At 67.5% G+C, this 57,413-nt stretch carries 56 protein-coding genes and 4 riboswitches (2 of these 60 cut by a window edge); of the genes, 9 read left to right on the forward strand and 47 right to left on the reverse strand.

Annotated features, from left to right (window positions below; translation table 11 throughout):
- From MFM001_RS18350 to MFM001_RS18370, 5 genes are all read left to right on the forward strand, one after another.
- Positions 1–112 carry the 3' portion of a hemolysin family protein gene (locus MFM001_RS18350; protein WP_116376706.1) on the forward strand. It extends 1,226 nt beyond the left edge of the window, so only the last 112 of its 1,338 coding nucleotides appear in the window; the start codon falls outside the window, past its left edge; it ends in the stop codon at positions 110–112.
- Positions 112–1,179 carry a hemolysin family protein gene (locus tag MFM001_RS18355; RefSeq protein WP_371685565.1) on the forward strand — a complete coding sequence of 356 codons (1,068 nt, stop codon included), beginning with the start codon at positions 112–114 and terminating at the stop codon, positions 1,177–1,179. Before MFM001_RS18350 ends, MFM001_RS18355 begins: the two co-directional genes overlap by 1 nt.
- Positions 1,172–2,035, forward strand: a complete 864-nt coding sequence (locus MFM001_RS18360) for a 3-methyladenine DNA glycosylase (RefSeq protein ID WP_238159279.1) — start codon at positions 1,172–1,174, stop codon at positions 2,033–2,035. Before MFM001_RS18355 ends, MFM001_RS18360 begins: the two co-directional genes overlap by 8 nt.
- 61 nt (positions 2,036–2,096) lie before the next feature.
- Positions 2,097–4,286, forward strand: coding sequence for a malate synthase G (locus MFM001_RS18365; protein WP_116376707.1), 2,190 nt, complete (start codon positions 2,097–2,099; stop codon positions 4,284–4,286).
- Positions 4,286–6,244, forward strand: a complete 1,959-nt coding sequence (locus tag MFM001_RS18370; RefSeq protein WP_116376708.1) for a substrate-binding domain-containing protein — start codon at positions 4,286–4,288, stop codon at positions 6,242–6,244. The genes MFM001_RS18365 and MFM001_RS18370 overlap by 1 nt, the downstream gene beginning before the upstream one ends.
- 3 nt (positions 6,245–6,247) lie before the next feature.
- Here MFM001_RS18370 and MFM001_RS18375 read toward each other — a convergent pair whose 3' ends face one another.
- The 14 genes from MFM001_RS18375 to MFM001_RS18440 form a co-directional block, all read right to left on the reverse strand.
- On the reverse strand, positions 6,248–6,622 hold the full coding sequence (locus tag MFM001_RS18375) for a VOC family protein (RefSeq protein WP_116376786.1): 375 nt from the start codon (positions 6,620–6,622) through the stop codon (positions 6,248–6,250).
- Positions 6,623–6,636: 14 nt separating this feature from the next.
- Positions 6,637–9,462 carry an aminomethyl-transferring glycine dehydrogenase gene (gcvP, locus tag MFM001_RS18380; protein ID WP_116376709.1) on the reverse strand — a complete coding sequence of 942 codons (2,826 nt, stop codon included), beginning with the start codon at positions 9,460–9,462 and terminating at the stop codon, positions 6,637–6,639.
- Positions 9,463–9,621: 159 nt separating this feature from the next.
- Positions 9,622–9,720, reverse strand: a riboswitch (glycine riboswitch).
- A 55-nt stretch (positions 9,721–9,775) separates the two neighbouring features.
- Positions 9,776–10,399: a MerR family transcriptional regulator gene (locus MFM001_RS18385; protein ID WP_116376710.1), complete on the reverse strand. Its 624-nt coding sequence runs from the start codon at positions 10,397–10,399 to the stop codon at positions 9,776–9,778.
- 213 nt (positions 10,400–10,612) lie between these two features.
- A complete protein-coding gene (locus tag MFM001_RS18390) occupies positions 10,613–11,107 on the reverse strand; it encodes a bifunctional nuclease family protein (protein ID WP_045383147.1) in 495 nt (164 codons plus the stop codon).
- A 118-nt stretch (positions 11,108–11,225) separates the two neighbouring features.
- Positions 11,226–11,966 (reverse strand): MerR family transcriptional regulator, encoded by a 741-nt coding sequence (locus MFM001_RS18395; protein ID WP_116376711.1) that lies wholly within the window; start codon positions 11,964–11,966, stop codon positions 11,226–11,228.
- Positions 11,966–12,436 carry a glycogen accumulation regulator GarA gene (garA, locus tag MFM001_RS18400; protein ID WP_116376712.1) on the reverse strand — a complete coding sequence of 157 codons (471 nt, stop codon included), beginning with the start codon at positions 12,434–12,436 and terminating at the stop codon, positions 11,966–11,968. The genes MFM001_RS18395 and garA overlap by 1 nt, the downstream gene beginning before the upstream one ends.
- Positions 12,437–12,649: 213 nt before the next feature.
- Entirely contained in the window at positions 12,650–13,045 is a 396-nt protein-coding gene (gcvH, locus tag MFM001_RS18405; protein WP_116376787.1) for a glycine cleavage system protein GcvH, read from the reverse strand.
- 26 nt (positions 13,046–13,071) lie between these two features.
- Entirely contained in the window at positions 13,072–13,863 is a 792-nt protein-coding gene (locus tag MFM001_RS18410; RefSeq protein WP_116376713.1) for a DUF881 domain-containing protein, read from the reverse strand.
- Positions 13,864–13,919: 56 nt separating this feature from the next.
- On the reverse strand, positions 13,920–14,252 hold the full coding sequence (locus MFM001_RS18415; RefSeq protein WP_116376714.1) for a small basic family protein: 333 nt from the start codon (positions 14,250–14,252) through the stop codon (positions 13,920–13,922).
- A 25-nt stretch (positions 14,253–14,277) separates the two neighbouring features.
- Complete coding sequence (locus MFM001_RS18420; protein WP_116376715.1) at positions 14,278–15,186, reverse strand: DUF881 domain-containing protein; 909 nt, start codon at positions 15,184–15,186, stop codon at positions 14,278–14,280.
- The gene (locus tag MFM001_RS18425) at positions 15,179–15,772 is read right to left on the reverse strand and encodes a CDP-alcohol phosphatidyltransferase family protein (RefSeq protein ID WP_116376716.1); all 594 of its coding nucleotides are present in this window, start codon (positions 15,770–15,772) and stop codon (positions 15,179–15,181) included. Before MFM001_RS18425 ends, MFM001_RS18420 begins: the two co-directional genes overlap by 8 nt.
- Before the next feature lie 69 nt (positions 15,773–15,841).
- On the reverse strand, positions 15,842–18,166 hold the full coding sequence (gene secA2 / locus MFM001_RS18430; protein ID WP_116376717.1) for an accessory Sec system translocase SecA2: 2,325 nt from the start codon (positions 18,164–18,166) through the stop codon (positions 15,842–15,844).
- Between the two features lie 33 nt (positions 18,167–18,199).
- Positions 18,200–19,009, reverse strand: coding sequence for a GNAT family N-acetyltransferase (locus tag MFM001_RS18435; RefSeq protein ID WP_116376718.1), 810 nt, complete (start codon positions 19,007–19,009; stop codon positions 18,200–18,202).
- Complete coding sequence (locus MFM001_RS18440) at positions 19,009–20,649, reverse strand: acetolactate synthase (RefSeq protein ID WP_116376719.1); 1,641 nt, start codon at positions 20,647–20,649, stop codon at positions 19,009–19,011. Before MFM001_RS18440 ends, MFM001_RS18435 begins: the two co-directional genes overlap by 1 nt.
- 64 nt (positions 20,650–20,713) lie before the next feature.
- Between MFM001_RS18440 and MFM001_RS18445 the strand changes: the two genes are divergently transcribed.
- Positions 20,714–22,627, forward strand: a complete 1,914-nt coding sequence (locus MFM001_RS18445; protein WP_116376720.1) for an ABC transporter ATP-binding protein/permease — start codon at positions 20,714–20,716, stop codon at positions 22,625–22,627.
- 54 nt (positions 22,628–22,681) lie between these two features.
- Here the strand turns inward: MFM001_RS18445 and MFM001_RS18450 are convergent, their stop codons facing one another.
- From MFM001_RS18450 to MFM001_RS18480, 7 genes are all read right to left on the reverse strand, one after another.
- Complete coding sequence (locus tag MFM001_RS18450) at positions 22,682–24,136, reverse strand: FAD-binding protein (RefSeq protein ID WP_116376721.1); 1,455 nt, start codon at positions 24,134–24,136, stop codon at positions 22,682–22,684.
- 5 nt (positions 24,137–24,141) lie between these two features.
- A complete protein-coding gene (locus tag MFM001_RS18455; protein ID WP_116376722.1) occupies positions 24,142–24,642 on the reverse strand; it encodes a VOC family protein in 501 nt (166 codons plus the stop codon).
- Positions 24,643–24,738: 96 nt separating this feature from the next.
- Positions 24,739–25,419, reverse strand: coding sequence for a TetR/AcrR family transcriptional regulator (locus MFM001_RS18460; protein WP_116376723.1), 681 nt, complete (start codon positions 25,417–25,419; stop codon positions 24,739–24,741).
- Between the two features lie 64 nt (positions 25,420–25,483).
- Positions 25,484–26,128, reverse strand: a complete 645-nt coding sequence (locus MFM001_RS18465) for a hypothetical protein (RefSeq protein ID WP_116376788.1) — start codon at positions 26,126–26,128, stop codon at positions 25,484–25,486.
- A gap of 165 nt (positions 26,129–26,293) precedes the next feature.
- A complete protein-coding gene (locus MFM001_RS18470; RefSeq protein WP_116376724.1) occupies positions 26,294–26,887 on the reverse strand; it encodes a LysM peptidoglycan-binding domain-containing protein in 594 nt (197 codons plus the stop codon).
- A 93-nt stretch (positions 26,888–26,980) separates the two neighbouring features.
- On the reverse strand, positions 26,981–27,922 hold the full coding sequence (locus MFM001_RS18475; RefSeq protein ID WP_192886985.1) for a sterol desaturase family protein: 942 nt from the start codon (positions 27,920–27,922) through the stop codon (positions 26,981–26,983).
- Between the two features lie 107 nt (positions 27,923–28,029).
- Positions 28,030–29,214, reverse strand: coding sequence for an RNA-guided endonuclease TnpB family protein (locus MFM001_RS18480; RefSeq protein WP_116376790.1), 1,185 nt, complete (start codon positions 29,212–29,214; stop codon positions 28,030–28,032).
- A gap of 108 nt (positions 29,215–29,322) precedes the next feature.
- On the opposite strand from MFM001_RS18480, the gene MFM001_RS18485 reads away from it, so the two are divergent.
- Positions 29,323–30,231, forward strand: a complete 909-nt coding sequence (locus MFM001_RS18485) for an alpha/beta hydrolase fold domain-containing protein (protein ID WP_160118026.1) — start codon at positions 29,323–29,325, stop codon at positions 30,229–30,231.
- Here MFM001_RS18485 and MFM001_RS18490 read toward each other — a convergent pair.
- From MFM001_RS18490 to MFM001_RS18615, 25 genes are all read right to left on the reverse strand, one after another.
- The gene (locus tag MFM001_RS18490; protein WP_116376726.1) at positions 30,228–30,956 is read right to left on the reverse strand and encodes an MgtC/SapB family protein; all 729 of its coding nucleotides are present in this window, start codon (positions 30,954–30,956) and stop codon (positions 30,228–30,230) included. The genes MFM001_RS18485 and MFM001_RS18490 overlap by 4 nt on opposite strands.
- Before the next feature lie 76 nt (positions 30,957–31,032).
- Entirely contained in the window at positions 31,033–32,400 is a 1,368-nt protein-coding gene (locus MFM001_RS18495) for a PPE family protein (RefSeq protein ID WP_116376727.1), read from the reverse strand.
- The gene (locus MFM001_RS18500; protein ID WP_116376728.1) at positions 32,397–33,632 is read right to left on the reverse strand and encodes a PPE family protein; all 1,236 of its coding nucleotides are present in this window, start codon (positions 33,630–33,632) and stop codon (positions 32,397–32,399) included. Before MFM001_RS18500 ends, MFM001_RS18495 begins: the two co-directional genes overlap by 4 nt.
- A 351-nt stretch (positions 33,633–33,983) precedes the next feature.
- Positions 33,984–34,304 (reverse strand): DUF732 domain-containing protein, encoded by a 321-nt coding sequence (locus MFM001_RS18505; RefSeq protein ID WP_116376729.1) that lies wholly within the window; start codon positions 34,302–34,304, stop codon positions 33,984–33,986.
- Positions 34,305–34,343: 39 nt separating this feature from the next.
- Positions 34,344–35,750: a PPE family protein gene (locus MFM001_RS18510; RefSeq protein ID WP_116376730.1), complete on the reverse strand. Its 1,407-nt coding sequence runs from the start codon at positions 35,748–35,750 to the stop codon at positions 34,344–34,346.
- A 52-nt stretch (positions 35,751–35,802) separates the two neighbouring features.
- A complete protein-coding gene (locus MFM001_RS18515; RefSeq protein WP_116376731.1) occupies positions 35,803–37,107 on the reverse strand; it encodes a PPE family protein in 1,305 nt (434 codons plus the stop codon).
- Positions 37,108–37,366: 259 nt separating this feature from the next.
- On the reverse strand, positions 37,367–37,567 hold the full coding sequence (locus MFM001_RS24375) for a hypothetical protein (protein ID WP_142760709.1): 201 nt from the start codon (positions 37,565–37,567) through the stop codon (positions 37,367–37,369).
- A 250-nt stretch (positions 37,568–37,817) separates the two neighbouring features.
- Positions 37,818–38,111 (reverse strand): DUF732 domain-containing protein, encoded by a 294-nt coding sequence (locus MFM001_RS18520; RefSeq protein WP_116376732.1) that lies wholly within the window; start codon positions 38,109–38,111, stop codon positions 37,818–37,820.
- Positions 38,112–38,219: 108 nt separating this feature from the next.
- Entirely contained in the window at positions 38,220–39,434 is a 1,215-nt protein-coding gene (locus MFM001_RS18525) for a PPE family protein (protein ID WP_116376733.1), read from the reverse strand.
- Between the two features lie 14 nt (positions 39,435–39,448).
- Entirely contained in the window at positions 39,449–39,748 is a 300-nt protein-coding gene (locus MFM001_RS18530; protein ID WP_116376734.1) for a PE family protein, read from the reverse strand.
- 288 nt (positions 39,749–40,036) lie between these two features.
- A riboswitch (M-box (ykoK) riboswitch) is annotated at positions 40,037–40,207 on the reverse strand.
- Positions 40,208–40,451: 244 nt separating this feature from the next.
- On the reverse strand, positions 40,452–42,104 hold the full coding sequence (locus MFM001_RS18540; protein ID WP_116376735.1) for an NRAMP family divalent metal transporter: 1,653 nt from the start codon (positions 42,102–42,104) through the stop codon (positions 40,452–40,454).
- A gap of 19 nt (positions 42,105–42,123) precedes the next feature.
- Positions 42,124–42,408 (reverse strand): WXG100 family type VII secretion target, encoded by a 285-nt coding sequence (locus MFM001_RS18545; RefSeq protein ID WP_045384667.1) that lies wholly within the window; start codon positions 42,406–42,408, stop codon positions 42,124–42,126.
- Positions 42,409–42,440: 32 nt separating this feature from the next.
- Positions 42,441–42,737, reverse strand: a complete 297-nt coding sequence (locus MFM001_RS18550) for a WXG100 family type VII secretion target (RefSeq protein ID WP_116376736.1) — start codon at positions 42,735–42,737, stop codon at positions 42,441–42,443.
- Between the two features lie 40 nt (positions 42,738–42,777).
- Positions 42,778–44,022 carry a PPE family protein gene (locus tag MFM001_RS18555; RefSeq protein WP_116376737.1) on the reverse strand — a complete coding sequence of 415 codons (1,245 nt, stop codon included), beginning with the start codon at positions 44,020–44,022 and terminating at the stop codon, positions 42,778–42,780.
- A gap of 11 nt (positions 44,023–44,033) precedes the next feature.
- A complete protein-coding gene (locus MFM001_RS18560; protein ID WP_116376738.1) occupies positions 44,034–44,333 on the reverse strand; it encodes a PE family protein in 300 nt (99 codons plus the stop codon).
- Positions 44,334–44,622: 289 nt separating this feature from the next.
- A riboswitch (M-box (ykoK) riboswitch) is annotated at positions 44,623–44,793 on the reverse strand.
- A gap of 335 nt (positions 44,794–45,128) precedes the next feature.
- Positions 45,129–46,316: a PPE family protein gene (locus MFM001_RS18570; protein WP_116376739.1), complete on the reverse strand. Its 1,188-nt coding sequence runs from the start codon at positions 46,314–46,316 to the stop codon at positions 45,129–45,131.
- A 16-nt stretch (positions 46,317–46,332) separates the two neighbouring features.
- A complete protein-coding gene (locus tag MFM001_RS18575; RefSeq protein WP_116376740.1) occupies positions 46,333–46,632 on the reverse strand; it encodes a PE family protein in 300 nt (99 codons plus the stop codon).
- 282 nt (positions 46,633–46,914) lie between these two features.
- Positions 46,915–47,085, reverse strand: a riboswitch (M-box (ykoK) riboswitch).
- A gap of 321 nt (positions 47,086–47,406) precedes the next feature.
- Positions 47,407–49,239, reverse strand: coding sequence for a type VII secretion AAA-ATPase EccA (gene eccA / locus MFM001_RS18580; RefSeq protein ID WP_116376741.1), 1,833 nt, complete (start codon positions 49,237–49,239; stop codon positions 47,407–47,409).
- Complete coding sequence (gene eccE, locus MFM001_RS18585) at positions 49,236–50,432, reverse strand: type VII secretion protein EccE (protein ID WP_116376742.1); 1,197 nt, start codon at positions 50,430–50,432, stop codon at positions 49,236–49,238. Before eccE ends, eccA begins: the two co-directional genes overlap by 4 nt.
- Positions 50,429–52,159, reverse strand: a complete 1,731-nt coding sequence (locus MFM001_RS18590; protein ID WP_116376743.1) for a type VII secretion-associated serine protease mycosin — start codon at positions 52,157–52,159, stop codon at positions 50,429–50,431. Before MFM001_RS18590 ends, eccE begins: the two co-directional genes overlap by 4 nt.
- Positions 52,137–53,648, reverse strand: a complete 1,512-nt coding sequence (gene eccD, locus MFM001_RS18595; protein ID WP_116376744.1) for a type VII secretion integral membrane protein EccD — start codon at positions 53,646–53,648, stop codon at positions 52,137–52,139. The genes MFM001_RS18590 and eccD overlap by 23 nt, the downstream gene beginning before the upstream one ends.
- Before the next feature lie 172 nt (positions 53,649–53,820).
- Positions 53,821–54,735 carry an ESX secretion-associated protein EspG gene (locus MFM001_RS18600; protein ID WP_116376745.1) on the reverse strand — a complete coding sequence of 305 codons (915 nt, stop codon included), beginning with the start codon at positions 54,733–54,735 and terminating at the stop codon, positions 53,821–53,823.
- An 87-nt stretch (positions 54,736–54,822) separates the two neighbouring features.
- Positions 54,823–55,107, reverse strand: coding sequence for a WXG100 family type VII secretion target (locus tag MFM001_RS18605; RefSeq protein ID WP_045384667.1), 285 nt, complete (start codon positions 55,105–55,107; stop codon positions 54,823–54,825).
- A 59-nt stretch (positions 55,108–55,166) separates the two neighbouring features.
- Positions 55,167–55,463, reverse strand: a complete 297-nt coding sequence (locus MFM001_RS18610; RefSeq protein ID WP_062538366.1) for a WXG100 family type VII secretion target — start codon at positions 55,461–55,463, stop codon at positions 55,167–55,169.
- Between the two features lie 252 nt (positions 55,464–55,715).
- Positions 55,716–56,015 (reverse strand): PE family protein, encoded by a 300-nt coding sequence (locus MFM001_RS18615; protein WP_062538365.1) that lies wholly within the window; start codon positions 56,013–56,015, stop codon positions 55,716–55,718.
- A gap of 52 nt (positions 56,016–56,067) precedes the next feature.
- Here MFM001_RS18615 and MFM001_RS18620 point away from each other — a divergent pair, with 52 nt between their 5' ends.
- Complete coding sequence (locus tag MFM001_RS18620) at positions 56,068–56,259, forward strand: hypothetical protein (RefSeq protein WP_116376746.1); 192 nt, start codon at positions 56,068–56,070, stop codon at positions 56,257–56,259.
- A 240-nt stretch (positions 56,260–56,499) separates the two neighbouring features.
- Positions 56,500–57,051, forward strand: coding sequence for a nuclear transport factor 2 family protein (locus MFM001_RS18625; protein WP_116376791.1), 552 nt, complete (start codon positions 56,500–56,502; stop codon positions 57,049–57,051).
- A 1-nt stretch (position 57,052) separates the two neighbouring features.
- On the opposite strand, the gene MFM001_RS18630 is transcribed toward MFM001_RS18625, so the two are convergent.
- Positions 57,053–57,413, reverse strand: partial view of a cytochrome P450 gene (locus MFM001_RS18630; protein ID WP_116376792.1) — the 3' portion only. 815 nt of this gene lie beyond the right edge of the window; the window shows 361 of its 1,176 coding nt (coding positions 816–1,176); its start codon lies off the right edge, out of view; the stop codon is at positions 57,053–57,055.

Genomic DNA, 57,413 nt, shown 5'->3' on the forward strand with positions numbered 1-57,413 from the left:
GGCGTTCGACCCCGAAGGGCGTTCGGACAGCTCGGCCCGCTGGCGGGCCAGGGTGGTGCGGATGGACGGCCGTCGCATCGACCTGCTGGAACTGACCGAGGTGGGCCGTTGATGGCGGGCGATCTGGGCGACGTGCTCGCCATCCTGGCGACCATCCTGCTGGTCGCCGCCAACGCGTTTTTCGTCGGCGCCGAGTTCTCGTTGATCTCGGTGCGCCGCGACCGGCTCGAAGCCCTGGCCGAGCAGGGCAGGTCCAGTGCGGTCACCGTGATCCGGGCCGGCGAGCAGCTGCCGCTGATGTTCGCCGGCGCCCAGCTGGGCATCACGGTGGCCTCGATCCTGCTCGGCCGGATCGGCGAGCCGGCGGTCGCCGACCTGCTGCACGATTCGGTCGGCCTGCTCGGCCTTTCCGACGCCCTTCTGCACACGGTGTCGTTCGTGATCGCGCTCGCGATCGTGGTGACGCTGCATGTGCTGCTCGGCGAGATGGTGCCGAAGAACATCGCGATCGCCGGCCCGGAGAAGGCGGCGATGCTGTTGATCCCGGCCTACCTGGTCTATGTGCGGGCCGCCCGCCCGTTCATTGCGTTCTACAACTGGTGCGCCAACGCCATACTGCGGGCGCTCGGGATCCCGCTGCGCGACGAGCTCGACGTCACGGTGTCCACGGTCGAGCTGTCCGAGATGATCGCCGAATCGGTGTCCGAGGGCCTGCTGGACCCCGAGGAGCACACCCGGCTCACCCGCGCGCTGCAGATCCGCAACCGGGTGGTCGCCGACGTCGCGGTGCCGGTCGCCGAGATCCGCGCGGTGCCGGTGGCGGCCACCGGCCGCGGGCCGACGGTCGAGGCGGTCGAGCAGGCGTTGACCGACACCGGGTACTCCCGGTTTCCGGTCACCGACGTCGACGGGACGTTCATCGGCTACCTGCACATCAAAGACCTGCTGTCGCTGGATTTCGCCGACTCGCGTGCTGCGATCGACCCCGCGATCGTGCGACCGCTGCCCGAGGTTCCCCAGTCGATGCCGCTGCCCGAAGCGCTGTCGCGGATGCGCCGCAGCAAAAGTCACCTGGCGCTGGTCACCGGCGACGACGGCGCCGTGGTCGCGATGGTGGCGCTGGAGGACCTGGTCGAGGATCTCGTGGGCACCGTGCGCGACGGGACGCATCGTGTCTGAGGTGCTCGAACCCGCCCAGTGGATGCCCCGGGCGCAGGCCTATCGCGAGCGTGTCGAGGCGTTCCTGAGTTCGCATCGCCCCGGCGAGCCGCATCCGGTGTGGGACTTCCTGTTCAGCTACTACAGCCTGCGGCCGCGGCAGCTGCGGTGCTGGCATCCCGGGTACGGCGTGGTGCTGGCCGGCGAGCAGGCGGTCCGCCGCTACCGGGGCCGTCGCGGCTACACCCTCTGCACAGGCGGGGTGACGGTCGGCGACGCCTTCCTGCGCAGCCGCCTGGACACGCTGCGGTTCGTAGCACGGCTGCAGCGCGCGACCGCGCAGCGGCAGCCGCGGCTGAACTGCTTCGGGCTGCACGAGTGGGCGATGGTGTACCGCTCCGGCGCCGTGCGTCACGACCGGGTGCCGCTGCGGCTGGGCGCCGCGGGCACCGACGCCGTCGTCGACGCCGAGACCTTGCGCTGCAGCCACTTCGACGCGTTCCGGTTCTTCACCGCCGAGGCCGCGTCGCGCAACGCCGGCGCACCCAGCCGCGCCACCCAGCCGGACTGGGAGCAGCCCGGTTGCCTGCACTCCAACATGGATTTGTATAAATGGAGTTACAAGCTGAGCCCACTGGTCGACTCTGAGCTGCTGCTGGACTGCCTGGAACTGGCTGCGGCGGCGCGCGAAGTCGACATGCGGGCCAGCCCGTATGACCTTCGCAGCTACGGGTACACACCGATCGCCGTCGAGCACAGCGCCGGCCGCGCCGAGTATGTGCGTTGCCAGCGCGCCATCATGCTGCGCGCCGCTCCCCTGCGGGCGGCGCTGTCGGCGCGGTGTGACCTGCTGCTGCGGGCCGCCGGGTGCGGGTAATCAGGCTACTGGCCGGTAGGCTGAGTTAATTGCCGAGTGCAGAGGAACCGAGGAGAAAAAGATGACAGATCGCGTGCCGGTGGGGAACCTGCGCGTTGCCAAGGTGCTCTACGACTTCATCAACACCGAAGCTCTGCCCGGCACCGACATCGACCCCGACAGCTTCTGGGCCGGTGTCGACAAGGTGGTCACCGACCTGACCCCGCAGAACCGCGACCTGCTCGCCCGTCGCGACGAGCTGCAGGCCCAGATCGACAAGTGGCACCGCCACCGCGTCATCGAACCGCACGACCCGGAGGCCTACCGCCAGTTCCTCACCGAAATCGGTTACCTGCAACCCGAACCCGACGACTTCACGATCACCACCGCCGACGTCGACCCCGAGATCACCACGACGGCCGGTCCACAGCTGGTGGTGCCGGTGACCAACGCCCGGTTCGCGCTGAACGCCGCCAACGCCCGCTGGGGCTCGCTGTACGACGCGCTGTACGGCACCGACGTCATCCCGGAAACCGACGGCGCCGAGCAAACCAGCGGCTACAACAAGGTGCGCGGCGACAAGGTGATCGCCTACGCCCGCAAGTTCCTCGATGAGTCGGTGCCGCTGGAGTCCGGTTCGTGGGCCGACGCGACGGGCGTGTCCGTCGACGACGGCGAGCTGAAGATCGAAACCGCCGACGGATCCGTCGGGCTGGCCAGCCCGGAGAAGTTCGCCGGCTACACCGGGCAACTCGGTGACCCCGACTGGTCGGTGCTGCTGGTCAACAACGGCCTGCACATCGAGATCTTGATCGACCCGGAGTCGCCGATCGGCAAGACCGACCGCGCCGGGATCAAGGACGTCGTGCTGGAGTCGGCCGTCACCACGATCATCGACTTCGAGGACGCGGTGGCCGCAGTCGACGCCGACGACAAGACCCGCGCCTACCGCAACTGGCTGGGCCTGAACAAGGGCGACCTGTCCGCCGAGGTGGACAAGGACGGCAAGACGTTCACCCGGGTGCTGAACCAGGACCGCACCTACACCGCGCCCGACGGCAGCGAGTTCACCCTGCCCGGCCGGGCGCTGCTGTTCGTGCGCAACGTCGGTCACCTGATGACCAACGACGCGATCGTCGACGCTGACGGCAACGAGGTTTTCGAGGGCATCCAGGATGCGCTGTTCACCGGGCTGTGCGCGATCCACGGGCTGAAGGAGTCCGACGGCAACGGGCCGCTGATGAACAGCCGCACCGGATCGATCTACATCGTCAAGCCCAAGATGCACGGGCCCGACGAGGTGGCGTTCACCACCGAGCTGTTCAGCCGGGTGGAAGACGTGCTCGGGCTGCCGCAGAAGACGCTCAAGGTCGGCGTCATGGACGAGGAGCGGCGCACCACCGTCAACCTCAAGGCGTGCATCAAGGCCGCCGCCGACCGAATCGTGTTCATCAACACCGGTTTTCTGGACCGCACCGGCGACGAGATCCACACCTCGATGGAGGCCGGGCCGATGGTGCGCAAGGGCACCATGAAGAGCCAGCCGTGGATCCTGGCCTACGAGGACAACAACGTCGACACCGGTCTGGCAACGGGATTCGCCGCGCACGCCCAGATCGGCAAGGGCATGTGGACCATGACGGAGCTGATGGCCGACATGGTCGAGCAGAAGATCGCTCAGCCCAAGGCGGGTGCCAGCACGGCGTGGGTGCCCTCGCCGACCGCGGCCACGCTGCACGCCATGCACTACCACTACGTGGATGTGGTTGCGGTGCAAAAAGAACTGGCCGGCAAGAAGCGCGCCACAATCGACCAGCTGCTGACCATCCCCCTCGCCACCAAGGAACTGGCCTGGGAACCGGATGAGATCCGCGAGGAGATCGACAACAACTGCCAGTCGATCCTGGGCTATGTGGTGCGCTGGATCGACCAGGGCGTCGGTTCGTCTAAGGTGCCCGACATCCACAACGTCGCGTTGATGGAAGACCGTGCGACGCTTCGGATTTCGAGCCAGCTGCTGGCCAACTGGTTAAAGCACGGCGTGATCGCCGCCGAGGATGTGCGCGCCGGCCTGGAGCGGATGGCCCCGATGGTGGATCAGCAGAACGCCGGCGACCCGGCCTATCTGCCGATGGCGCCCAACTTCGACGAGTCCATCGCCTTCCTCGCCGCCGAGGAGCTGATCCTGTCCGGCGCGCAGCAGCCCAACGGCTATACCGAGCCGATTCTGCACCGGCGCCGTCGCGAGTTTAAGGCCCGCTCGAGTGCCTGATGGGTAGGCACAGCATTCCGGACCCCGACGAGTCCGAGGAACCGGCAGACGACTACGAGTATCCGGACGAGCTTCCCGACGACCCCGGCTACGCCGACTATCGCGATTACTCCGATGAGTACGCCGACGAGCACGACGAACCCGACGACTACCCGAGCTTCGCGCGTCTGAGCCAGCAGCCGCCGACCCCGCCGCCGAGTCGTGGCGGTCATCGCGGCGCCGCCGACTGGGTGCGTCGCCACCGCAGCGACGGCGGGCGACGCGGCGTGAGCATCGGGGTGATCGCCGCCCTGGTGACGGTTGTCGTGGTGGTTGCCGCGGTCATTCTGTGGCGGTTTTTCGGCGACGCGTTGTCGCATCGCTCCCACACCGCCGCCGGTCGGTGCGTCGGCGGCAAGGACACGGTCGCCGTCATCGCCGATCCGTCCATCGCCGACCCAGTGGCCAAGCTCGCCGAGCGTTACAACGCCTCGGCGACGCCGGTGGGTGATCGCTGCGTGGCGGTCAGCGTCAAATCCGCGGGTTCCGACGCCGTCATCAACGGGTTCGTCGGAAACTGGCCCGACGAACTCGGAGCGCGACCCGGGCTGTGGATCCCGGGAAGCTCGGTGTCGGCGGCCCGGCTGTCAGCCGCCGCCGGGCAGAAGACCATCAGCGACAGCCGCTCGCTGGTCACGTCGCCGGTGCTGCTGGCGGTGCGCCCCGAACTACAGCGCGCGCTCGGCGGCCAGAGCTGGTCGACGCTGCCCGGGCTGCAGAGCAAACCCGACGGGTTGGCCGCACTGAAGTTGCCGGCCTGGGGATCGTTGCGGCTGGCGCTGCCGACCAGCGGCAACGGCGACGCGGCCTACCTGGCCGCCGAGGCGGTGGCCGCGGCGTCGGCGCCGCAGGGCGCGCCGCCCACCGCGGGCACCGGCGCCGTGCGCACGCTGCTCGACGCCCAGCCGAAGCTGCCCGACGACTCGCTGGACCAGGCGATGAACGCGCTGCTGAAATCCGGCGATCCGGCCGGCGCGCCGGTGCACGCCGTCGTCACCACCGAACAGCAGCTCTTCGCGCGTGGCGAGTCGGTTCCCGATGCCGCCAAGTCGCTGACCTCGTGGCTGCCGCCCGGCCCGGCTGCGGTCGCCGACTATCCGACGGTGCTGCTCAGCGGCTCGTGGCTGTCGGAGGAGCAGGTGACGGCGGCCAGCGCGTTCGCCCGGTTCATGCACAAGTCCGACCAGCTCGCCGAACTGGCCAAGGCCGGCTTCCGCGCCGAGGGGGTCAAGCCGCCGAGCAGCGACGTCGCCAGTTTCGCGGCGCTGCCGTCGACGCTGTCGGTCGGCGACGACGCGATGCGAGCCACCCTGGCCGGCACGCTGAGCGCGCCGTCGAACGGGCCAGCCGCCACGATCATGCTCGACCAGTCGATGACCACCGACGAGGGCGGCAAGTCGCGGCTGGCCAATGTTGTTGCCGCACTTGACAACCGGATCCGAGCGCTGCCGCCCAACTCGGTCATCGGGCTGTGGACGTTCGACGGCAAGGAAGGCCGCGCCGAGGTGTCGGCCGGCCCGCTGGGCGATCAGGTCGACGGCCAGCCCCGCACGGCCGCGCTCACCGCGGCGCTGGACAAGCAGTACTCGTCGGCCGGCGGGGCGGTGTCGTTCACCACGCTGCGGATGGTCTATCAGGCAGCGCAGGCCAATTTCCGTGAAGGACAAACGAATTCGGTGCTGGTGATCACGGCCGGCCCGCACACCGACCAGACTCTCGACGGCCCGGGTCTGCAGGACTTCATCCGGCGTAGCGCCGACCCGGCCAAGCCGGTGGCGGTCAACGTCATCGACTTCGGCGGCGACCCGGATCGGTCGACCTGGGAGGCCGTCGCGCAGCTGTCCGGCGGGACCTACCAGAACCTGGCGACCTCGGCCTCCCCCGACCTGACGACCGCGGTGACCACCTTCCTGGGTTGAGCCTCAACCGGTCGGCAGCTTCTGCGCGAACTCGACGACGTTGCCGTCCGGGTCGGCGATGTGCAGGGTCCGTTCGCGCCACGGGCGGTCGACCGGTCCGGTGAGGATCTCGGCACCGAGTGCGCGCAGCCGGTCCGCTTCGCTGTCGACGTCCTCGACCAGGAACCCGATTTCGCCGCACGGCGCGCTGCCCCCGTCGCGCCCGATCAGCATCGGCAGCTTCGACCGCTCGAACAGCGCGAACTTGGTGTTGTCCATGGCGAATTCGACGTAGCCGTCGCCCTCGATGCGCACCTGCAGACCGATCACGTCGCGGTAGAACGCCACCGAGCGCTGCAGCGACGCGACGTAGTTGATGACGTAGTCGACGCGGGTCATGCGCTCCACGGTAGCTAGGCGTAGGCCTCCACAGGCGGGCAGGAGCAGACCAGGTTGCGGTCGCCGTAGGCGCCGTCGATGCGGCGCACCGGCGGCCACACCTTGGGCCGGAAGCTCTTGCCGAGCGGATAGGCGGCCCGCTCCCGGGTGTAGGAGTGCTCCCATTTGTCGACAAGCAGGCACTCGGCGGTGTGCGGCGCGCCGCGCAGCGGGTTGTCGTCGACCGACCAGTCGCCGGCGCCCACCTTGTCGATCTCGGCGCGAATCGCGATCATCGCCTCGCAGAAGGCGTCCACCTCGGCCAGGCTCTCGCTCTCGGTGGGCTCCACCATCAGCGTGCCGGCTACCGGGAAGCTCATCGTCGGGGCGTGGAAACCGTAGTCCGCCAAGCGTTTTGCGACGTCGTCGATGGTCACGCCGGTCGCTTTGGTGATCGGTCGCAGATCCAGGATGCACTCGTGGGCCACCATGCCGTTCTCGCCGGTGTAGAGCACCGGGAAGTACTCGTCGAGCCGGCGGGCGATGTAGTTGGCCGAGGCGATCGCGGTCAGCGACGCTTTGCGCAGGCCGTCGGCGCCCATCATCCGCAGGTAGGCCCAGGTGATCGGCAGGATCGACGCGGACCCGTACGGCGCCGACGACACCGGCCCCCCGCCCGGCAACTCCGGCGCGAAGGGATGCCCCGGCAGGAACGGCGCCAGATGCTCACGCGCGACCACCGGCCCGACCCCGGGCCCGCCGCCACCGTGCGGGATGCAGAACGTCTTGTGCAGGTTCAGGTGGCTGACGTCGCCGCCGAACTTCCCCGGCCGCGCCAACCCGACCAGCGCGTTGAGGTTGGCGCCGTCGACGTACACCTGCCCGCCGGCGTCGTGCACCGCCGCGCAGATCTCGGCGATGTCGTGCTCGTACACCCCGTGCGTGGACGGGTAGGTGATCATCAGCGTCGAGAGCGACTCGGCGTGCTCGGCGACCTTGGCACGCAGGTCGTCGAGGTCGACGTCACCGTTCTCGCGGCACGCCACCACCGCCACCCGCAGGCCGGCCAGCGCGGCCGACGCCGCGTTGGTGCCGTGCGCGCTGGACGGGATCAGGCAGATGTCGCGGTGCGGTTCGCCGCGGCTCGCGTGGTAGGCGTGGATCGCCAGCAGGCCCGCGTACTCGCCCTGCGAACCGGCGTTGGGTTGCAGCGAGACCGCGTCGTAGCCGGTCAGCTGCACCAGCCAGGTCTCCAGCTGCGCGATCAGCCGGCGCAGCCCCGCGGTGTCGGAAGGCGGGGCGAACGGATGCAGCCGGGCGAACTCTGGCCAGGTGATCGGCTCCATCTCGGCGGCGGCGTTGAGCTTCATCGTGCACGAGCCGAGCGGAATCATGCTGCGGTCCAACGCCAGATCCTTGTCGGCCAGCGTGCGCAGGTACCGCATCATCGACGTCTCGGTGCGATATTTGGTGAACGCCGGATGCGTGAGGAACTCCGACGTGCGGGTCTCGATGCCGGCGAACGACGGCTCGGCCGGCTGCCCCCCGAAGGCCGCCAGCACCGCGGCGACGTGCTCGTCGGTGGTGGCCTCGTCGCAGGACACCGAGACGTGGTCGTCGTCGACCCGCCACAGGTTGATGCCGTCGGCCTTGGCGGCAGCGATCACCTCGTCGACGCGGCCCGGCACCCGCGCCAGCACGGTGTCGAAGAACGTGTCGTGCACCAGCGCCTCGCCCAGCGCGGCGGCGATCCGCTCGGCATGCCGGTGCACCCGGCGCGCGATCCCGGTCAGCCCGCCGGCGCCGTGGTAGCTGGCGTACATCGCCGCCATCACCGCCAGCAGCACCTGGGCGGTGCAGATGTTGGACGTCGCCTTGTCGCGGCGGATGTGCTGCTCGCGGGTCTGCAACGCCAGCCGGTAGGCCGGCGCCCCGTCCGCGTCGAGCGACACCCCGACCAGCCGGCCGGGCAGCTGGCGGGCATGCTTGGCGTGCACTGCCAGGTATCCCGCGTGCGGGCCGCCGAAACCCATTGGCACACCGAATCTTTGGCTGCTGCCGAATCCGACGTCGGCGCCGATCTCACCGGGCGGGGTGATCAACGTCAGCGCCAGCAGGTCGGCGCCGACCGCCACCAGCGCGCCGCGCTCGTGCGCCTGCGCGATCAGCGCGCTCCAGTCGGTGATCCGGCCGCTGGCCCCCGGCAGTTGGGTGATCACACCGAAGAACTCGCCGTCGGGCAGCCCGTCGCGCAGGTCGGCGGTGACGATCTCGATGCCCAGCGGCTCGGCGCGGGTCGCCAGCACGGCGGCGGTCTGGGCGAACAGGTCGACGTCCACGGCCAGCCGGTTCGAGGTGCCTTTGACCGCGCGGTGCATCAGGGTCATCGCCTCGGCGGCGGCGGTGCCCTCGTCGAGCATCGACGCGTTGGCGACCTCCAGGCCGGTCAAGTCGGCCACCATGGTCTGGAAGTTCAGCAGCGCCTCCAGCCGGCCCTGGCTGATCTCCGGCTGGTACGGCGTGTAGGCCGTGTACCAGGCCGGGTTCTCCATGATGTTGCGCAGCAGCACCGGCGGCGTGAGCGTGTCGTAGTAGCCTTGGCCGATCATCGACACCGCGACGGTGTTGGCGTCGGCCAACTCGCGCAACTCGGCCACCGCCTCGGTCTCGGTGGCGGGCGGCGGCAGCCGATCCAGGCCGGGCGCGGCGCCGGAGTCGGTCAGCGCGTCGAGGATGCCGGTGGGCACCGCCTTTTCGGCCAGGTGGTCCAGCGAGTCGACGCCGACGACCTCGAGCATGGTCGCGATGGCCTGGTCGTCGGGGCCGATATGCCGGTCGGCGAAAGCGAAGTGGTCGGACACTGGGGGCTCCTGACATGGGTAGAGGCCTGCGTGCCCTCTCCCTCTGTCGCTACCCGCACCGGGCGCCTGAGAGATTCGGCGCCGCCGTGTCGGTGGGCGCCTTTCCCCATCGGCGGGTGGCGGTCCCTCGGGGGCCGACACCGCTTTCCAGAGGCATCGTTATCTCGCGCGGTCCTGGGTGCCTGAGAGGTTGACGGAGAGGTGTTGCTCCTTCGGCGTCCGTGGCTGGCAACCACGGCTCTCTCCCGCTCGAGTGCGATGCGGGGATCAGTGTACTCGTGTGCAAAAGCGCTGACGAGGGAGCGCTCAGACGCTAGCCGATTTTGCGGTCGCGGTGCTTGCGGCGGGAGGCCAGCTCGTCCTCCGGGGCCGCGATCGACTCGCCACCGTCGGCGCGCTCGCCGGGGAAGTCCGCGATGGCTCCGGTCAGCTCGCGCATGGCCCCGGAGACGGCGATGCCGAACACGCCCTGCCCGCCCTGGAGCAGGTCGACGACCTCCTCGGCCGAGGTGCACTCGTACACCGTGGTGCCGTCGGAGAACAGCGTGATGTTCGCCAGGTCCTGCACGCCGCGCTGGCGCAGGTGGTCGACGGCGACGCGGATGTTGTGCAGCGAGATGCCGGTGTCCAGCAGCCGCTTGACGATTTTGAGGACCAGGATGTCTTTGAATGAGTACAGCCGCTGGCTGCCGGAGCCGGCGGCGCTGCGGATCGACGGAACCACCAGCGACGTGCGCGCCCAGTAGTCCAGCTGGCGGTAGGTGATTCCGGCGATCTGACACGCGCTGGGTCCGCGGTAGCCGACCAGCTCGTCGGGCACCGAGTCGTCGGGGAACAGTCCGGCCTGAACGGGTTCGGCCGGTGCACCGGCCGCTTCGTCCGGGGTGGCGGAGCCGGTCTCGAGGTCCAACTGATCCTGACGTGGTTGGTCGCCCACAGTGCTTCCTCTCGCCGATCGCGCTCGTTCATGGCTGCCCGGCAGCCGCGTTTGCTCAGGCCGAGTGCTTGTGAGCATACGCTTTTCGACTCGCTGTCGTGTTGGCCGTCGACATCAAAGTATGGCCGCCGCGACGATCACTGGATGCCCATCCGGCGGGCGTGTCGAAGTCGAACTCCCAGATGAGACGCTTCCGTGATCTCAGATTGCCGGTCAGGTGGCCTTGAAATCGTCGGGCGACACGCTGTCCAGAAATTCCTTGAACTTCTCCACCTCGTCCTCGCGGACCGCGCTGCTGGGCTCCTCGTCGCTCTCGTCGGGAATCAGCAGACCCGCCTCGGCGAGCACCGCCTCCTCGACGTAGATCGGCACCCCGACCCGCAGCGCGATGGCCACGGAATCCGAGGGCCGCGCCGACACGGTGATGTTGCGGTCGAAGATCAGGTCGGCGTAGAAGGTGCCCTCCTGCAGGTCGACGATGCGCACCTCTTTGAGCGAATGCCCAAGCGCGGCAATCAAATCCCGGATCAGGTCGTGGGTCAGCGGGCGAGGCGGCTCGACGCCCTGCTGCTCCAGGGCAATCGCCGCGGCCTCGGACTGGCCGATCCAGATCGGCAGGTAGCGGTCACCGTTGGCTTCACGCAGCAGCAACACCGGCTGGTTCTGCGGCTGCTCGACGCGAATGCCGACCACGCGAACTTCACCCATCTGTGTCTGCCCTCCGCACCATGCTGCCATGTCCCACAGACCTGGTCCGGCGTCGCGGTGGAACCCTCTTTTTCGCCCGTGCCGCCGGCCACCAAGCCGTCGAGAAAAGTCTAGTCCTTTAGCGGTGAAGAACGTCGCGCACGGCCGACTTGACCAACGACGTGTGCAACGTGATCGCCAGTGCGGCAACCTCGCGCGCCAGATCGTCGGCGCGGTCGCGGGCACCGGCCTTGCCGGCCTTGCCCGCGCCGAGCAGAGGCGCGGCGATCTGCGCGATGAGGTCGGATTGCCGGTCGGCCGCCGAGCGGAACGCGCGCAGATGACGCGGCTCGACACCGTACTCCGACAGCGCCCGCGCGCACTGCAGGATCACCACGGCGTGCTCGTCGAAGAAGCCGCCCGGCCCGGTGGTGATCACGCCCGCTTTGAGCAGCGCGGTCAGCGTCGTCTCGTCCACGCCGGAGCGCTCGAGCAGATCCTCGCGGCTCAGCCGAACCCGGGTGGGACCCACCGCGGCCGGGTCAGAGCCCGGTTCGCCGTTGACCGAGACCAATCGCGGTACGCCGTAAGGGGATCCGGACGGCGGCAACTCACCGTCGGGCTGCGCGTCCAGCTGCGCCTTGATCACCTTCAGCGGCAGATAGTGGTCCCGCTGCGCGGTCAGGATGAACCGCAGCCGCGCACAGTCGTAAGCAGTGAACCGGCGATACCCCGATGCGGCGCGCTGCGGCGTCACCAGGCCCTCGGCCTCCAGGAAGCGAATCTTGGAGATCGTCACATCCGGGAAGTCCGGCCGCAGCGACTCGAGAACCGCTCCGATCGACATCCCGGCCAGCCCGGGGGTATCCGGCGCGGTCACTAGCTTCCCGGTCCCCCGTCGTCACCGGGCTTCGGGCCGGTCAAGAACACCAGGCGGAACTTGCCGATCTGAACTTCGTCGCCGTTGGCCAGCACCGCCGAGTCGACCGGCTCCCGGTTGACGTAGGTGCCGTTGAGGCTGCCGACGTCGACGACGTGGAACTCGTCGCTCTCCAGCCGGAACTCGGCGTGCCGCCGGCTCACGGTGACGTCGTCGAGGAAGATGTCGCTGTCGGGATGGCGGCCGGCCGAGGTCGTCGGCTGGTCGAGCAGGAATCGCGACCCGGCATTGGGTCCGCGCTTGACGACCAGTAACGCCGAGCCGGCCGGCAGTCCCTCGACTCCGGAAACCGCGCTCTCACCGCCCGCTTGCGCGGGAGCGTCCAGCTCATTGAGGAAGTCGGCCCGAAAGACGGATGTCGTCTCCACGGTCACTTCGTCAGAAGTCTGGTCGTTGTCCTTCTCCGTCACCCGCTGCTCCTCACTGGCCGCTGTGGCGCTGTCTGATCGGGCCCGGCCGGCCGGTTTCCCACCTGCATCACCGTCGATGTGTCGACCGTACCGCGCACAGGGCCGCAATGTGCCCACCACCGCCGGATCGGCGGCTTCGTCTGATTGCCCGGCTCCTCCTCACGCCGCTTCACGGCGCGCATCGTCGCCGGGCGCATGGCACCCTAACAATTCTCATTCGGTGAGCGTGCCGCGGTACGCCTCGGCGTCCAGCAATTCCGCGAAGCTCTGCTCCAGGGCCGCACCGTCGAGCTGGAGGTCCAACAGCCAACCCGCACCGTATGGGTCCGAGTTCACCAATTGCGGGCTGCCTTCCAGATCGCCGTTGACGGCAATGACTTTCGCCGAGACCGGCGCGTAGAGATCCGACACCGATTTGGTCGATTCCACTTCGCCGAACGATTCGCCCGCGGTGAGGTCGGTGCCCACGTCGGGCAACTGCACGAACACCACGTCACCAAGCGCCGACTGCGCGAAGTCGGTGATCCCCACCCGCACGGTGTCGTCGCCGGTGCGGCGAACCCACTCATGCTCGGCGGTGTAATGCAGGTCGGGCGGGATATCGCTCACGATGGTCCTGTTCTTCTTCGAGGTGCTCACTTGACGGGCTGAGCGTATTGGCGTGGTTTTGGTTGTCGCAAGGCGGTGACGTCGACGCGGTCGGCTTGCTGCACCGACATTGTCCCGCCGACGCGTTTGACGCTGTCGACGGCGCCGCCGGGAATGTTCATCGCCGCGGCCAAGGTGGGCGGATCACCAATGGCCAGAATCGAATACGGCGGAGACAGGGTTTTGCCGTCGACGGTCAGCGCGCCGGGCGCGCCGATCACCCAGGTGTCGACGCCCACCCGCACGGCCTGCTGGCGGTCGCGGATCTCCAGGGCTTCGGCGCCGGCGGCCCGCAATTCGTTGATCACGTCGAGCATCGCCTCCGGCGCCACGCCCGGCCCCGGGTCGTCGATCGTCACGGTGACACCCGGACCGGTGGCGCCGACGGTGCCGATCAGGATCGACAGCGCGGCGAGCCTGGCCTGGGCGTTCTCGATGGCGGCCTGGTCGCTGCTGCCTGAGGCCTGCAACGTCGACAGCGTGCGTTGCAGTTCGGCCACTTCGGTGTTGAGCGTGGCCTCGCGTTGGCGCAGCGAATCCAGCAGCACCAGCAGGTCGGCCGGTCGGGCGGTGTCCAGGGCGTCCCCGGATTCGTTCTGGCGCACCTGGGTGACGATCGCGACGCCGAGCAGCAGGCACAACAGCACGGCCAGCGCGCCGAACACCGTGCGGCCGCGTCGCCACAGCCCCGAAAGTCCGCGCGGCTGAAGCTGACCGATCTCGGGCCGCGGCTGATGCGGCGGCAATTCGTGTCGGCCGTGGTGCTCACCCTCACCCATATTCGACTGGGGCGCTGCATCTTTGGCGTCGGAGTCGCTCACGTTGCCGCCTGCGTTCAGGCCCCGAACAGCCGGCGCCGGAGTGCGGCCGCATTGCCGAAGATGCGGATGCCCAGCACCACGATGATCGCCGTGGATAACTGTGTGCCGACGCCCAATTGGTCGCCGACGTAGACGATCAGCGCGGCCACCAACACGTTGAACACGAACGACACCACGAACACCTTCGGGTCGAAGATGCGTTCCAGATAGGCCCTCAATCCGCCGAATACCGCGTCGAGCGCCGCGACGACCGCGATGGGCAAATACGGTTGGATGACCTCCGGCACGCTGGGGTGAAAGACCAGTCCCAGCACGATGCCGACGACCAATGCCGCAACACCGATCATCGTCCTGCCCTTCGGATTTCTGCCACTACGCCCCAATCTGTTTGGCGAACTTGACATCTCGGACCGCACCGGCGGGCAACGTGAGCCCGTCGCGGGCACTCACGTTGACACCCACACCATACGAGGCCTCCAGCAGCCGCAGGCGGTGCAGGCCCGGGCTGCGGTCGAAGACATCCTGCATGGCGTGCGGCGGCCCCACCGCGAGGATCGTGTACGGGCTGCCGACCGGATTATTGTCGACCAGGATCGCGCCGCCTGCCTGCCGGATGGTCACGTTGGGCCCGATCCTCACGCCGCCGACGGCGATCGCCTCGGCGCCGCTGGCCCACAACGAGTTCACGACGAGTTGCAGGTCGCGGTCGAGGATGATCTGGCGGCTGCCGGCGACCCGCTGCTTGGAGACGTCGGAGAGGTTGGGGCCGGCGCCCGGGTCGGTCACTGTGACGGCGAGCCCCGGACCGATCACCGGCCCGCTGGCTGCGGCCAGGCTCAACGCGTCGAGGCTGGCCAGCAGCCGCCGACCTTCGGCGTCGTCGACGAGCGCGCGGCGCTGGATGTCATCGACCTGCGCGGCCAGCGCGTTGCGGTGCGCGGTCAGGCCGCTGGTGGATGTCTCCTCGGCGCGCACATTGCGCAGCAGCACCTGTTGGGCGGCGCTCACGCCGGGCGCCACCAGGCGGGCCTGCGCGACGGCGGCGGCGAACACCGCCGCCACCAACAGCGCCGCCAGCGCCTGCCACACCCAGCCGGCGACTCGCCGTCGCGGCGCATCCCCGCTTTCCCGGCGGGCGGCCGCCGCCGCGTAACCGGGGTCCAGGTGCTCGGAGAGCAGAGCCCGCAGCAGCGACGGCACCGGGATGACCTGCGGCCGCCCTGCCTCGTGGACGTTGCGGCCGGCGTCGGGGTCGTAGCCGCCGAGCGACGGGTTACCCATGTGCGTGCACCCTGGGCAGTCGGCGGACCACCAGAACCATCTGGGCCACGTACAGCACGAACGACCACAGGTACATGTAGAGGCCCCAGATCAAAAACGCCCAGCCGCAGGCCAGCACTACCCGGCTCCACTGCGCGTCCCACTGTCCCAACAGAATCAGCGGAAAGGCCGACATCAACGCGAACGTCGCGGCCTTGCCGATGTACAACACGGGCAGCGCGGTGAACCCGCGGGTGCGCAGCACCGGCAGCTCGGCGGCCAGCAGCGCGTCGCGCGCGAACAGCACCGCGATGATCCACCACGGCACGATGCCGCGCAGCCCGAACGCGATCGGGATGGTCACCATGTAGAGCCGGTCGACCGCGGGGTCGAGCAACGCCCCCAGCCGCGACGACTGGTTCAGCAGCCGGGCGATCTTGCCGTCGGCCCAGTCCGACGCGCCGCTGAACATCAGGATGGCCACCGCCCAGCCGTCGGCGTGCGCCACCAGCAACAGGTAGTAGAACACCGGGATCAGCGCCAGCCGGATCGCGCTCAGGACGTTGGGCACGGTCAGGACCCGATCGCGCGCGCCTGCGGGCTCCATGAGCCGTGACCCTAGCCGAATTGCCCTGCTCCTCCTCATCGCGCTCCCGCGCTCTGCATCGTCGCCGGGCTATCTGAACACCCCCGGCAGGCTCAGCGCGGAAAGCGTGTCGTCGGCCAGCGGGTTGTCGTGCACCATGTAGGTCCACGTCGACGTGGGCCGCGCCAGCTTCGACAGATCCACGCCGGGCTCCTCCTCGATCGCCGGGGAGGTTTCGAAGGTCTGCTGGGCGGCCTCGATCGCGTCGGCGGCCAGCGACGCGAACGCGTCGACGGCCATCCGGTGAAATTCGTCGAGCGGGTTCTGCCGGCCCAGCGCCCGCAGGTGGATGCTCTCCCGGATGTCCGCCAGATAGGCCAGATGGTCGGCCCAGCCGCGGTCGAGGTGGTAGAGCATGATCAGCCGGCAGATCTTCTCCAGCTGTTCTTCGGAGAGCGTTTTCGACAGCTCTTCGTAGCGTTCGGGCGCCAGCTCGGCAAGCTCTTCGCGTGCAGTTGCGGTGGACAGCAACGTGTTTCGCCGCTCGACGATGATCGCGCGCTGCTGGGCGATCAGCTGGTTGTAGCGCCAGGTGTTGGCGTGCACGTCGAGCATCCGGCCTTCGGCGACGCGCTGGGCGTGGTCCAGCAGCCCGGCCGCCTTGGGGCTGGTGATGCGGCCGTCGTCGTCGGTCTGGGTCGGCAGCTTGTTCGGTTCGAGGTTGGCGGCGACGACGTCGTCTTCCCAGCTGGAGAAGAACACCGTCGAACCCGGGTCGCCCTGCCGCCCGGCGCGGCCACGCAGCTGGTTGTCCAGCCGTTCGGTGTTGTGCCGTCCGGTGCCGATCACGTGCAGCCCGCCCAGCTCGACGACCTTCTCGTGGTCGGCCTCGTCGGAGCCGCCCAGCCGGATATCGGTGCCGCGGCCGGCCATCTGGGTCGACACCGTCACCGCGCCGAGCTTGCCGGCCTCGGCGATCACCCTGGCCTCCTCGGCGTCGTTTTTCGCGTTGAGCACCACCGCGGGCACGCCGCGGCGCAGCAGCCGCTCGTGCAGCTCCTCGGATTCGGCAACGTCGCGGGTGCCCACCAGCACCGGCTGCCCGGTCTCGTGCACCTCGATGATGTGCGCGACGACCGCGTCGTTCTTGGCGGCCGCGGTGATGTACACCCGGTCGGCTTCGTCTTCGCGAATGTTGGGGGTGTTCGGTGGAATTGGCGACACGCCGAGCTTGTAGAACTGGCGCAGCTGCTCCCCGGCTGCTAGCGCAGTGCCGGTCATGCCGCACACCGTTTCGTACCGGTTGATCAGGGCCTGCACGGTGATGGTGTCGAGCACCTCGCCGGTCTCGGTGGTCTCGATGCCCTCCTTGGCCTCGACGGCGGCCTGCAGCCCGTCGGGCCAGCGCTGCAGCTGGGCGATGCGCCCGCGGGAGGCGTTGATCAGGTGCACGGCGTCGTCGCGCACGATGTAGTGCACGTCGCGCTGCAGCAGCACGTGAGCATGCAGCGCCACGTTGACCTCGGTGAGCGTGGTGGCGACGTGCTCCTCGGAGTACAGGTCGATGCCGCCGAGCTTGGCCTCGACGTAGCGCGCGCCGTCCTCGGTCAGATGCACGTTGCGGCTGTCGGAGTCGGTCTCGTAGTGCTTGCCCGGATGCAGCTCGCCGACGAGCCGGATGATCTCCAGCCGAGGCGTCTCCCGATGGGTGGTCCCGGCCAAAACCAGCGGCACCAGAGCCTCGTCGACCAGCACCGAGTCGGCCTCGTCGATCAGGGCCACGTCGGGGTTGGGCGACACCAGGTCGGCGACGTCGGTGACCAGCTGATCGCGCAGCACATCGAAGCCGATCTCGTTGACCGAGGCGTAGGTGACGTCGCACTGGTAGGCCTCGCGTCGTTGTTCGGCGGTCGACTCGGCGGTGATCCAGCCGACCGTCAGCCCCAGCGCCTTGATCAGCGGGCCCATCCATTCGGCGTCGCGGCGAGCCAGGTAGTCGTTGATCGTGACGACGTGCACGTGCCGGCCGGCCAGCGCATAGCCGGCAGCCGCGATGGCCCCGGCCAGGGTTTTGCCTTCGCCGGTGGCCATTTCGATCACGTCGCCGGCCAGCATGCGCAGCGCGCCGAGCAGCTGCACGTCAAAGGGCCGTAGCCCGGTGGAGCGCTCGGCGGCTTCGCGGGCGATGGCCAGGAACTGCGGGATGTCTTTCGACTCGGCGAGGTCGTCGAGTTTGAGCAGCCCGGCGGCTTTGCGTAGCTGCTGGTCGTCGAGGCCGGCGGCCTTCTCGTCGTACTCGTCCGAGGCTTGTACCTCGGCGAGCGAACGGCTTTGGTTCTTCTCCGTGCTGGCGCCGAGCAGTTGCCAGAATCTGCTGCTCAGCCGACCGGGTTTGGCGCTGGTGGTCTTCGGCACAGCACAACGTTACGCGGTGCCCGCGCAGGCGCGTCACATCCTCGGGCCGAAGTCGATACGCACCGAATCGGACACCGGCTCGAAGCCGATCCGCCGGTAGATCGCATTGGAAACCGGGTTGGCCAGGTCGGTGAACAGCACGACGTCGGCGGCCCCGACGTCCAGCGCCCATCGCGCGGCCGCAGCAGTGATCGCCGAGCCGTATCCGTTACCACGGTGTGCCGGTGGTGTGTACACCGGTCCGATCCTTGCCGTCCCGGCCGCAGGGGCGGTGACCATCGCCGTGCTAACTGGTGCTCCGTCGACGCTCCACAGCAGCGCGGAGGCTTTCCCGCGCGGCCCGCGCGGCGTATTGCCCAATGCCTCGGCATGAAAATCGTCAAGCCACCTGTCGAGCAGATCGTCGTCATCGCCGGTGGCCGCCCGGTGCATGCCGCCGACGCCCACGGGCGGGCGCAGCACGCCCAACTTATGGAGCCGTTCCTCGGTGGTGATCGTGCCGACGCGCCCCGTGGCCTTTTGCCAGACTTGTGCGAATTGCATTGCGGTGGACCGTATTCCGCGTACCCCGACCAATTCCGGTCGCACCCGCGCAAGCTCGGTGACGGTGGCATCGATCGATTCCTCGCCTAAACCGCTGCACAACAGCGGGTATGGCGGGGTCTGCATCGCCGCGCCGCAGGGTTTCGAGCCTTCCCACACCGTGAGCAACAGCGGATCGATTGGTCGCCGAGCGCCATTCAGGAGCGTCAGCTCGACGGTGAATATCACCGGATCCCGGTGATACATCGCTTCTGCGGCAGCGCGGAAGTCGTCGAGCGAGTCGTGCAGCCGGACTTCCATCACGCCAGGTTGGAGCGGCGCGGGTAGGCCACGGCCGGGTCGGTCAGCACGTTGACGACGGCGGGCAGCCCGCTGCCGAACGCGCGCTCGAGGGCGGGCCGGAGCTCGGCGGGCGTCGACACCAGCTCGCCGTGGCCGCCCAACGCATGCACCACCTCGTCGTAGCGGGTGCCCGGCCGCAGTTCGGCCACCACCGAATAGCCGTACAGCGCTTCCATCGGGTGCTTTTCCAGCGCCCAGATGCCGTTGTTGCCGACCACCGAGACCACCTGCACGTCGTGGCGGACCAGCGTGTCCCATTCCATGCCGGAAAACCCGAATGCGCCGTCGCCCTGCAGCAGCACCACCTGGCGGTCGGGCCGGGCCAGCTTGGCGGCCAGCGCGTAGCCGGGCCCGGAGCCGAGACAGCCGAACGGGCCGCTGTCCAGCCAGGCGCCGGGTACGTAACTGTCGATCACCCGGCCGGCGTACGAGCCGAAGTCGCCGGCGTCGACGACGACGATCGCGTCGCGGTCCAGCAGCGGGGCCAGTTCGGCGTATACCCGCATCGGGTGCAGCGGAGCGCGGTCGTCGGCCAGTTCGGCCTTTTCGGCATCGCGGGCGGCGGTCTCGGCCGACCGGAGTTCGGTGACCCAGTCGTCGTGATCCGGCTGCGTCGTGTCGTTCAACGCCGACAGAATCGCCGACAAGTCGCCGTAGAGCCCCGCCGCGATCGGCCGCGGGTGCCCCCGCTCGGGCTCGACGCGGTCGGCCACGATCAGCTGGGTTTCCGGCCCGAACACCCCGCCGAAGCCGAGCCGGAAATCCATCGGCACGCCAAGCACCACGGCAACGTCGGCCTCCCGCAACGCTTTTGAGCGTGCCCGCGAGAACGCCATCGGGTGGTCGGCGGGTACCGTGCCGCGCGCCATCCCGTTCATCAGCACCGGAATACGGCGCTGCTCGACCAGTTGCAGCAGCGCGTTTTCCGCGTGGCCCCACCACACGTTGGTGCCGGCCATGATCACGGGCCGCTGCGCGCCGGCCAGCAAGCTCACGGCCCGGTCGAGAGCGTCGCCGTCGGGCGCCGGCGGCGACGGCAAGGTACTCAGCGCGCCAGGGGTCCTGTCGTCCTCTGCGACCGAAAACACATGGTCCATAGGGAAATCGACGAACGCCACCCCCGACGGCGCGGTGACCGTGGCCCGCAGCGCCTCGTCGACGAGCCCGCACACCGCATCGGCTGACTGCGCGGTGGCCGCGAACCGGGCCAGCGGCGCCACGAACGGCACGTGGTCGATCTCCTGCAGCGATCCCATGCCCCACCGCCCGGCCGGCGCGCGGCCGCCGAGCACCAGCAGCGGTGAGCCGTTCTGCTGCGCGGCGGCCATCGCGCTCATCCCGTTGGTGACGCCGGGGCCGGCGGTCAGCGCCGCGACACCGGGCAGCCGCGTCACCTTCGACCAGCCTTCGGCGGCAAACGTGGCGGTCTGCTCGTGCCGGGTGTCGATGAGCCGGATGTCTTCACTGCGGCAGCCGTCGTAGATCGAGAACAGGTGGCCGCCGGACAGCGTGAAGACCGTGTCGAGGCCGCTGGCTTTCAGCCGGCGCGCGATCAGCTGCCCGGCGTGCAGGGTGGCGCTGGGGGCTTCGGTGCTCACCCGGCGAGCCTAACGGCGGTTGCGGTAGCTTCGCGGAAAAGTTTCGTCGGCAAAGGTAGGCGTAGTGGAGTTGTTCAAGCCGTCCATCGATTGGGGTCATGCCCTGACGGATTCGTTGTCGTGGGTGGCCCTGGCGTGGGTGATCACCGCCGCGTGCGTGGTCGCGGTGCTCGTGGTGCTGCGCTTCGTCACGCCGTGGGGTCATCAGTTCTGGCGGATCACCGGCGGCTATTTCACCGGCCGGCACAGCGTCCCCGTGTGGCTCATGCTCGGTGTGCTGCTGTTGTCGGTGATCGTGGCCGTGCGTCTCAACGTGTTGTTCAGCTACCAGGCCAACGACCTGAACTCGTCGATCCAAACCGCGGTGCAGGGCATGGCCACCGGCGACGACGCCGTGAAACGCTCTGGGATGCATGGCTTTTGGATGTCGATCCTGATCTTCAGCCTGATGGCGGTGCTCCACGTGATCCGGGTCATGCTCGACATCTACCTGACCCAGCGCTTTATCGTGGCGTGGCGGGTGTGGCTGACCGACCGGCTCACCGGCGACTGGCTGGGCGGGCGGTCCTACTACCGCGGCCGCTTCATCGATTCCACGATCGACAACCCGGACCAGCGCATCCAGCAAGACATCGACGTGTTCACCACCGGCGTGGGAGCCACTCCCAACGTGCCGTCCAACGGAACCGCCACCACTTTGCTGTTCGGCGCGGTCCAGTCGGTGCTGTCGGTGATCTCCTTCACGGCCATCCTGTGGAACCTGTCCGGAACGCTGACCGTCTTCGGCGTCAGCATGCCGCGGGCGATGTTCTGGATCGTCATCCTCTACGTCTTGGTCGTGACGGTCATCGCGTTCTGGATCGGCCGTCCGCTGATCTGGCTCAGCTTCCGCAACGAGCTCACCAACGCCGCCTTCCGCTACGCGCTGGTGCGGGTGCGCGACGCCGCCGAGGCCGTCGGCTTCTACCGCGGCGAGCGGGCCGAGCGAGTGCAGCTCTCCGAGCGGTTCCGGCCGATCATCGACAACTACCTGCGATTCGTGAACCGGACCATCGGGTTCTCCGGCTGGAACCTGTCGGTGAGCCAGGCGATCGTGCCGCTGCCCTGGGTGCTGCAAGCGCCGCGGCTGTTCTCCGGCCAGATCAAGTTCGGCGACGTCACCCAGACCGCGACCGCGTTCGGCAGCATTCACGACGGCCTGTCGTTCTTCCGCAACGCCTATGACCAGTTCGCCAGCTACCGCGCCGCGATCATCCGGCTGAACGGTCTGGTCGATGCCGACGAGAAAGCCCGCGAGTTGCCCGAGATCTTCACCGCTGCAAGCGCCGACGGCGACGTCGACATCGAAGGCGTCGAGGTCCGCACGCCGGATGGGGACCAGCTCATCGAGTCTCTCGACGTACATCTGTCGGTCGGCGACGCGTTGGTGATCACCGGGCCGTCGGGCAGCGGCAAGACGACCCTGCTGCGCAGTCTTGCCGAGCTGTGGCCGTACGCGTCGGGCACATTGCGGCGTCCGGCTGCCGAGAACGAGACGATGTTCTTATCGCAGCTGCCCTATGTGCCGCTGGGCGATTTGCGTGCCGTCGTGTCCTATCCTGCTTCGTCCGGCGAGATTCCCGACAACCAGCTGCGCGACATGTTGGTCAAAGTCGTTCTGCCGCATCTGGTCGACCGCCTCGACGAGGAGCAGGACTGGGTGAAGGTGCTCTCGCCCGGCGAACAGCAGCGGATCGCGTTCGCCCGGGTGCTGTTGACCAAACCCAAGGCGGTGTTCCTCGACGAGGCCACCTCGGCGATGGACGAGGGCCTCGAGTTGGCGATGTATCAGTTGCTGCGCAACGAATTACCCGACACGATCGTGGTCAGCGTCAGCCACCGCAGCACCGTCGAGCCGCATCACGACCATCGTCTTCAGTTGCTTGGCGAAGGCCGGTGGCGGCTCAGCCGGGTCGAGGAAGAGCCGGCTCGGGTGTAGTCAGTCTGCGCGAGCAGACGCGAAAGTCCCAGACACGCCGAGAAACAAGGGCGTTTACGTCAGCTCGCGCAGGGCTGCGTGCGTCCCGGCGCGGCGGCCGAAGAACGATCCCTCGCCCAACTGTGTACCGCTGGCGTATCCCTTGCCGTCCTGGGCGATGTTGGAAGCGCACGCCCCGACGGCGTACAGCCCGGGCACGACGGTACCGTCCTCGCGCAACACCTGACCGTCCACCGAGGTGGCCAGCCCGCCGATGGTGAAACCGGCATACATGGCCTTGCCCAGCGACAGGTCGAACGCCCCCCACGGCCCCTTGTCTTGCGGCGCAAGGAATTCCGGTTGCTTGTGAAAATCAGGATCCTCGCCGCGGGCTGCGAACTCGTTGTAGCGGTCCAGCGTCGCCACCAGGTTACCCGCCGGAATACCAAGCGCCGCTTCCATTTCCGGTACCGTCTCCCAGCCATCGATCAGCGGGACCAGCGGTACCTGCGGGTGCCGCAGATGCGCCTCGTCGACGATCAAAAACGCCGCGCTGTCCGGTTGGTCCATCACGAAACCCGAAGTACGCGAATGGTAGGAGTCCTCGGCGACGAACCGCTTGCCCAGTTTGTTCACGATGATCCCGGTCAGCAGGATCGACGGCGGATACGCCGGCGCGGTGATAAAGATCTGATCCATGTGCGCCGTGGCGCCGCCGGCCGACACCCCCAACCGGATCCCGAGCCCGTCATCGTAGGTATTGCCCAGCACGAACGGCTTTTCGGCCAACTTCGGCGTGTACTTCGCGACCATCTCCGGGTTCATCACGAACCCGCCCGCGGCGATGATCACCGACTTGGCCCGCACCGCACCGGTTTCGGCGAACTGCTTCCACGTCACGCCGGTCACCGTCCCCGACCCGTCGAGAACCAACCCCGTCGCGCCGGTTTCGTAGCGGATTTGCACACCGAGGTTTTCGGCCCGCTTGAGCAGCAGGTCGATCACCAGCTTTGCCCCTTCGGTGTCGCCCGGCACCGGCACCTTGTGCCCGCGCGGCGCGGGCACCGCTTGATCCTTGAACGGCCACACCTTCTCGTTGCCGGTGTACATCAGCCCCTCGGTGTTGGGCTGGATCACCGCCTTTTCCGGGTAGTAGCTGCGCTCGAACTGAAAGCCCAAGTCCTCCAACCAGTTGAAGTGCTCGACGCTGCCCTCGCAGTAGGCGCGGATCTTCTCGTGGTCGGGTTCGCGCGACACCGCGACCAGATACTTGTACATCTCCTCGGGCGAATCGGCATGGCCGGTCGCCTGCTGGACCGCGGTTCCGCCGCCGAGATAGAAGTGGCCGCCGGCCATCGCGGTGGTGCCACCGGCCGCCGCGGCGCGCTCCAGCACCAGCACCCGCGCCCCGGCGGCGGCCGCACTGACCGCAGCGCAGCCACCGGCGATGCCGAAGCCGATCACCACCACGTCGACGTCATCCGACCACGACGACACCTCGTCCGCGTTGACCGTTGCAGGTATGTCCATACCGCTCACCGCTGCTCCTGTTTGATGTAGTCGAAGAACTGCCGGATCTCGTCACTGATGTGCGCGATCTCGACGAACGGCACACCGGCTTGCGGGGCGGACACGTAGGCGAAGCGCATACCGCCCGGCATCACGCCCTGCTGCGCCACCGTCGCGCCATGCGAGGTTGCCGCGGCCACCATCGCGGCAAAGTGCTCGGCGTTGTCCGCCTCGACGCAGAGGTGGTGCAGACCGGGCCCGCTGTCCCGCAGAAAGTCACTATAGATGTTAGGGCCGCGGAGCGGCTGAATCAGCTCCAGCTGCATGTCGCCGAGGTAGCTAAGCGAGATGCTGGCGACGAAGTCGGCGGGCTCGCCGTGGTAGCTGCAGGCGTCCGGGGCAAAGTGCACCTGCGGCATCCGGACCCACTTTTTGACGCCTAACAGGCCGGTGAGAGCCGTTTCTGTGGCATCGAGGTCACGCGTCACCCAGGCGATCTGCACCGGCGTCTCGAAGGAAAGGCTCATCGCATCGCAGAATAGCCCAGCGCCGCCCCGGGCAGAAAGATGTTGCCACGCGCGGCCACCAGCCTGCGGCCGTGGCGGGGCTGAACACGTTCTAATTCAGTGCCGGGTAAGCATGCCGACCAGCAGGCGCACCTGCGCATCGAACACCGCCTGCGGGTCGGTCAGCCTGGTTGCGCCGTACTGCCCGAACATCTCCAGGCTGATCGCGCCGACCACTCCGGCCCAGATCACCAGACACTTGGCGACGACGGAATCGTCGCCCGGAAAACCGAACTCGTTGCGAAGACGTTCGAAATCGGTCGACATCGGTTGCGGCGCAAGGTCGTTCGTCAAAACGATGTCGCCCGTGGTGATTCCGGCCGCGACGGCGTCGAGCAACGCGCCGACCACCCGGCTGCCGGGTGCGGTGTCCTCGGTCGGCGTGTGGTGTCCGGGTGCCGGGTTGCCGTACAGCAGCGCCCAGCCGGCCGGGTGGGCGAGGGCCCAGCGGCGGGCCGCATGCGCGATCGCGATGACGTCGTCGCTCCACAGCTCGGGCATCGCGTCGCGGGCCCGGTCCACGGCGTCGGCCAGGTCGGAACGGGCGTCGGTCAACAGCATGGTCAGCAGCTGCTCGCGGCTCGACACGTATCGGTACACCGCCGAGGACACCATGCCCAGGTCGCGGGCGATCGCACGCAGTGACAGCCCGGCCGCGCCGTGGTCCACCAGGTGGCGTCGGCCAAGCTCGATGATCTGCGTCTCGATCCGCTCCCGCGACTCGCGCCGTGTGCTCATCGGGCCAAGTGTGACACGACAGAGATCGGTGCTCTTGTGTTCTTCAGATCCCGGTAGCAGACGTTTATGCGGGTGAGCTCGGCGCGGCCCCGACGTCCTCGAGCACCTGCTGCGAGGTGACCCGCCAGGACACCGCCGCGGGCAGGTCACCCCACGTGCTGTTGAATATCCCGACGATCCGGGCCGGCCCGGGGCCGCCCAAATACACGGGTCCGCCCGAATCGCCCCTCTGGGTGACCACGCCGTTGCCCATCGTGAACCAGCCGTTGTTGACGCTTTCGACGGTCCCGCAGCTTTCGCCGGTGACCACCCCGAAGTGGCAGACGGGGTCGCCGGGCTTGACCGTCAGACCCGGATCGGACTGCAGCGGGCGTCCGTCGGGCAGCACGTTGTTCGCCGCGACGTCGCCGGCCAGCACGATCGACTCGTAATCGGTGATTTGCTGGTCGGTGGCCACCGTCGAGCCGTTCGGCGTGTTGTCCCGGAACGTCGCGAGATTACCGATGACGTGGTTGTCCTTGTCGGTCACCACCGGACCGTCCCCGCGGCAATGTCCGGCCGTGAACGCGATGTGGTACGCGGGGTCGACATAGCCCAGCGTGCACAGGTGATTGCCCTGGTGGATCTCCATCCCCGGGAACACCGCTACCGGCTCGGCGTGGGCCACCATCGGCGGCAATCCGGCCGCCAGCACAGCGGCGGTGAGCATCGCGGCAAACGCATGGCAGCGCACCGTCGACTCCAATCCGTCGGGGCCGACATGGTGCCGGCCGGCTGGTGAGGTTATCGACGCACCGCTTCCAAACGTTAGCGACGGACGGCGCGGCGGCCCGTCCGGTCGGGGAAGAACCGCCGCGCTCGCCGTCGGCTGCGGTCAGGGAATGGTCAGCACCTGTCCGGGCTGGATCAGGTCGGGGTTGGAGATCCCGCTGGCGTCGGCGATCGCCTGGTATTTGCTGCCGTCGCCGTAGAAACGCTCGGCGATGGCCCACAGCGTGTCGCCGGACTCCACGGTGTAGGTCCGCGCAGCCGGCTCGGGCTCCGGGGCGGGTTCGGGTTCCGGCGCCGGAGCCGGGATGGGCTCTTCGGCGGCGGGTGTCACTTGAGCGGCTTCGGGCTCCGGTGGCGGCGGCGCGTCGGTCTCGGTCTTGGTCGACCAGGCCGCCTGGTCGCCGGAGTAGAGCACCAGGTTGCGGTCGTCCTGCAGAACGAGCTTGACGTTCTTCTTGCCCTTGGTGTTGCTGGCCCACACCGGTTTGTCGGCGGTGTAGACAACGAAGTTGCCATCTCGCTGCACCTCGGCGCGCACCACGTCCTGGCCATTGGTACCCGTCGACCAGATCGCCTTGCCGCGCGACGCCAGCACCAGGTTGCCGTCGTCCTGCAAGGTCAGCGTGTAGGCACCGTTGCTCGAAGTGAGCGATTCTCCCTTAACGAGCTTTTGTCCTTCGGTGAGCGTGTCTCCCACGGCATTCCCTTCTCGTCGTCGCGGTCCGGCCGAGGTTCGACCGGGCCTCGTCGCATGTGCACGACGTGCCAGAGCTTACTGATCTTGCTTTTGCTACGGGCGGTTTCGGCTCGCCGCAATCGCAACCTTTGGTCGAACACCGGGTGAACACGCCGGCTCCCAACCCGGTGGCCCGAACACATAACCCAGCCGATCACGCAGCCTAGTCGCCGTCCGGAAATCGCGCGCTATCGCGAGATATTCGTGTGTCTGCAGTGTCCAGATGTTGAACGTGTCGACTTGCTTGGTCAGCCCGTAGTGCGGGCGGAACATCTCCGCGCAGAAGCTGCCGAAGAGCCGGTCCCAGATGATCAGAATCCCGCCGTAGTTCTTGTCCAGGTACTCCGGATCCATTCCGTGATGCACCCGATGATGCGACGGGGTGTTGAACACGAATTCGAAAGGCCGCCACATCCGGTCGATTCGCTCGGTATGCACCCAGAACTGGTAGATCAGGTTGACCGAAAAGCTGACGAAAACCATCCAGGGCGGAATACCCAACAGCGGCAACGGAATCCACATCAGGATCTCACCGCTGTTGTTCCATTTCTGGCGTAGCGCGGTGGCGAAGTTGAAGTACTGGCTGGAATGGTGCGCCTGATGGGTGGCCCAGATCAGCCGGACCCGATGGGCGATGCGGTGATAGCAGTAGTAGAGCAGGTCGACGCCGAGGATCGCGATGACCCAGGTGTACCAGCGGGTCGCCGACAAATGCCAGGGCGCAACATACGTGTAGATCGCGGCATAACCGAGCAGGGCCACGAACTTCCACCCGGCCGTGGTGGCCACCGACACCAGCCCCATTGAGATGCTCGCCCACGAATCGCGGGTGAGGTAGGCGCCGGACGCGGGTCGGTCAGCTCGTTCGATCTGCTCGAGTTTGCGTGCCGCCGTCCACTCGAGGATCAGCAGCAGCAGGAAAAACGGAATCGCGAACAGCACCGGGTCGCGCATCTGCTCGGGCAGCACGGACAGGAAATCCGCGATCGCATTCACAGCCCACACTGTATGCCCCACTCCCCCTGGCCGACCTGCGCATGGTCCACACTGATCGCTGTTGACGTCCTCCCAGACTTAAGTCCGGGGATTCCAACCCGATCTACCTATTCAGGCAGAGAGCCGAGTTGAGGTTCACAGTTCACAGACCGCCCAGCGGCGAGGTCTCCCTGTGCTGGCACCGCCCGTCCGGCGGCGATGTTGCGCGCCGCGTTCACGTCGGCATTACACGGCCCCGCTTTGCAAGCCACGCACGCGAAGACCGCTTGGCTCTTGCGGTTTTCGGGTGCGACGTGCACACAAACAGAGCATCGTTGCGACGTGTATGCAGCCGAGACGCGTTCAATGCGTCCCGCGGCTTTATGGTCGAGCCGGGCGACCAGCCGACCCCACCCTTGACCTCTGATCGCACGGTTAAGTCCCCGTTTCTGGGCCACGCGAACACCCGGTTGTTCACGGGTGCCGCGCGCGGAGCGAGTCATCGCGCGCACGTCAAGGTCCTCGACACGGATGGTGTCGAACCGGCGCGCCAGATCAGTCGTGGTCTTCTCGACCCAGTCGCGTCGCCGATCCGTTTCGCGCACTTTGAGTTTCGCTATCGCCAGTTTGGTGCGCGCGCGGCGATTGGAGCCATGTTGGGCGCGTGCCAGGCGTTGCTGCAGGCGACGTAGCCGGGCCTGCTCACCAGAGGTCGGTCCAGGTGCGTGCAGGAGTTCTCCGGTGGACAGTGCCGCCGAGACCGCCACCCCGCGGTCGATGCCGACCACGCTGCCATTCCCTGGCCCCGGGATTGGGTCGGGGACGTGCGCGAAGGCCACATGCCAACGGCCGGCCCGGTCCTGCGTAATGCGGTACGACTTGATTTCCGCGGGCATCGCCCGAGTCCGTCGTAAGCGGACCCATCCGACCTTGGGCACCCATATTCGCCCGTATCGCCGGTTGAGCTTTTCGATATGGCGAGGCTTGACCCCGACCTGGCGGAAGCCCTCATGCACGCCGGCCTTGCGCCACGTCGGGCGACGATGGGTGCCAGCGAAATAGTTGCGCATGGCTTGGGCGAAGTCACGTAGCGCCTGCTGTTGCACTGTCTGCGATCCGGCCGCTAGCCAGTCATATTCGGCGCGGACCTCGGTCAACTGGGCCGATTGCTCGTTATACCCAGGGGCAGGACGCCCTGGTTGCCACATCCGCTGCTGCTCGACGGCTAAATTCCATACGAACCGCGCATGCCGGCAATGCTCCAACAACACCGCCTGCTGAGCGGGCGTTGGCAACAATCGGAACCGAGACATACCTGCAACGTATCCACCGCGACCGACAACCGGCACAACCCGTCGCGTGGATGGCTAACGACGCTCAGCCCTGTACAAATGCCGAGGTTTCTCGCCAGAGGAGGTCTGATGAACCCCACGCTCAGGCCCACCCTTACCCAGCGGTTGCTCCGCGCCACCGGGGTGCGCAACCGACTGTTTCCCGTCGCAAAGCTCGACCACTGGGCCGCGCATCCGCGCCCGCCCTACTCGGGATGGCCGTCCAGGCGGGTTCTGAGCAAAATCGGCGTCGAGCGTGCGGATCTCGACGGCCGCCCGGTGTACGAGGTACGCCCGCGGCTGGCCGGCGACGGCCCGCTCAATGGTCATCTGCTGTATCTGCACGGCGGGGCCTACGTGCTCGACCTGCTGCCGCGGTTTCACTGGCCGGCGATCGCCGGGCTGGCCAATGCGTTGCGGCGCACCGTGACTGTGCCGATCTACCCGATTGCCCCCGAGCACACCTACCGCGACGTGTTCCCGTTCCTGCTGCAGATCTACCGGCGGCTGCTGGACACGCGGCAGCCGAATTCGATTGCGTTCATGGGTGATTCAGCAGGCGGCGGACTGGCGTTCGCCTTGTGTCACGCGGTGCGCGACGCCGGGTTGCCGCAGCCCAGCGACGCTGTGCTGTTCTCGCCGTGGGTGCACGTCGGGCTGCCCGATCCCGACGTGCCGGCCGTCGCCGCGATCGACCCGTTGCTCAACCTCGACGACCTGCGTGCCGCGGGAATCCGCTACGCCGGCGGCGATTCGCTGGACAATCCACTGGTCAGCCCCAGCGTCGGGCCGCTTGCCGGCCTGCCGCAGCTGACGATATTCACCGGGACGCACGATGTGCTCAACCCGGATACCCGCGCCTTCCACGACCGCGCGACGGCCAACGGCGTCGACATCGGCTGGCACGAACGCCCGGGCGCGGTGCATATGTGGGCGTTTCTGCCCGGGCGGCGCGCGGCCGACGCGCTGGCCGAGGTCGGCCGGGTGCTCGGCCGCTAATTCGATTGCGCCGCAGGCGGCATCGGCTCGCTCTGGTCGCCGGCATACCAGTGCACCGCGTAGACGCCCGGCTGTAGCGACAATTCGGCGACGAGTTGCTCGAGCCGCGACGGCGCGTGGCCGTCGGCCAGCAGATAAGCGGTCAGCGTGATGTTGTCGTCGGCGGCACGCCCGGTGTGAATCCCGCGCAGCGTGAGATCGTTGCTGCTGGTGCGCTGCACGATCTGGGCGCGGGCATACTTCTCCGACTTGCGGCGACAGACCAGCTGAAGCTGATAAGGCTGCTGGTCTTCGTCTTGCTCGACGACATTGTCGCGGTCGATCAGGTGCCCGAGCGGGCGGCCCAGCAGGTGGATGCCCACGATGGTGCCGGTGGCGATCAGGGCGAACAACAGGTGTCCGGCGGCGGCCAGCACGCCAACCGCGGCCGAACACCACAGTGTCGCAGCGGTATTGAGCCCCTGCACGTTGAACCCGTGGCGCAGGATGACGCCGCCGCCGAGGAAGCCGACGCCCGACACCACATAGGACGCGACGCGGGTGGGGCTGGTGTCGTTGGTGGCGACGGCGTAGAGCACGAACAAGGTCGATCCGGTGGCCACCAGCGCATTGGTCCGCAGTCCGGCCATCCGCGCCCGCCACTGGCGTTCAAGCCCGATCAGTGCGCCGCACCCCACGCCCACGGCCAGCCGCAGCGCGAAATCGGCGATGCTCAGCGTCTGCATTACCCGGCTCCCCTGTCGTGTCGGCCGTCCCGCTCTAGTGTGGACGACTCCGACGACAACGGCGCGCCGACGACGGCTAGATCGGCTGTGATGTGGGCGGCTTGCCCTTCTTCACATGCACCGCGTGCACGCCGGGCTTCGTCGACAACTGCGCGAGCAGACTCTCCAGCTGAGCCTCGTTGGTGTGCCAGTGCTGCACCGACTCCGGCGCCTGAGACATCTCGGCAAGGACACGCTTGAGCTTCTCGGGGGTTTTCTTGTCGTTCTCCGACGTCGGGCGGCCGACTTTGCCGACCGGTCCGCTGACCGCTTTCGGAGCCGCCGCCCCGACGGCGCTGCCCGCCATGCCGGCCAGCGCCAGCTGGCTGAACAGGCCACCCGTGCCCTCGGCGACGACGGCCGGAGCCGCGCCCAGGCCGGTGCCCTGCAAGACGCTGGCGGCCAGCCGGATCGTCGGGGTGGCCGCGGCCCAGCTGGGCGGCACCGACAGCGCTCCGACGAAGCCCGCCTCGCCGACGCCCGCCGAGACCGTAGAGGCGGCCGCACCTGCAGCGACGCCGGCGACGGACGTCGTCGAACCCAGACCCGCCGCCAGCGACCCCGATGCCGCGGCGGCCGCGGCCGCCGCCCCGGACTGGACCGCCCTGACGCCGGCGACCAGGCCGAAGATGATGGTGATCAGCACGTCGTTGGCGGGCAACATCAACTTGGGGATTGCCTCGATATAGGCGCTGAGCTGCGAGAACGACGGCGCGGCCGGGGCCGCGGGCGCTGCGGGCGCCGCCATGCTCTGCAGTGCCTGGGGCACGGTGGTGACGACGTGCGAGAGCGCGGACTGGGCGTGAGTGCCCGCAGCCGAGCCGGCGGCCTGGCCGGCGGCAGCGGCCTGGGCGGCCAACCCGCCGGGGTTGGTGGTCTGCGGTGCTGCGCTGAACGGCGTCACCCGTGAGGCGGCCGCCGACTGCCCGGCGTAGCTGTACATCGCGGCGGCATCCTGGGCCCACATTTCGCTGTACTGCGCCTCGGTCGCAGCGATCGCCACGGTGTTCTGCCCGAAAAGGTTGGTCGCGACCAGCGACGCGAGCTGGCTGCGGTTGGCCGCGATCACCGGCGGCGGCACCATCGCGGCGAACGCGGTCTCATACGCCGCCGCCGCCGCCCTCGCCTGCATGGCGGTCTGCTCGGCCTGGGCCGCGGTGGCGTTCATCCACGCGGCGTACGGTGCGGCCGCGGCCGCCATCGCGGCCGACGACGGGCCCTGCCAGGCTTGACCAGTCAGCCCGGTGACCGTCGAGCCGTAAGCCGTTGCGGCGGAACGTAATTCTGCGGCCAGCCCGTCCCAGGCGGCCGCCGCGGCCACCATCGAACCTGCCCCTGGACCGGCGTAGATGCGTGCCGAGTTGACCTCCGGCGTCAGTGCTCCGAAATCTAATGGGACGGTCATTCGTCCAACTCCGGTATCACGATGATGGTCGCCGTCGTGGCGGTCTCGACGCCACCCACGGAGCCGGCAGCGCCGCCGCCCACGGAGCGGGCGACGCTGCCGCCGGTGCCGGCCACCGCCCGCCCGGCGAGGCTCGATAGGGCCATCTGGCTGAACAGGCTGCCGGAGCCGTCGGCCATGACTGCCGGCGCGGCTTCGAGGCTGGCGGTCGGCAGCACGAACGCCGCCGGCCGGATCGCCGGCGCGGCGCTGGCCCACCCCGGTGGCACCGCCAGTTTGCCGACCAGCCCGGCGCGCCCAAGTCCCGCCGAAACTGACGGCATGACACCGGAGCTGCCCACCGCATGGGTGCCCGCACCGAGTTCGCCGGCCAGCAGTCCGCCACTGGCCGCCCCGGGCGAGGCCTTGGCGAGCGCTCCGGAGAGATTCTCCCCGGCCATCGGCAGCAGGACGTTCTGGAAGGCCAGCAGATAGGGCACGCCGGCAACCGGGAAATACGACAGGGGCGATGTCGGCCCCGTGATGAAGTCCAGGAACGACGTGACCGGATCCTGCGCCGGCGCCGCCGCCGCCGCCATCGGCGAGGTGAGGTTCTGCAGCGCCTGCGGCGTAGCCGTAACCAGTTGGGAGAGCGTCGATTGCGTGTTTGCGCCCGCGGTGGCCGCGGCTTTGGCAACTGCCGCGGACTGGGTGGCCATGCCCGCCGCGTTGGTGGTGTGCGGCGGCGGGGTGAACGGCGACAGCTGGCTGGCGGCCGCCGACGAGCCGGCGTAGCCATACATCGCGGCGGCGTCCTGCGCCCACATCTCGGCGTAGTGGAACTCGGTGGCGGCAATGGCCGGGGTGTTCTGGCCCAGGACGTTGGTCGCGATCAGCGACGCGAGCAGGCTGCGGTTGGCGGCGATCACCGGCGGCGGCACGGTGGCCGCGAACGCCGTCTCATAGGCGGCCACCGCAGCCCTGGCCTGGTTGGCGGTCTGCTCGGCCTGCGCCGCACTGGCGCTCATCCACGACACGTACGGCGCAACCGCCGCCGCCATCGATGCCGCCGTCGGGCCGTGCCACGAACCGCTGACCAGACCCTCGACGATCGACTGGTAAGCCGACGCCGTCGTGCTCAATTCGGCGGCCAGCGCGTCCCAGGCAGCGGCGGCGGCCACCAGCGGGCCTGCTCCCGGACCGGCGTACATGCGCGCGGAGTTGATCTCCGGCATCAATGCTCCGAAATCCATCGCTGCGTCCCTTCACTGACCCGGACGTGATCGCGGCCACAATACCGGCCGATACGCTGACCGCATACCTAGCGACAACGTTGGGCACGCGGCTCTCCCCTGTGGGTGATTATGAAGGTTCGCCAAGCAGAGGGCCCTGGGAAATCCCAAGAAGAATGCTGGCAAAAAGCTGTGAATGGGTTTCTGGCCGTGGCCGCGTATCTACCAACCGGCAGGTTTGCGCAGCACGCCGCGGTGTTGCCCACCAGGACGAGGCGACCGACCAGTGCAGTCGCAGTCACGCGCACCGCCACCGTCGAACGTCGAGCGGCGCGTCGCCGCCGCGACCGGGAGTGAGAAACGCTTAGTGCGTCAGCCCTTTGAGAGTTGTTGCGGGCAATAGTATTTCGCTGAAAGCATGGCGAAGTCGGATGCGTCCTCCATGGTGAATCCCGGATTGTGGGTTTTCACGTCGTGAACCAACTCCAGACCGGATTCGCCGTTATTCAGGCAGCCGCACACCGCTTTTCCGGCGCCGACGGCTCCGGCTGGGTTCGGATAGCGGATGCCGACTTGTTGCAGTGCAGCCAGGAAGCCGGCGTCGTCGCCACCGTCGTCACCAGGATTTCCGTATGCCGGCGCGGCGAAGCCGAGAGCGGCAGAAACACCGAGTACGACAAGTAGTGCCTTCATGACTCATCCTTTCGTGCCGACGGAGTCGGTGACTGCCTGCTAACCAAACTGCGCATCCGGCAGAACCCTGGGTTTGTCGCTGCTACCTCCGGAGAGATGCACCGCGTGCACGCCGGGCTTCTTCGCCAGTTGCTCGAGCAGGCTGTCAAGGCCGTCTTGGTCGACGGTGTGGTGCTGCACGCTTTCCGGTTTTTCCGATATCTGTGCGACCAGGCGCTGTAATTGTTCGGGCGAGTGGCTGTCTTTGAGATCCTTGAGCGGCTTCAAGCGGTTTCGCGCGCCGCTGCGGGTCAGAGCGGTCGGAGCCCCGGAGCCGAGCGCGCTACCCAGCATGCCGGCCAGCGGTAGCGAACTGAGCAGCTCGCCCTGGGCCACAGCGGCCGCCGGCACGGCGTCCGGCGCGGCGGCCGACAACGCGGCGGCGACAGTCCTGATGGCCGGGGTGGCCGTGGCCCACGTCGGCGGGACTGAGAGGTTTCCGGCCAATGTGCCGGCGTTGCCCATGCTGGCCGACACCGAGCTGGTCAGCCAACCGCGGCCATACCACGGCCCGAAGAGACCGCCTCCCAGCGCGTCTTTCGGTAGCGCGCCGTACACCGGGGAGGGGGCGAACTTGAGGAACTGCGACACCGGGAAGTTGACCAGGAGCCCGATGGGGTTGAACACGGAGGTAAAGGCGCTGACCGGACCTTTTACGGCGTTGATCATCCCGGTGATTGTTGATGCCCCGCTCGGCCCGAAGAGCCCGTTGAGCACGCCGTTGATGGTGCTGGTGTAGTCGGTGGACATGTTTGCCAGCCACTGCAGCAGCGGGTCGCCCGTCGTCAGCGGGTCGGCTGCTGACAGGAGGGACTGCACGCCGCCGGCCGGGCTGCTGGCAGCCTGAGCCACCGCCGCCGCCTGGCCGGCTACCCCGCCCGCATTGGTGGTCTGCGGCGCCGCGGTGAACGGCGTCAGCTTGGTCGCGGCTGCCGACGACGCGGCGTAACTGTCCATCGCCAGGGCGTCCTGAGCCCACATCTCGCCGTACTGGGCCTCGGTGGCCGCGATCGCCGGGGTGTTCTGGCCGAAAATGTTGGTCGCCATCAGTGACGCCAGTTGGCTGCGGTTCGCCGCGATCTCCGCCGGCGGCACATGCGCGGCGAATGCCGCCTCATACGCGCTTGCGGCGGCGGTGGCCTGCGCTGCAGCTTCGGCCGCCTGTGTAGCGGTGGCCTGCATCCAGGTCAGATACGGTGCGACGGCGGCCGCCATCGACAACGATGACGGGCCCAGCCATGGCCCGCTGGTGAGGCTCGAGATCACCGACGAATAGGAAACGGCGCTGGACTGTAGCTCGGCTGCGAGCCCGTCCCACGCGGCGGCGGCGGCCCGCATCGACGCTGATCCGGGTCCGCTGTAGATCCTGCCCGAGTTGATCTCCGGCGGAAGCGTTGCGTACAACATGCCTATCCCTTCACCCGGTCATCTGCGCCTCGGCGGCGCATTGTCTTGACTGTCATTCCGCAACCGCCGGGATCACGATGATGGTGGCCGCGGCGGGATCGGCCTCGGCGACGACACCGCCGAGTGAGCCCGCCGCAGTAGCGCCGCCCGCCGAGCGTGTCGCCGTAGCGGCGACGGCACGTCCGGCCAGGCTCGACATGGCCATCTGACCGAAGAGGGTGCCTTCACCGGCGAGCGAGGACGCGGGGGCGGCTGCCAGGTTCGCGGGTAGCACGGAGGCGACTGTCCTGATCGCCGGAGCGGCTTCGGTCCAGCCCTGAGGCACAGACAAACTTCCAACCACCGCCGCTTTGCCCAGCGCGCCCGATACCTGTCCTCCACCGAAGCCGGCGGAGCTCAGCACCGGATTCACCCCTTCCGCCAGCGGCGCCAGCGCCCCGGTGATGGGTTTCGGCCCGGCCAAAAACGCGGCGGCGCCCTGCCCGTTTTGGGCATAGGCGTAGGCCTGCCCGAACGACAAGAACGGGCCACCGAGCATGCCGCTCCACCCCACGGGAGATAGCGGGCCGGTGACGGTCGACCAGATCGAGTTCCAGTTCGTCAGATCCGTCGAAAGGCCCGCCGGCAGTTGCAGGTTCATCAATGTTGGTAGTGACAGTCCGGACAACAGGTTCGTCGACCCCGTTGTCGGCGACGAGCCGAGGCCGGTGGCCAGGCTTTGCAATGCCGTCGGGAGCGAGTTCACCAGCTGGGACAGCTGCGTGCCTATGTTCAAGCCGCCCGTGCTGCCGGCCTGCGAAACTGCGGCCGCTTGCGCCGCCGTGCCTGCGGTGTTGGTCGTCTGGGGTGGTTCGGTGAATGGCGTCAGCTGGGAGGCGGCCGCCGATGAGCCCGCATAGGCGTACATCGCGGCAGCATCCTGGGCCCACATTTCCATGTAGTGAGCCTCGGTAGCGGCGATCGCCGGTGTGTTCTGGCCGAGAATGTTGGTGGCGACCAGCATCATCAGCAGGGAGCGGTTCGCAGCGATCACGGGCGGCGGAACCGTTGCGGCAAAGGCGGTTTCGTATGCGGCCACGGCGGCCCTAGCCTGGTTGGCGGTTTCCTCGGCCTGCGCTGCGCTCGCACTCATCCAAGCCACATACGGCGCGGCCGCAGCCGCCATCGACGCCGACGACGGCCCCAGCCAGGGTCCGCTGACCACGCTGTCGATCACCGACTGATAGGACGACGCCGTCGAACCCAACTCGCCGGCAAGCTCGTCCCATGCTGCCGCGGCCGCCAGCATCGGGCCTGGCCCCGGGCCGGTATACATTCTGCCCGAATTGATCTCGGGCGGTAACGCCGCATAATCCATATCATCTAACCTCTAGTCGCCTGATAAGCCGCGTTGCGTCCGCGGCCGCCGTGGCCGGTACAAGTACAGGCCCAAAGTTCTGAAACAAGTGATCTCCGCCACAGGCACCGCAATCGTGATGTTCCCGAAACCTCCGCCATCACAACGATTTTGCGTTCCAGTTGTTTGCGTTGCGTTCCCACAAAGTTTCGCCGCGATAAATATCTGTCACGGTGGCTGCGTGGTGCCTGTGACCAACAGCGCTGTATCAGAGCAGCATTCAGCCCGAACGGGCGCCCGCCCGGATCAGCGCCTGGGCGCCAATCCGGTACTCAGGGGAGCAATGCGAAACACACTGCCGCACAACGTCGCCGGTGGAGGGCAGCCGGTTAGGAACCGCGATTGCGCCATTGTCGATGACGCCGACGTTGCAGATAAGCCACAACGCCGCGGCCGCGCGCCACTGGGTGCGCCACGTCACAGAATTCGGCTTTAATAGTCATGCACGTCTCCTAACGAGACAAAGCATCGCAGGCGATGCTGGCGCGGCGCTGGCCGGCAGCTGAGTATCACCTGAGAGGAGGACACCAAATATGTTGTGCCGGAACGTAAACCTTGCGTTAAGACAACATCACGCCGGCGATCGGTGCGGAGTGAGGCGACCAAAGCTAAACAACTTCTGGCCAGAAAGCTGGCCCGCCAAGATCTGTGACGCAAGCCACGCCACTCATTCACGGGCAGTAGGTGCTGACCGCGGTGCTCACCATCGGATCAAGATCCTGCGGCGCGATCCCATACTCCATCAGGCCGTTCTGCATCTGCCACGGCGCAGCGCCCGCGGATTTGTACGCACACACCATGTGACCTACCGTGACAAGCTTGTCGATTGGGTAACCGGTGACACCGGCTTCGGCCAGAGCCTTCAGGTAGGCGTCATCTTGTGAATCGGCGTGTGCGGACGGCACGCCGCTCGCCAGAAGTAGTGTCGAGAGCGCTGCCGCCGCTGCGATGGCAGTCGGTTGCATCGTTCATCTCCGATACAGGCCGTTGGGCCGACGAGCAAACCCCGACCTCGTCACGCTACACCGTCTCTAGGCCTTTTTTGGGCCATCCGGGAGCGACAGCGGTTGCTGCTATCCAGCGACCACCGGACGGCCGATCACGGTGGGCTTGAAGCCGTATCGCGGGGCCGCGAAGCCGAAGCCACGTCCGTTCCCCGAACCCGCCATCGGCATCCCGGGCATCCCCGGCATACCGCCCGGCTCGACATCCGGGACAGCGGCCGTCCAGCCGGCGCCGGGGAACGGCGTCACGGTCGAGTTCGCCACCGGTGTGACCGTGGTCCAGCTCTGCGGAACCGACAGGGCGCCAACCAATCTCGCCTGACCGATGCCCGCCGATACCGGTGACCCGCCGGTGATCGCATTGACGACGCGGGTTGCTCCTATCGCCGAGCCAACCCCGGGACCGCTGGGCAGCAGACTGCCACCGCTCGGAAGCAGCCCGTCCAGAGCGCTGTTCTGCGTGGCGCCGATCATGGCCATGTCCGCCATCATCGAGGTGACCACCGCCGGGTTGGTAACACCGGAAGACGTAATCGTGTTCCAGATATTGGCGTTCGGCCCCAGACCTCCGGTGTCCGGTGAATCCAGGATGCCCGAAAGGATTCCCGAGAGCCCCGAACCCGACGACCCAGACGCCGATGGTGAGGCGAGTTGCTGCAACGTCGTGGGCATCGCCGTAACCAGTTGCGACAGCTGGCTTTGCGTGCTGGTGCCGGCAGCCTGAGCGGACGCTGCGCCCTGCGCGAGCACGCCGCTCGGATTTGTGGTGTTGTTCGGTGCCCGAAACGGCGTCACCTTCGACGCGGCCGCCGAGTTGGCGGCGTAGCCGTACATCGCGGCGGCGTCTTGAGCCCACATCTCCCCGTACTGAGCCTCGGTGGCCGCGATCGCCGGGGTGTTCTGCCCCAGCACGTTTGTCGCAACGAGCGTGGCCAGCTGGGCGCGGTTGGCCGCGATCACGGGCGGTGGCACCGTCATTGCGAACGCCGCCGCGTGGGCGGCGGCCGCGGCTTTGGCCTGCGCGGCGGTCTGCTCTGCCTGCTCGGCAGTCGTGCTCATCCACGTTGCGTAGGGTGCAGCGGCGGCAGCCATCGCCGCCGATGACGGCCCCATCCATCCTTCGCTGGTCAGTCCGGCGATCACCGACTGGTAAGACGCGGCCGTCGAACGCAGCTCGGCAGCCAGCCCGTCCCATGCTGAAGCGGCGGCCAGCATCGGCCCCGAACCGGGCCCGGCGTACATCCGAGCGGAATTGACCTCTGGTGGCAGTGCTCCGAAATCCATTGCGGCAATCTCCTTTAACCTGCAGCGACAGCGTTGGCAGCCTCAGTGGCGGCATATGATCCGGCGCTTGCGCCGAGAGTGGACACGAACATCTCGTGAATCGCCGCCGCCTGGGCGCTGACGGCCTGGTAGAGCTGGCCGTGGGCGGCGAAGTGCGCCGCCGTCAAGGCCGAAACCTCATCAGCGGCAGCCGGAACGACCGTGGTGGTCGGGGCGGCTGCGGCAGCATTGTGGGCGGACATCGCAGCGCCAATACCGCGCAGGTCGTTTGCCGCTGCAGTCAACAACTCGGGTCGGGTGGTCACAAAAGTCATCGGGCTCCTCCTTGCGGAACAGAACGAACCCGCGCCGGCACGGCGGTATCAGGGCGTGCTGAAGCCACGCACGTTCGGCAAAAGCCAAGGCGCGCTTGTCAGTTCACTCGGCGTCAGCCGAGTCAGATGGTGAAAACCATGCCGGGGTCGGATTCGAGCGAAACGGTCGTCGATCTCGGATAGGGACTATCACTCGGACTCAAAGTCGCTCTCACCTCCTCACGGCCAGGGCACACGCGGGTGCCAACATGGTGCACAACGGAGTGAGGCGCCGGCAATCAACCGGGCGCGGCACCCCTCTCGTCAGAGCTTTGGCACTGCACGGCGTATCCGGTTGTCCCGGAAGCCACTTGGGCTCAACCCTTAAGCCGGGAAGAGCTGTCCTGACCCTGGGCGTCTTTCGACGTTCGAGGTCAGTGGCCTATATCCGTGCAGACGCCTCACCTAGCGAGGTGCATGCAGTCGCCTATGTTGACACCAACACCGACGCGCGTCAACCCGACCCGCATGGGAGCGCCCGCAAAGCCACCATCGCGCCGGCACCGCCGACGTTGCTGTAGGCCGCCGTCGCGATCCGCCCAATCGCGCCGCACATAAGGGGCCTGACCAGGTCGTTCAGCCGCATTGCACTGACGGCATTCCGCCTCGTACGTCGCCTACAACCTATTTGCGAGGTGGCTGTCAGATGTCGGTGAAATCGCTGTCAGGCGCTACCGAGCTGGACGGCTTTGACCGCTAGCAGGATGGCCCCGACGACCAGGTAGCCCCGCAACGCCACCATGCCCAGCCGGGTCTCGGCCGACCAGGTCACCGGCCCCAGCATGGATAGCGGGGGCATCCGCCAGGTGGACCGATCGAGGCCGGCCAACGCAGCACAGAGCGGCTTCGTTTGCCGACGCCTCGACCATCGCAGCATGCCGACCACCAGTGCCGCGCAACATGTCACAGCGATGATGAGATGGCCTGCAATAGAGACGATGTCCAGCCCGGGGAACACCGTGGTCGTCATCAAGATGCCGGACAACAGCAGGAGCACGGCAACGATGAACCCGGCTACGACGTTGAGCCACGGACGATTGACCCACGGCCCCAACACTTCCCGGTCGTTGCACAGCAACAGCAAGAATACAGTCGCGCTGGGCAACAGCAATCCGGCCAGCGCCTGAACGCCGGTGGTGATCAGCCCCAGCGGCGCGTCGGGGATGAGCACGATGGCCGCTGCGACCACGACCATCCCGGCATAGGACAGGTAAAACGGTTTGGCGTCGGCGAAGCCGCGATGCAACGAGTGGTTGTGCCCGAACACGTCTCCGAACGCATAGCTGGTAGCGAGGGTCACCGCGGCCGCCCCGACAATCGAGGCGTCCAGCAATACGATCGCGAACACCGAGCCGAGCGTCGTGTTGTATTGGCCGAGCAGGTGGGCCAGCGCACCGGCGTCGACAAAGTGCCCGCGGCTGTCGGTGGCGCGAGCGGCCCAGTCCCCGGTCATCATCAACGCGGCCGCCCCGATCACCACGACGAAGGCACCGAGTGTGGTGTCGGCGCGCTCATAGCCGATGAAGCGAGGCGTGATGCGCTTGTCGACGACGTTGGACTGCTGGAAAAACAACTGCCACGGGGCGACGGTGGTCCCGACGATGGCGATGACCAGGAGCACCGCGTCGGAGGTGACGCCACCGGAAATGCCAGGAATGACAAGGGATTTCGCGGCCCGCTGCGGGTCCGGGTGGCACATCAGCAGCATCGGAATCTGCAGCAGGGTGATGGCGATGAACACCAGCATCGCGCGTTCCCAGCGCCGAAAGCTGCCGGTGGTCATGATCGCGATCAGTGCGACCGCCGCGAACGGGACGACGACCTGTCTGGGTAGCCCGATGTAGTCGGCAGCCATTGTGACGCCGATGAATTCGGTGACCAGCGTCAGAAAGTTCAGCAGGAAGAGGTCACCGACGGAGAACCACCCCCAGCCGCGGCCGAACCGTTCGTTGATCAACCGGGCATGCCCGACGCCGGTGACCGCGCCGAGCCGAACCACCATCTCCTGGTTGACAATCAGCACCGGGATCAACAGCAGCAGTACCCACAGCAGGCTGTACCCGTAGTTCTGGCCGGCCTGGACGTAGGTCGCGACGCCGCCGGCGTCGTTGTCGCCGACCATGACGATCAGGCCGGGCCCGATGATCGCCAGCATGGTGGCCAGCCGGACCTTCGCGGTGCGCGGACGGTCGGTGTCGCCGATGCTGATTCGGCCCAGGGCACCCTCGATGTCACCGATGTGGGCGGTGTCGAGCACCGCAGTGGGCGGCGGCGAGGCGGTTTCCTCGTCGACCGTGATGCGGTCCAAGGTGGTCACGCCTCGCCACCCCCCGCGGTCAGGCCCAGCTGGAGCCGACGGCGGAGTCGGTGCTGGCCATGTTGGAGCCGGCCGTTTGCACCTTCTGGCCGTGGGCGTTGGCCTGCTCGTAGATCACCTGGAAGTTGCGACCCAACTGGGTGATGAACTCCTGGCAAGCCGTCGAACCGGCACCACCCCAAAAGTCCCCGGCAGCAAGCACATCGCGAATGATCGCCTGGTGCTCAGCCTCCAAGGAAGCAGCCTGGGCACGAATCAAAGCGCCGTGGGCGTCGACATCGCCGAACTGGTAGTTGATGGTCATTTCTGGTTCTCCTAGGTTGTTTGGCCGGCGACCTAGCTGCTCAGAATCTGCTGGGACGCTTGCTCTTGTGCTTCGTAGTTGTTGGCGTCGCGGATCAGCCCGTCGCGCACACCGTGCAGCATGTTGACGATGTTGCGAAACGCAGTGTTCATCTGGCCCATGGTGTCGTAAGAGGTGGCCTGAGCGGTCCCGCTCCAGCCGGCACCGGCGATGTTCTGCGAGGACACCCACATCTTGCGGGCCTCGTCCTCCACGGTCTGAGCGTGCACGTCGAAACGGCCCGCCATGTCCCGCATCGCGTGCGGGTCGGTCATAAAACGCGTGGTCATGTAAATCTCTCCCTTTCTCGAAATCGGTTGCTAACTTCGGCTATCCGACGGCCGACCAACTGGGCACCATCGGCGGACGGACCAAGAACCGGTTGTCCGCAATGACGGCGCCGCCCGCTCCGCGTCCGGCCATACTCGCCGGCGCAACACCGGGCATACCTGCCGCGACAGCAGGCGATGCGCTCAACGGGGTGTTCCCCAATGCCGAGCCGAGCGGAGTCACGGGTGGTGCCATGGCGGTCCAGCTCGGCGGGACTGATAGTGCGCCAATCGAAGGCGCCTGGCCCAGGCTCGCGGATACTCCGCTGCCGAGACCGCCAAGACCGCCCAAACCGCCCAGTGGGCCAAGTACCGGTCCGCCGAGTGCGGCACCGAGCCCGCCGGTCGCTGCTCCCAATGCCTCTGCCGGTTCAGTTGCGTGCGCCATCAGACCTGTAAACGCGCCCAGCGTGTTGCTCGGCATGTAGAAACCGGACGAGAAAATCGTGTTCCAGATGTTCGCGTTCGGCCCCCACTGGTTCCAAAAGTTGTCCAGCGCAGTATTTCCCGAGCCCTGTCCGGTCAACAGACCGAGGATTCCGCCCAGCCCGGACGACGAGGACGACGTCGACGACGCCGGTGACGCCATCCCCTGCAGCGCGGTGGGCACCGCAGAGGTCAACTGCGACAGCGTCGACTGAGTGCTCGTGCCGGCCGCCGACCCGGAAGCCTGAGTCACCGCGGCCGCCTGGCCGGCCAGCCCGGCCGGGTTAGTGCTCTGCGCCGGCGCGGCAAACGGCGTCACCTTGGCCGCCGCCGCCGATGCACCGGCATAGCCGTACATCGCCGCGGCGTCCTGAGCCCACATTTCGCCGTAGTGCGCCTCGGTGGCCGCGATCGCCGGGGTGTTCTGCCCCAAGATGTTGGTCGCGACAAGTGCGGCCAACTGCGCGCGGTTGGCCGCGATCACCGGCGGCGGCACCGTCATCGCAAACGCAGTTCCATACGCCGCCGCGGCAGCCTTGACCTGATTCGCGGTCTGCTCAGCCTGTGCCGCAGTCGTGTTCATCCACGCGACATAGGGTGCGGCCGCAGCAGCCATCGACGTCGACGCCGCACCGCGCCAGCCTTCAGTGGTCAGCCCCGAGACGACCGATGCGTACGACGTTGCCTGCGTGCGCAATTCAGCGGCCAGCCCCTCCCAGGCCGAAGCTGCAACCAGCATCGACGAGGCCCCGGGGCCCGCATACATTTTGGCCGAGTTGATTTCGGGCGGCAACGCACCGAAGTCGAATACCGCAGTCATCGCAATACTCCTTACCCAGCAGCAATGGCGTTGGCGGCCTCGGTGGCCGCATACGAACCGGCGCTGGCACCCAACATGCGCACGAACATCTCGTGGACGGCGGTGGCCTGCGCGCTGACTGCTTGATACATCGCCGCGTGTGCGCCGAATTGCGTTGCCGTCAAGGCAGATACCTCGTCAGCAGCGGCAGGGACCACTCCCGTAGTCGGAACCGCCGCGGCCGCGTTCTGAGCAGCCAGTGCCGACCCGATACCGTCCAAGTGGTCGGCAGCTGCTGCGAGCAGTTCCGGCTGTGTGGTCACAAAGCTCATCGGACTTCTCCTTACGGAAGGCAGACTGGATCTGCAGGTGTACTCGTGCCGGGGCACGACAGGACCACGCGCGTTCGATGAAGAAGACGCGCGTACGTTAACCGAAGCGGCGCAAGCCGATTCAGATGAAGGGAACGATGCCGGGGTCGGTTTGGAGCGAAGCGGTCATCGATCTCGGATAGGGACTATCACTGGGACTCAAGTCGCTCTCACCTCCTCACGGCCGGGGCACACGCGGGTGCCAACACCATTACACACAGGGATGAGACCACCCGACAGCCAGCCAGGCGGAGCACCCCTCTCGTCAGAGCTTTGGCACTGCACGGCGTATCCGGTTGTCCCGGAAGCCACTTGGGCTCAACCCTTAAGCCGGGAGGAGCTGTCCTGACCCTGGGCGTCTTTCGACGTTCGGGGTCAGTGGCCTTTGTCCGTGCAGACGCCTCACCTAGCGAGGTGCTTGCAGTGGCAATCTTGGCACCAAGTTCGATCCGCGTCAACTCCAAATGGCAATCATGTGCGGTGATAACCGCGATATGTGCGGATGCCGAAATGCACTGTGAGCGACCGGCACTGGGAATCAACGCAGTGCCGGTCGCGGAAAGCGGGTTATCTGGATGTTGTGTGACAAATAGCTGGTGAGTTCCTGTGAACTTCCCGCGCATTACCTGTTGTCCACCAAAAGCCGTCGGCGGCAAGCGACTACGACGCCCGGCCGCCCAGGCAGGAGTTGAACAACCGAAAGCTTTCCGCCACCGAAAGGTAAACGGCGGCTGGCCATTACATGGTCGCGATCTGCTAACCGGCAGCCGGCGGGTGTGCCATCACGGTGGGCCGGAAACCGTATCGCGGCGCCGCAAAACCGAAACCACGACCAGTCGAACCCACCATCGGCATCCCCGGCATACCCGGCATGCCCGACATCTCCTCTGCTGCGGCCTGCGGCGCGGCGGTCCAACTGGAGACCAACGAGGCAGTGGCCGGCGTCGTGGCCGGCGCGGCTGACGCCCAGCTTTGTGGCACCGACAGTGCGCCGACCAAGGTGCCCCGACCGATCCCGGCGGTCACTGCCCCGCCGCCGCCCACGCCGAGCGGTGTGATCGCGGCGACTCCGGCACCAGGCATCACCGGCACGATTCCCGGTGCGATCTCACCCATGCCGTCGATGCCAAGCCCTCCCATGCTTGCGGCATGCATGACGGCGATGTCCGCACCGACCTGCGTGATACCGGCCAACGACATCGGAGTCATCGAGCTGCTGAGAAGGTTTGATGCCGCGTTGGTTATGTCTCCAGGGCCCAGCCCAAACGGCAAGGCAGGCGCTGCGGCAGGTGCGGCCAGCGCTTGCAGCGTCGTCGGCGTCGTGGTGACCATCTGCGACAGCGCGCTCTGTACACCGGTGCCGGCTGATGCGCCGGTGGACTGGGCGACCGCCGCGCTTTGTGCGGCCAGCCCGGCCGGGTTGGTGTTCTGCTGCGGCGCGGTGAACGGTGTCACCTTCGTCGCAGCCGCCGATGCACCGGCATAGCCGTACATCGCCGCGGCGTCCTGGGCCCACATCTCGGCATAGTGCGCCTCGGTGGCCGCGATTGCCGGCGTGTTCTGACCGAGCACGTTGGTCGCGACCAGCGACGCCAACAGGCTGCGGTTGGCCGCGATCACCGGCGGGGGCACGGTCATCGCAAACGCCGCTTCGTAGGCTCCCGCCGCGGCCCTGGCCTGATTGGCGGTCTGTTCGGCCTGCACGGCGGTGGTGCTCATCCACGCGGCGTAGGGCGCGGCGGCCGCGGCCATCGACACCGAACCCGGCCCCAGCCACGACCCCCCGACCAGGCCGGAGATCACCGAGGAGTAGGCCGACGCCGCCGAACTCAGTTCGGCGGCCAACCCATCCCAGGCCGATGCAGCGGCCAGCAGCGGTCCGGCGCCGGCCCCGGCATACATGCGAGCGGAGTTGAACTCTGGTGGAAATGCTCCGTAATCCATTGTGTCAACCCCCCTTTCAGAGCGCAGCGACGGCGTTGGCCGCCTCAGTGGCGGCATAGGACCCGGCGCTGACGCCGAGGGTGGACACGAACATCTGGTGAATGGCCGCCGCTTGCGCGCTGACCGCTTGGTACAGCTGCGCGTGCGCGGCGAACTGCGCCGCCGTCAGCGCCGACACCTCGTCGGCGGCCGCGGGCAGCACTGTGGTCGTCGGGGCGGCTGCTGCCTGGTTCTGCGCGGTCATCCCCGCACCAATCCCCTGCAGGTTGCCGGCCGCTGCCGACAGCAATTCGGGCTGTGTCGTCACGAAGGACATGGACTTTCTCCTTACGGATCAGTCCGACCCGGAAACGGGCCTCGGCCGCCGTGCTGCTTGCGGGGTGCGTCATTGCCCATAGGTCCCGAAAGCGGAGATATGTGTTGGCGCAAGCCGATTCAGACCGCGGGAACGCTGCCGTGACCGGATCGGAACGAAACGGTCATCAATTGCACGAAATATCAGCAGATTTAGATTTCGCCCCACCCCCTCACGGCCAGGACACACGCGGTGGCGCCACGGCGGCATACGGAGAGGCGAGTCGTCCGACGGGTCGGCCGGACGGCACCCCTCTCGTCGGAGCTTTGGCACCACACGGCGTATCCGGTTGTCCCGGAAGCCACTTGGGCTCAACCCTTAAGCCGGGAAGAGCTGTCCTGACCCTGGGCGTCTTTCGACGTTCGAGGTCAGTGGCCTATATCCGTGCAGACGCCTCACCTAGCGAGGTGCATGCAGCGTCATGCTTGCACCGGCAGTGATGGTGGTCAACCCGTTTGGAGTCCGCATTGGGGACAGCGCGGAGGTGACGTAGGGGCAAATTGCTGCAAAAGGCTATGCCGCGGTGCTGACGTCCAACGCGACCGCGCACAGGAGTGGCCCTGACCAGGCACTATTGTCGGAATTGAGGCTACTCGGCGCCGCGGCCGACGCGATATACCGACCACCTGCCAGTTGGGTCAGAGTTCGCTGACGACTTGCTGTGAACGCGTTTCACGTTTCGGGACGGCCAATCCGCCTGTCAATTCGGCAATTTCACGCGCCGCGAGGCAGCGTTTAGTCGGACTTCTTTTCGGCCACTGCCGCACCGAGTCCCTCGGCGAGGTCCTCGCGGGTCAATTCCTTGAACTTGCGCAGCTGGTCCTCGGTGAACTCGTCGAGATCGCTGGACAACACCGCGTCGAGGTCCTCGTCGTCGAGGCGGAAGCTGCGGTGGTCCCGGGCCTTTTCCACCACGTTGCGCACGAACCCCGCATTGCCCAGCGTGTCGATCCCCCGGATGAGATCGCCGTCTTCGGACAGGGTCTCGTCGGCGTAGAACTTCTCATACGACGGCCGCAGCACCTCGACGGCTTCGTCGGTGATTACGTCCTCGTTCTCGCGGCCCATCAGCTTGGTCAGTGCGATCAACTCGTCGGGCGTGTAGCTGTAGAACTCGATCACGGTCGAAAACCGGCGCCGCAGACCGGGATTCACTTCCAGCATCCGATCCATGGCCTTGGCGTAGCCGGCCCCGAACACCACCAGCTCGTCGCGGTGGTTCTCCATGTACAGCAGCACGGTGTTGATGATCGCGTTGCCGTAAGGGTCGCCCTGGTGGTAGCCCCGCTCGTGTAGCGTGTGCATCTCGTCGAAAAACACTGCGCCGCCGAGTGCTTCCTCGAGCATCTCCTCGGTGTTCTTCTCCGCGTCGGCCATGTAGCGGCCCAGCAGTTTGGTGCGGCTGGTCTCCACCACGGCCGGCTTGCGCAGCACCCCCAGCCCGCACAGCTGCTTGGTGAAGGCGCGAGCGACCGAGGTCTTTCCGGTGCCGGGCGGGCCCAGCAGCAGAGTATGGCGCGACGTCACCGGGACCGGCAGCCCCATCTTGGCGCGGGCCATGTTGACCTTCGTCGTCGACTTGATCAGTTTGATTTCCCGCTTGGCCTTCTCCATGCCCAGCATCGCGTTGAGCTCGGCATCGCCTTCGGCCAGATACTTCTTGGCCATCTCGGCGTGCCGGGCGGCCTCGGCCTGTTCCCGCGTCGGCGCGCTGTCCGGATCCCACGGATCCGTCCGTGCCTCAATGGTTTCCGGATCGGTCAGCACCAGCCGGTAGTTGGGATTGTCCAGCGCCTCCCGGGCGGGCGCGAATTTCGAATCCCGCGAATACACCCGGCGCAGCAGCTCGACGGCCTCGTCCTCGCGGCCCAAGTGCCGCAGGCACATGCCCTGGGTATACATCGCGACGTTCGCTGCACCGGGCACCCGCTCGCCCTCGATGGCCTCTTCGGCGCGGCGGGTGGCTTCCTCGAAAACACCCAGCGACGCCAACGCCGTGGTGGCCATCGCCGCACCGGCGGCCTTCAATTCGGGCTGACGCCAAGGCTTCCCGGGCGGAAACTGCGCCAGCACGTCGGGCCAGCGGCCGGTGCGGAAGTACAGCACTCCCCGCACATACGTGATCAGCTCCGCGTCGGATGGCAGCCGCGGCTCGGCCGCTTCGAGAATCTTGGCGGCTTCGTCGTATCGCTTGGCCTCGGCCAGGGCGGCCGCATAGGCCGCGGCCAGCGATTCCACGCTGGTGACCGCCAGTCGCAGGAACAGGCCGTCGGAGACCTCGGGGCGAAACTCCAACTCCGACAGCCCCAATCGACGGATCTCCCAGCCGAACGTCTTGACGGTTTCCCACGCATTGGTGAGCACTTCGATACTCGAATCGCCGGCCAGCACTCGCGCCAGCCAGGCATCGCACATGTCCGGATCCAGCCGGGTCGCCGTGGTGAACATCTGCAGCGCCACCTGCGGATTGTGGCTGGGCTGCAGCCCGTTGACGGAAATACCGGAGGCCAGCAGGCCCGCGACCATCGCGTTACGGGCATCCGTCGCGGCGGTCGGCGGCCTGGTCATCGAGGCGCCCCCGCGGGACTGGCGGTGTACTCCGGCGGCGCGGCCGCCGCGGCGTCAATCGGTACTGCCAGCTGTTCGTCGTCGGGCAGTGCCCGGCTCGGCAGCGCCAGCACGCGACCGGGTATCGGTGCCGGCAGGCTGGCGCGCACCGCGGCCAGCTGGCGTCCGGTGAGGCGATTCAGCCCGCCCCACACCTTTTTTCGCAGGCGTTTGTCGCTGTGGTACCGGACGATTGCCGACACGTCGATGTCACCACCGTTCGGGATGAGCCGGACCGTGACCACGGTGGCGTCGGTGTCGGCCAGCCACAGCTCCTCCAGGGTCTCCCCGTTGATGTCCGACGGCGACACCCAGAAGCTCGTCACGTACCCGTCGAGATGCCTGAGAAAGCGCCAGTACGGCCGGATTTGGCTCGGCTCGAGGCCCGCCAGCACGGCGTCGTCCACGTCGGCGATCTCTGCGGCGCTTAGCGTACGGGCCACGCACCGCCGGCCGTCGAGCTCTTGAGTCAGTCGCTCGGTGGCGGCCGCCAGCGTCGAGGCCAGCGAGTCGCGGGCAGCCACCGCGGCAACGTTGTGCTGCGGATCCATCCGCACCACCAGCCAGGTTCGGCGCTCTTCGAGCGGGCGTCCACCGTCGTCGGCAGCTCCGAAGTCGTCTTGTACCGCCGACTCGACGCCGGTGGAGCCGCTGCGCGTTCCCACCGAAACGACATCGACACCGTCGAGACGAACGTCGAATTGGCGCAACGCCGTTGCCACCGCCTCCACCGGCAGCACGCCCGACGACGTCGTGCGCTGGCGGTGCCGGCCCTGGGCCACGTCGGCAGGTCCCTCGACGGAGATGACCGTGACCAGGTGACCGCCGTACTCGCGGATCCCCACCACCTCCCGGCCGAACCGGCGCTGGTGGTCCATCGCGGGGGTGCACCCGGCGACCAACGCCTCGGGATCGGCGTACCAATTGCGTACTCGCGCAACCGGAGCCGAGGCCAGCGGAATCTCCCGGAAGGTCACCAGTCCGGCGATCGCCACCACGACGGCGACTCCGACACCCGACCACCAGGCGATGTGGTGCGCCTGCCAGGCGTCGGGGCAATGACTGGCAATCGCCAGCACGGCGACGTCGATGAGGAACACCGTGGTGATCCGCGGCCACGACAGGGCCAGCCCGAATTTGCGTTGCGCTTTCATCGGTCTCGCTCCGTTCGCCGCATCAGTACCGCCCCGCCGAACACCGCAGCGGCCAGTAGTAGCGCGGCGGCCAGCCCGCCGGCCGCCACCCACACCGGCGTCATGTTGCGTTCGGGAGGCGGTGGGGGCAGTTTCAGCGGCGACGACAATTGCTTGGCCACAACCGGCCCGTCGGGCACATCCCAGGTGAGCGCTGCGACCGGGTCGATGACGCCGTGGCCGACCTGGTTGTCCACTCCCCGCGCCGGAGGGCGGGCGGTGCGAAGCAGCCGGTTGATGACCTGGTGTGACGACAGCTCGGGGTATTTCGCCCGGACCAGAGCTGCGATACCGGAGACGATCGCGGTGGAAAAGCTGGTGCCGCTCGGGACCAGGAGCGTGTTGTCCGGACCGTCGATCGCGTTGATCAGGCTGTCGTCGCGCGGGGAAAGCCCGACGACGTCGGTGCCGGGCGCCGCGATCGACACCCACGGCCCGGCCACGCTCGACTTGTCCATCGGTGCGCCGGCGGCGTCAACCGCGCCGACCGTCAGCACATAGTCGCTGAACCATGACGGAGTCACCACCGTGTTCACACCGTTCCAATCGCGAGGATCGTTGGGCAGCAACGGATCAAAGAGCGGGTTCTGCTTGCAGTCCTTCTGGCTGGTGTCCCCTGCGGCGGCGACGATGACCGCGTTCTTGTCGACCGCCGCGTAGTGGACCGCGGCACCCAGATCGGTCTGGTCGAGGATGCTGCGCGCACTCATGCACAACACCTGGGAGATGTTGATCACCGAGGCGCCCATGTTGGCCGCGTGCACGATCGCTCGCGCCATGGTCCGGATGCTGTCCATCTTCTGGCGGGTTTGCGGATCCTCGTCGCCGGTGAACGCATCCTTGAGGGTGAACGCCTGGCTGGACTGGCGAATCGAGATCACCTCGACGTCGGGGGCCACGCCGCTGAACGCATCGGCCGGCGGCGCTGGGGGCGGCGGAGCGACCGGCCGGTCGACGGAGACCGTTTGGCCGCCGCCGGAATAGTTGGGCGCCACCACTTTTCCGCGTCCGTCGTTGCCCGCCGGAGCCTTGGGGGGCGCCGGCAGCCACGGCAGCCCGGGCTGGGCGGGCGGCTCTTCGGACGGTGGGGGCGGCACCATGGTCACCGTCTGGGGTGGCGGAGGTTGTACCGACATCGTGATGGTCTGCGGCGGCGGCGCCGGTGGCGGCGGCTCGTTGGTGGGAACGGGTGGGGGTTTGCGCGCCGGCGGCGGTGCGGGTTCGACTCCGGTGGCGGGCGCCGCCGCGATCATTGACGCCACGATCGTGCCGTGGGCGTCGCAGTCCGACAGCCCGTCGCCGCCGCCCATCACGTAATCCCCGCCGGGGATCAGGTGCGGCAGCCTCGGGTGCGGGGTGACCCCTGTGTCGATGACCGCGACCTTGACCCCGCCGCCGCGGCCGAACCGCCATGCCTCCGGCAGATTCAGCATGTCCATGTATTTCGGCTGCACCCGAAAATCGGTGCCCGGCAACACCCCAACCTCGGTGCAGTAGGAGCTCTGCCGCATCGGCTGCTCCGGCCCGGGCGGACTGTCCGGCGGTACTGCGGCCGGGTCGATCACCGGCGGGTTGATCGCGTAGGCGGACGGCAACCCGACGAATGCCGCGGACGCGACGATGAGCGTGGTGGCAGCTATTCCGGCCGCGCGGCTGCCGAGCCGGCTACCGGTACCGGATCGCTGCATAGACATCCATCAACCACAGTGCCAGCGGGAAGATCGGCATCAGGCAGAGGTATTCGATCCACTCCACGAACTTGCGGAACAGCGGGCTGTAGATGGTGTTGGGCACCACCGCCGCAGCGGTCAGGCCCGCCGCCGGCAACAGCACGAGGATCGCCACGCCCACCGACACCGCGATCGGCGACGACAGCACCAGCGCGTAGCGGGCCACCACGGCCGCCACGATGATCACCGCGGTCAACGCCAGCGTGATCGCCTGCCAACGGTCGACATACGAGCGGCCACGCAGCAGCAGGAACCCGGCTGTCGACGCGGCGAGCAGCACCGGCAGCCACCGCTGCCCGGTGTGCGGGTTGCACAATCCGGCCAGGCAGACCACCACCAGCACGCCGAACCCGACCAGCAGCCCGCTCAAGAACGACCGGGCGCGCTCGGCCCGCAGCAGCACGTCGCGTACCGACGCCGGTCCCTCGAGAACCGGGCGTCCGCCGCCAGAGACCGTCACCGTGGTCGGCAGGTCGGGCCGGGCCTCGAACACCCACCGGCTGGTGGCCGAGGGGAACACCGGCAACCGGATGCCGGACAGCCAGCGCGACATCGACGGCGCGGCGTGATAGCCGATCACACACGCCAGCAGCACGCAGCACATCAACGTCACCGGGCCGGTCGACAGCAGCATCCGCGCCGCACCCGCGAGCATCGCTGCCGCGCAGATCGTGACGAGCGCGGTGTAGATGCCCAGCCGTCGACCGGTCAGTCGCAAGGCCAGCATCGACGCGACACCGCCGACGGCGAAACCCAGCGCCGCATGCGGCGCGCCCACCGGCCCGGGGGGTGCTGCGGCCGCGGCGACGGAAAGCATCGCCAGGCCGCTGATCAGCACGAGGTCACCCACGCGCCGGCCCGCGACCGACGTCGCCCGCATCAGCACCAGCGTGGCGACCGTCAGCACGAGGACTGCGATCACGGCGGCAAGGCTCGCCGACAGCCACGACTCGTCCCGCCAGCGCCACCAGCCCAGCAGGGCGGCGGCCAGCACCACACCCACGGCGACCATCGCGGCGCCGACCTGCACCGCGACGACCGGGTCGATGGCGGCGAAGCGCTTGGACAGGTTGACCGACACGGCCGTCGAGATGTGCTCGATGACCTGAGAGCGGTGCTCGGTGTCCTCGACGAACCGCAGCCACAGCCGGTCGCCGTCGAAGATTTCCTGCTCGGTCAGCGACTGGTTGGCCCGCAGCGGTGTGCCGTCGATCAGGCATAACGCCCAGCGGCCGCGTCCGGTGGCCTCCAGTGGTGCGACGTCGAGTTCCCGGAGCCGGCTGTTGACGACCTTCAGCAGCGGGTCGACCATCACCGACACGGGGGCGTTGGCGTCCAGCAGCACGCCGATCTGCACGTCGGCGGCCATGATCGCGACCACTGCCGCTTGTGGGGAGGCAACCGCCTCCGCGCCGGGCTGGGGCGCCTCGGCGACTATCGCGGTCACCGCGACACCTCTTTGTCGAAGAATTGTGAATCCATGTGTCTCGCCTCGCGATTTATAATTGTGACTCCCGTCCCAATTCTCGAGCTAATTCTAGAGGATTTTGCGCGATTCGCACCACGAGCGAATGTTTGCTTGAAAGTCCTTGGTGGGCACGGTTTTTCCCGCGCAATTGTTAAACTCTGCGATGCGTTTTCCACTCGCCGTACGGCAGTGTGTCCAAAACGGTCTTCACCCCGACTTGCACCAGTTGCGGGGTGGCCGGGCAGATCGCCAGCCACGACTCGCCGGACCCCGCGGTGCGGGCCTGCTGGTACATCGCGATGCGCCCGCCGGATCCGTCTTTGAGCGAGAGCACCGACGCGCTAGGCGCCCTGGCGTCGTCGCGATACTGGCGGGCATAGACCGCAGCCTCGGCCGCCGGATCCGACAGCGCCTGGCCGAGCGCCGCCACCGTGGCGGCGCTGATGCCAAGGCGGCGCAGGTCGCCGCCGGAGAAAACGTTGAAACCCGATTCTTGCCAGGATTTGGTGACTTCGAGCATCTCCTCGAGCGGCACGTTGACGGCGTTGATCGCCGCGGGATCGGCGTGGTGGATCGACTCCAGCCCGTCGAAGACCAGCGCCGCGATCGAGGCGGTGTCGGTGACCGCCACGTCGTCGACGGTGATCTCGTCGCCGACCCGGACGGCCGACACCCAGTGCTGGCCGCGCCGGGCCAGCACCACCCGGAACTCGTTGTCGGGGATGTCGCGCGACCCGACCGGCTCCTCTTCGTCGCCCTCTTCCTTCTGCTTGACGCCGTAGAGCAGCTTGCCCCGCGACAGCAGCGCGATGACCTCCAGGTCGGGCGCCGCCAGCACCCGCATCCGGGCGGCCACCTGCTCGTTGACCGTCTCGTCGGCGACGATGCCCTGTTCGCGCATCACCGCCATGCCCGGGTGTTCGTTGAGCCAGTCGTTGGAATCGGTGGAGACATAGGGCCGGCAACGCAGCTCGGGGGCGACGTGCCGGATATCCAGCAGCGCCTGGAGCATCCAGAAACCCTCGACGTTGACGGTGATATCCGTCCGGGTGCCCTGTTGGTCCATCGCTACTCTCGTGTCGCTAGTAGTTGGTAACCGCAGGACGCGGCAGCACACCGACGTGGTGTGCTGCCGTGCCTTGGTTTGAGTTTGCTAAGCCCAGCTGGAGCCGACGGCGGAGTCGGTGCTGGCCATGTTGGAGCCGGCCGTTTGCACCTTCTGGCCGTGGGCGTTGGCCTGCTCGTAGATCACCTGGAAGTTGCGACCCAACTGGGTGATGAACTCCTGGCAAGCCGTCGAACCGGCACCGCCCCAAAAGTCGCCGGCAGCAAGCACATCGCGAATGATCGCCTGGTGCTCAGCCTCCAAGGAAGCAGCCTGGGCACGAATCAAAGCGCCGTGGGCGTCGACATCGCCGAACTGGTAATTGATCGTCATGGGAAGTGTTCTCCTAACGTTGTGAAAGCTTACGCAGATGCGGCCGAAACCGCAGTGGGTCAGCTGCTCAGGATCTGCTGGCTGGCCTGCTCTTGTGCTTCGTAGTTGTTGGCGTCGCGGATCAGCCCGTCGCGCACACCGTGCAGCATGTTGACGATGTTGCGGAACGCGGTGTTCATCTGGCCCATGGTGTCGTAGGAGGTGGCCTGAGCGGTCCCGCTCCAGCCGGCACCGGCGATGTTCTGCGAGGACGCCCACATCTTGCGGGCCTCGTCCTCGACGGTCTGAGCGTGCACGTCGAAACGGCCCGCCATGTCCCGCATCGCGTGCGGGTCGGTCATAAAGCGCGTGGTCACTTGAATGTCTCCTTACTGGTCTTGTGTTCTGGACCCAAACTCACGAGTGATAGCCGGACGGGTTACGCGGTGGCATAACCGCCGACCCGAATACACAACGGACGATCCCCCTTCCCCCTAACCGGCTGCCACCGTGCATGGGACAACGGTGGGACGAATTTCAGACCGCGAAAACGCCACCAGTGCCGCGCCGAAAAGGCGGGCGGTTTTGGCGGTTGTCGCGAAATCCATCATTCAACGTTACTTCGATACTCAGCCGGCCGCGATGGCGTTGGCGGCCTCGGTGGCCGCGTACGACCCGGCGCTGGTACCCAGCGTGTTCACGAACATCTCGTGGATGGCCGCGGCCTGCGCGCTGACCGCCTGGTACATCTGCGCGTGCGCGGCGAACTGTGCGGCCGTCAGCGCCGACACCTCGTCGGCCGCTGCCGGAACTACCCCCGTCGTTGGGGCCGCCGCAGCCGCGTTCTGGGAGCTCAGTGCCGAGCCGATCCCCTGCAGGCTGCCGGCCGCCGCCGACAAGGCCTCTGGCTGTGTGGTCACGAACGACATTTAGCTTCCTCCCTAGACAAAGTCCCAGCAATCGTTCCGTGCATGAGAATAGATGGCGGTTTCGGCCGCCGCCGCCGACGACGCCCGGTGTTCGCAAGTGTTCACCCAGCGACAACAACTGTTCATCTGCAGTAACAACTCAGTAACACCAGCGGCCGCTCAGGGCGCCGAAGTGAGCGACTACCTGTGCGAATTCTGCGCCCTCGGGTCGGCCATTGCCACGGGGGCGATGCCGGTGCCGTGACCGGTCGTCGGCCCTGAGAACGACAAGCGGGTGCGCGAGCGATAAAAATCTGGCCGCGGATAAGCCCGCGCCGCGTTAGTTGCACACATGCCCAGCAACCACCCGTGCCCCGACTCACGGGAAACGCACAGCTACCGCTCAGCGTTTTGCCGTTGGTCGATAGGTGAACAGTCGGTAAACTACTCGTGAACTATCCGGGTCCCAGCGTGTGACGCAGACAGACCATCGGGAGGTGTGGCCATGCCGAACTTGCCGGCTGTAGCACTGGAGAGCACGGTCGACCCCGCAGACCGGGTCACCGCGATCGACTTCATCAATCGTGTCAACCTGTTGTTCGACGCCTGGGACATCGACGCGATGATCGAGGCCTTCCTGCCGGACAGCGTCACGTACCACACCCACGGCGTCAATCGCGGCCGGGAGGAAACGCGCCGCTTCTTCCAAGAGATGTATCCGTACAGCGTGCCGGGGGTCAGCCGCATCGCGACCAACCCCATCGTCGATCCCGACGGCGACGACGGAGTGATCGTTCGCTACCACAACATGCTCATCCGCTATGCACCGGAAGCCACGGGGCCCAAGGTGGTCCGGGGCGATGTGCCCGACGGTCCCGACGACCTCCCGGCGATCTGGGTTTACTCCGCTGTGACGGACCGCCTGCGCCGCACCGATAAGGGCTGGCGGATTTTCGAACGCCACATCGGGACCACGACGATGAACGACCGGCTGCGCCCCGTCCCGTCGCGCCCAAGCTATATGGATCCCTACCTGCCGCGGGCGGCATCCTGGTGAGTCAGCCGACGCGCAGCGGCAATGTCTTGAGCGCGAAGGTCTTGGCCGGAAAACCGATCTCGGGCACGTAATCCGGCGCCAACGCGAAGTCGGGAATTCGTTTAAGCCACTCGTCGACGATCACCGTCAGTTCCATCCGCGCCAAATGCGAACCCAAACAGCGGTGCGGTCCGCCGCCGAATCCCCAGTGCCGGTGGACTTTGCCGTCCATCACCAGCTCGTCGGTGGACGTCGCGTCGCTGCCGTCGCGGTTGACCGCGGCCATGCACAACCGCACCTGCGAGCCCGCGGGTAGCGTCATCCCGCCGACGACGACGGTCTGGGTGGTGACTCGCGGCGCCACCGGCGCGGACGGCTCCAGC

The organism is Mycobacterium sp. MFM001, from assembly GCF_003402475.1.
Taxonomy (GTDB): domain Bacteria; phylum Actinomycetota; class Actinomycetes; order Mycobacteriales; family Mycobacteriaceae; genus Mycobacterium.

Coding starts and splice junctions, on each gene's coding strand:
- MFM001_RS18355 (WP_371685565.1), top strand. CDS start 112: ATGGCGGGCGATCTGGGCGACGTGCTCGCCATCCTGGCGACCATCCTG.
- MFM001_RS18365 (WP_116376707.1), top strand. CDS start 2,097: ATGACAGATCGCGTGCCGGTGGGGAACCTGCGCGTTGCCAAGGTGCTC.
- MFM001_RS18370 (WP_116376708.1), top strand. CDS start 4,286: ATGGGTAGGCACAGCATTCCGGACCCCGACGAGTCCGAGGAACCGGCA.
- MFM001_RS18375 (WP_116376786.1), bottom strand. CDS start 6,622: ATGACCCGCGTCGACTACGTCATCAACTACGTCGCGTCGCTGCAGCGC.
- MFM001_RS18390 (WP_045383147.1), bottom strand. CDS start 11,107: ATGGGTGAAGTTCGCGTGGTCGGCATTCGCGTCGAGCAGCCGCAGAAC.
- MFM001_RS18410 (WP_116376713.1), bottom strand. CDS start 13,863: ATGGGTGAGGGTGAGCACCACGGCCGACACGAATTGCCGCCGCATCAG.
- MFM001_RS18415 (WP_116376714.1), bottom strand. CDS start 14,252: ATGATCGGTGTTGCGGCATTGGTCGTCGGCATCGTGCTGGGACTGGTC.
- MFM001_RS18420 (WP_116376715.1), bottom strand. CDS start 15,186: ATGGGTAACCCGTCGCTCGGCGGCTACGACCCCGACGCCGGCCGCAAC.
- MFM001_RS18425 (WP_116376716.1), bottom strand. CDS start 15,772: ATGGAGCCCGCAGGCGCGCGCGATCGGGTCCTGACCGTGCCCAACGTC.
- MFM001_RS18435 (WP_116376718.1), bottom strand. CDS start 19,009: ATGGAAGTCCGGCTGCACGACTCGCTCGACGACTTCCGCGCTGCCGCA.
- MFM001_RS18450 (WP_116376721.1), bottom strand. CDS start 24,136: ATGGACATACCTGCAACGGTCAACGCGGACGAGGTGTCGTCGTGGTCG.
- MFM001_RS18455 (WP_116376722.1), bottom strand. CDS start 24,642: ATGAGCCTTTCCTTCGAGACGCCGGTGCAGATCGCCTGGGTGACGCGT.
- MFM001_RS18460 (WP_116376723.1), bottom strand. CDS start 25,419: ATGAGCACACGGCGCGAGTCGCGGGAGCGGATCGAGACGCAGATCATC.
- MFM001_RS18465 (WP_116376788.1), bottom strand. CDS start 26,128: ATGCTCACCGCCGCTGTGCTGGCGGCCGGATTGCCGCCGATGGTGGCC.
- MFM001_RS18480 (WP_116376790.1), bottom strand. CDS start 29,214: ATGTCTCGGTTCCGATTGTTGCCAACGCCCGCTCAGCAGGCGGTGTTG.
- MFM001_RS18485 (WP_160118026.1), top strand. CDS start 29,323: ATGAACCCCACGCTCAGGCCCACCCTTACCCAGCGGTTGCTCCGCGCC.
- MFM001_RS18490 (WP_116376726.1), bottom strand. CDS start 30,956: ATGCAGACGCTGAGCATCGCCGATTTCGCGCTGCGGCTGGCCGTGGGC.
- MFM001_RS18495 (WP_116376727.1), bottom strand. CDS start 32,400: ATGACCGTCCCATTAGATTTCGGAGCACTGACGCCGGAGGTCAACTCG.
- MFM001_RS18500 (WP_116376728.1), bottom strand. CDS start 33,632: ATGGATTTCGGAGCATTGATGCCGGAGATCAACTCCGCGCGCATGTAC.
- MFM001_RS18505 (WP_116376729.1), bottom strand. CDS start 34,304: ATGAAGGCACTACTTGTCGTACTCGGTGTTTCTGCCGCTCTCGGCTTC.
- MFM001_RS18510 (WP_116376730.1), bottom strand. CDS start 35,750: ATGTTGTACGCAACGCTTCCGCCGGAGATCAACTCGGGCAGGATCTAC.
- MFM001_RS18515 (WP_116376731.1), bottom strand. CDS start 37,107: ATGGATTATGCGGCGTTACCGCCCGAGATCAATTCGGGCAGAATGTAT.
- MFM001_RS18520 (WP_116376732.1), bottom strand. CDS start 38,111: ATGCAACCGACTGCCATCGCAGCGGCGGCAGCGCTCTCGACACTACTT.
- MFM001_RS18525 (WP_116376733.1), bottom strand. CDS start 39,434: ATGGATTTCGGAGCACTGCCACCAGAGGTCAATTCCGCTCGGATGTAC.
- MFM001_RS18530 (WP_116376734.1), bottom strand. CDS start 39,748: ATGACTTTTGTGACCACCCGACCCGAGTTGTTGACTGCAGCGGCAAAC.
- MFM001_RS18545 (WP_045384667.1), bottom strand. CDS start 42,408: ATGACCATCAACTACCAGTTCGGCGATGTCGACGCCCACGGCGCTTTG.
- MFM001_RS18550 (WP_116376736.1), bottom strand. CDS start 42,737: ATGACCACGCGTTTTATGACCGACCCGCACGCGATGCGGGACATGGCG.
- MFM001_RS18555 (WP_116376737.1), bottom strand. CDS start 44,022: ATGACTGCGGTATTCGACTTCGGTGCGTTGCCGCCCGAAATCAACTCG.
- MFM001_RS18560 (WP_116376738.1), bottom strand. CDS start 44,333: ATGAGCTTTGTGACCACACAGCCGGAACTGCTCGCAGCAGCTGCCGAC.
- MFM001_RS18570 (WP_116376739.1), bottom strand. CDS start 46,316: ATGGATTACGGAGCATTTCCACCAGAGTTCAACTCCGCTCGCATGTAT.
- MFM001_RS18575 (WP_116376740.1), bottom strand. CDS start 46,632: ATGTCCTTCGTGACGACACAGCCCGAATTGCTGTCGGCAGCGGCCGGC.
- eccA (WP_116376741.1), bottom strand. CDS start 49,239: ATGACCAGGCCGCCGACCGCCGCGACGGATGCCCGTAACGCGATGGTC.
- eccE (WP_116376742.1), bottom strand. CDS start 50,432: ATGAAAGCGCAACGCAAATTCGGGCTGGCCCTGTCGTGGCCGCGGATC.
- MFM001_RS18590 (WP_116376743.1), bottom strand. CDS start 52,159: ATGCAGCGATCCGGTACCGGTAGCCGGCTCGGCAGCCGCGCGGCCGGA.
- MFM001_RS18600 (WP_116376745.1), bottom strand. CDS start 54,735: ATGGACCAACAGGGCACCCGGACGGATATCACCGTCAACGTCGAGGGT.
- MFM001_RS18605 (WP_045384667.1), bottom strand. CDS start 55,107: ATGACGATCAATTACCAGTTCGGCGATGTCGACGCCCACGGCGCTTTG.
- MFM001_RS18615 (WP_062538365.1), bottom strand. CDS start 56,015: ATGTCGTTCGTGACCACACAGCCAGAGGCCTTGTCGGCGGCGGCCGGC.
- MFM001_RS18620 (WP_116376746.1), top strand. CDS start 56,068: ATGGCGGTTTCGGCCGCCGCCGCCGACGACGCCCGGTGTTCGCAAGTG.
- MFM001_RS18625 (WP_116376791.1), top strand. CDS start 56,500: ATGCCGAACTTGCCGGCTGTAGCACTGGAGAGCACGGTCGACCCCGCA.